Source organism: Flavobacterium sp. NLM (genome assembly GCF_002210235.1).
Classification (GTDB): Bacteria; Bacteroidota; Bacteroidia; order Flavobacteriales; family Flavobacteriaceae; genus Flavobacterium; species Flavobacterium panici.
Map to the genome: position 1 here is coordinate 1 of NZ_LIAC01000015.1, position 57671 is coordinate 57671.

General features: G+C 35.1%; 42 protein-coding genes (1 of these 42 running past the window's edge). 33 read left to right on the forward strand and 9 right to left on the reverse strand.

What is annotated here, in order from left to right; genetic code table 11:
• The first annotated feature begins 307 nt into the window (after positions 1 to 307).
• The 5 genes from APR43_RS17895 (at position 308) to APR43_RS17915 (ending at position 3345) form a co-directional block, all read left to right on the forward strand.
• Positions 308 to 547: a hypothetical protein gene (locus APR43_RS17895; RefSeq protein WP_053472232.1), complete on the forward strand. Its 240-nt coding sequence runs from the start codon at positions 308 to 310 to the stop codon at positions 545 to 547.
• Between the two features lie 136 nt (positions 548 to 683).
• On the forward strand, positions 684 to 1739 hold the full coding sequence (locus APR43_RS17900) for a DNA topoisomerase IB (RefSeq protein WP_317044744.1): 1056 nt from the start codon (positions 684 to 686) through the stop codon (positions 1737 to 1739).
• An 87-nt stretch (positions 1740 to 1826) separates the two neighbouring features.
• Complete coding sequence (locus tag APR43_RS17905) at positions 1827 to 1988, forward strand: DUF1328 family protein (RefSeq protein WP_035644678.1); 162 nt, start codon at positions 1827 to 1829, stop codon at positions 1986 to 1988.
• A gap of 88 nt (positions 1989 to 2076) precedes the next feature.
• Entirely contained in the window at positions 2077 to 2724 is a 648-nt protein-coding gene (locus APR43_RS17910) for a DUF5661 family protein (protein ID WP_053472234.1), read from the forward strand.
• A 204-nt stretch (positions 2725 to 2928) separates the two neighbouring features.
• On the forward strand, positions 2929 to 3345 hold the full coding sequence (locus tag APR43_RS17915; protein WP_053472235.1) for a helix-turn-helix transcriptional regulator: 417 nt from the start codon (positions 2929 to 2931) through the stop codon (positions 3343 to 3345).
• 741 nt (positions 3346 to 4086) lie between these two features.
• On the opposite strand, the gene APR43_RS17920 is transcribed toward APR43_RS17915, so the two are convergent.
• Entirely contained in the window at positions 4087 to 4632 is a 546-nt protein-coding gene (locus APR43_RS17920; RefSeq protein WP_053472236.1) for a hypothetical protein, read from the reverse strand.
• A gap of 187 nt (positions 4633 to 4819) precedes the next feature.
• On the opposite strand from APR43_RS17920, the gene APR43_RS17925 reads away from it, so the two are divergent.
• From APR43_RS17925 to APR43_RS17940, 4 genes are all read left to right on the forward strand, one after another.
• Positions 4820 to 5392, forward strand: coding sequence for a ferritin-like domain-containing protein (locus tag APR43_RS17925; RefSeq protein ID WP_053472237.1), 573 nt, complete (start codon positions 4820 to 4822; stop codon positions 5390 to 5392).
• Between the two features lie 77 nt (positions 5393 to 5469).
• A complete protein-coding gene (locus APR43_RS17930) occupies positions 5470 to 6201 on the forward strand; it encodes a DNA-formamidopyrimidine glycosylase family protein (RefSeq protein WP_053472238.1) in 732 nt (243 codons plus the stop codon).
• Complete coding sequence (locus APR43_RS17935; protein ID WP_053472239.1) at positions 6198 to 6911, forward strand: DUF72 domain-containing protein; 714 nt, start codon at positions 6198 to 6200, stop codon at positions 6909 to 6911. The genes APR43_RS17930 and APR43_RS17935 overlap by 4 nt, the downstream gene beginning before the upstream one ends.
• A 235-nt stretch (positions 6912 to 7146) precedes the next feature.
• Complete coding sequence (locus APR43_RS17940; RefSeq protein ID WP_371079495.1) at positions 7147 to 7389, forward strand: GIY-YIG nuclease family protein; 243 nt, start codon at positions 7147 to 7149, stop codon at positions 7387 to 7389.
• Positions 7390 to 7577: 188 nt separating this feature from the next.
• Here the strand turns inward: APR43_RS17940 and APR43_RS17945 are convergent, their stop codons facing one another.
• Positions 7578 to 8078: a pyridoxamine 5'-phosphate oxidase family protein gene (locus tag APR43_RS17945; protein WP_053472240.1), complete on the reverse strand. Its 501-nt coding sequence runs from the start codon at positions 8076 to 8078 to the stop codon at positions 7578 to 7580.
• Between the two features lie 210 nt (positions 8079 to 8288).
• Between APR43_RS17945 and APR43_RS17950 the strand changes: the two genes are divergently transcribed.
• A complete protein-coding gene (locus tag APR43_RS17950) occupies positions 8289 to 8720 on the forward strand; it encodes a response regulator (RefSeq protein ID WP_082356426.1) in 432 nt (143 codons plus the stop codon).
• A gap of 31 nt (positions 8721 to 8751) precedes the next feature.
• Here the strand turns inward: APR43_RS17950 and APR43_RS17955 are convergent, their stop codons facing one another.
• On the reverse strand, positions 8752 to 11979 hold the full coding sequence (locus APR43_RS17955) for a PAS domain-containing protein (protein ID WP_053472242.1): 3228 nt from the start codon (positions 11977 to 11979) through the stop codon (positions 8752 to 8754).
• 224 nt (positions 11980 to 12203) lie between these two features.
• Between APR43_RS17955 and APR43_RS17960 the strand changes: the two genes are divergently transcribed.
• Positions 12204 to 12542, forward strand: coding sequence for a hypothetical protein (locus APR43_RS17960; RefSeq protein WP_053472243.1), 339 nt, complete (start codon positions 12204 to 12206; stop codon positions 12540 to 12542).
• A 373-nt stretch (positions 12543 to 12915) separates the two neighbouring features.
• Positions 12916 to 13710 (forward strand): hypothetical protein, encoded by a 795-nt coding sequence (locus tag APR43_RS17965; RefSeq protein WP_053472244.1) that lies wholly within the window; start codon positions 12916 to 12918, stop codon positions 13708 to 13710.
• A 497-nt stretch (positions 13711 to 14207) separates the two neighbouring features.
• Here the strand turns inward: APR43_RS17965 and APR43_RS17970 are convergent, their stop codons facing one another.
• Both APR43_RS17970 and APR43_RS17975 read right to left on the reverse strand, forming a co-directional pair.
• Positions 14208 to 14468 carry a SemiSWEET family sugar transporter gene (locus APR43_RS17970; RefSeq protein ID WP_053472245.1) on the reverse strand — a complete coding sequence of 87 codons (261 nt, stop codon included), beginning with the start codon at positions 14466 to 14468 and terminating at the stop codon, positions 14208 to 14210.
• A gap of 183 nt (positions 14469 to 14651) precedes the next feature.
• Positions 14652 to 15500, reverse strand: a complete 849-nt coding sequence (locus APR43_RS17975; RefSeq protein WP_053472246.1) for an SDR family oxidoreductase — start codon at positions 15498 to 15500, stop codon at positions 14652 to 14654.
• A 373-nt stretch (positions 15501 to 15873) separates the two neighbouring features.
• On the opposite strand from APR43_RS17975, the gene APR43_RS17980 reads away from it, so the two are divergent.
• The 5 genes from APR43_RS17980 (at position 15874) to APR43_RS18000 (ending at position 22613) form a co-directional block, all read left to right on the forward strand.
• A complete protein-coding gene (locus APR43_RS17980) occupies positions 15874 to 17088 on the forward strand; it encodes a response regulator (RefSeq protein ID WP_053472247.1) in 1215 nt (404 codons plus the stop codon).
• Between the two features lie 16 nt (positions 17089 to 17104).
• Positions 17105 to 20677 (forward strand): response regulator, encoded by a 3573-nt coding sequence (locus APR43_RS17985; RefSeq protein WP_053472248.1) that lies wholly within the window; start codon positions 17105 to 17107, stop codon positions 20675 to 20677.
• 182 nt (positions 20678 to 20859) lie between these two features.
• Positions 20860 to 21225, forward strand: coding sequence for a response regulator (locus tag APR43_RS17990; RefSeq protein WP_053472249.1), 366 nt, complete (start codon positions 20860 to 20862; stop codon positions 21223 to 21225).
• A 12-nt stretch (positions 21226 to 21237) separates the two neighbouring features.
• Positions 21238 to 22047, forward strand: a complete 810-nt coding sequence (locus APR43_RS17995; RefSeq protein ID WP_053472250.1) for a CheR family methyltransferase — start codon at positions 21238 to 21240, stop codon at positions 22045 to 22047.
• Positions 22029 to 22613: a chemotaxis protein CheB gene (locus APR43_RS18000; RefSeq protein ID WP_053472251.1), complete on the forward strand. Its 585-nt coding sequence runs from the start codon at positions 22029 to 22031 to the stop codon at positions 22611 to 22613. The genes APR43_RS17995 and APR43_RS18000 overlap by 19 nt, the downstream gene beginning before the upstream one ends.
• Here the strand turns inward: APR43_RS18000 and APR43_RS18005 are convergent, their stop codons facing one another.
• Entirely contained in the window at positions 22614 to 23381 is a 768-nt protein-coding gene (locus APR43_RS18005) for a porin family protein (RefSeq protein WP_053472252.1), read from the reverse strand.
• 9 nt (positions 23382 to 23390) lie between these two features.
• Positions 23391 to 24512, reverse strand: a complete 1122-nt coding sequence (locus tag APR43_RS18010; protein WP_053472253.1) for a hypothetical protein — start codon at positions 24510 to 24512, stop codon at positions 23391 to 23393.
• 277 nt (positions 24513 to 24789) lie between these two features.
• On the opposite strand from APR43_RS18010, the gene APR43_RS18015 reads away from it, so the two are divergent.
• The 4 genes from APR43_RS18015 to APR43_RS18030 all read left to right on the forward strand — a co-directional run bounded on the left by APR43_RS18015 (position 24790) and on the right by APR43_RS18030 (position 30895).
• A complete protein-coding gene (locus tag APR43_RS18015; protein WP_235992038.1) occupies positions 24790 to 25113 on the forward strand; it encodes a DUF6660 family protein in 324 nt (107 codons plus the stop codon).
• Between the two features lie 106 nt (positions 25114 to 25219).
• Positions 25220 to 28339: an efflux RND transporter permease subunit gene (locus APR43_RS18020; protein WP_053472254.1), complete on the forward strand. Its 3120-nt coding sequence runs from the start codon at positions 25220 to 25222 to the stop codon at positions 28337 to 28339.
• A 98-nt stretch (positions 28340 to 28437) separates the two neighbouring features.
• Positions 28438 to 29676 (forward strand): TolC family protein, encoded by a 1239-nt coding sequence (locus APR43_RS18025; protein ID WP_088636429.1) that lies wholly within the window; start codon positions 28438 to 28440, stop codon positions 29674 to 29676.
• A gap of 1 nt (position 29677) precedes the next feature.
• Positions 29678 to 30895: an efflux RND transporter periplasmic adaptor subunit gene (locus tag APR43_RS18030; protein ID WP_053472255.1), complete on the forward strand. Its 1218-nt coding sequence runs from the start codon at positions 29678 to 29680 to the stop codon at positions 30893 to 30895.
• A gap of 306 nt (positions 30896 to 31201) precedes the next feature.
• Here the strand turns inward: APR43_RS18030 and APR43_RS18035 are convergent, their stop codons facing one another.
• On the reverse strand, positions 31202 to 31915 hold the full coding sequence (locus tag APR43_RS18035) for a LytR/AlgR family response regulator transcription factor (RefSeq protein ID WP_053471175.1): 714 nt from the start codon (positions 31913 to 31915) through the stop codon (positions 31202 to 31204).
• Between the two features lie 68 nt (positions 31916 to 31983).
• A complete protein-coding gene (locus APR43_RS18040; protein WP_053471174.1) occupies positions 31984 to 33042 on the reverse strand; it encodes a sensor histidine kinase in 1059 nt (352 codons plus the stop codon).
• Between the two features lie 121 nt (positions 33043 to 33163).
• Between APR43_RS18040 and APR43_RS18045 the strand changes: the two genes are divergently transcribed.
• The 12 genes from APR43_RS18045 to APR43_RS18100 form a co-directional block, all read left to right on the forward strand.
• On the forward strand, positions 33164 to 35407 hold the full coding sequence (locus APR43_RS18045; protein ID WP_053471173.1) for a GH92 family glycosyl hydrolase: 2244 nt from the start codon (positions 33164 to 33166) through the stop codon (positions 35405 to 35407).
• A 38-nt stretch (positions 35408 to 35445) separates the two neighbouring features.
• Complete coding sequence (locus APR43_RS18050; protein WP_053471172.1) at positions 35446 to 37323, forward strand: sodium:solute symporter family protein; 1878 nt, start codon at positions 35446 to 35448, stop codon at positions 37321 to 37323.
• A 158-nt stretch (positions 37324 to 37481) separates the two neighbouring features.
• Positions 37482 to 38447 carry a glycoside hydrolase family 130 protein gene (locus APR43_RS18055; protein ID WP_053471171.1) on the forward strand — a complete coding sequence of 322 codons (966 nt, stop codon included), beginning with the start codon at positions 37482 to 37484 and terminating at the stop codon, positions 38445 to 38447.
• Between the two features lie 7 nt (positions 38448 to 38454).
• A complete protein-coding gene (locus tag APR43_RS18060; RefSeq protein ID WP_053471170.1) occupies positions 38455 to 39525 on the forward strand; it encodes a carbohydrate-binding family 9-like protein in 1071 nt (356 codons plus the stop codon).
• A 14-nt stretch (positions 39526 to 39539) separates the two neighbouring features.
• Positions 39540 to 40619: a putative glycoside hydrolase gene (locus tag APR43_RS18065; protein ID WP_053471169.1), complete on the forward strand. Its 1080-nt coding sequence runs from the start codon at positions 39540 to 39542 to the stop codon at positions 40617 to 40619.
• A gap of 152 nt (positions 40620 to 40771) precedes the next feature.
• Positions 40772 to 41797: an isoaspartyl peptidase/L-asparaginase family protein gene (locus APR43_RS18070; protein WP_088636425.1), complete on the forward strand. Its 1026-nt coding sequence runs from the start codon at positions 40772 to 40774 to the stop codon at positions 41795 to 41797.
• A 205-nt stretch (positions 41798 to 42002) separates the two neighbouring features.
• Positions 42003 to 45140, forward strand: coding sequence for a glycoside hydrolase family 2 TIM barrel-domain containing protein (locus APR43_RS18075; protein WP_053471168.1), 3138 nt, complete (start codon positions 42003 to 42005; stop codon positions 45138 to 45140).
• 5 nt (positions 45141 to 45145) lie between these two features.
• Positions 45146 to 47467: a family 20 glycosylhydrolase gene (locus APR43_RS18080; RefSeq protein WP_053471167.1), complete on the forward strand. Its 2322-nt coding sequence runs from the start codon at positions 45146 to 45148 to the stop codon at positions 47465 to 47467.
• Between the two features lie 464 nt (positions 47468 to 47931).
• Positions 47932 to 49416, forward strand: coding sequence for an alpha-L-fucosidase (locus APR43_RS18085; protein ID WP_053471166.1), 1485 nt, complete (start codon positions 47932 to 47934; stop codon positions 49414 to 49416).
• Positions 49417 to 49420: 4 nt separating this feature from the next.
• A complete protein-coding gene (locus APR43_RS18090) occupies positions 49421 to 51670 on the forward strand; it encodes a GH92 family glycosyl hydrolase (RefSeq protein ID WP_082356389.1) in 2250 nt (749 codons plus the stop codon).
• Positions 51671 to 51682: 12 nt separating this feature from the next.
• Positions 51683 to 54343 carry a glycoside hydrolase family 3 N-terminal domain-containing protein gene (locus APR43_RS18095; protein WP_053471165.1) on the forward strand — a complete coding sequence of 887 codons (2661 nt, stop codon included), beginning with the start codon at positions 51683 to 51685 and terminating at the stop codon, positions 54341 to 54343.
• Positions 54344 to 54606: 263 nt separating this feature from the next.
• Positions 54607 to 57671, forward strand: partial view of a SusC/RagA family TonB-linked outer membrane protein gene (locus APR43_RS18100; RefSeq protein WP_053471164.1) — the 5' portion only. 22 nt of this gene lie beyond the right edge of the window; the window shows 3065 of its 3087 coding nt (coding positions 1-3065); the start codon lies at positions 54607 to 54609; its stop codon lies beyond the right edge, outside the window.

Consider the following 57671-nt stretch of genomic DNA (forward strand, 5'->3'; position numbering starts at 1 on the left):
AATATTAAATAACAAAATCCCATTCGAAAGAATGGGATTTTTTGTTTTAGCGCAATACTATTTGTCATTTCGACGGAGGAGAAATCGCACTAGAAACTCTACAAAGAAAAGCGCCAATCTTTGTCGATATACGAGTGCGATTTCTCCTCCGTCGAAATGACAAGATTGCGAATAATCTAAAATCTCCAATCTAAAATCTATAATTCTAATTATGAAAGTTATAACGATAATTGTATAACAGAAAAATCTTTCTTTTTGGGAACTTTGATATAACCATACAACAATTACTAACCTAATTTTTTAAATCATGCCAGATCCAAGAATTAAAAATGAAGCACAATACGAAGCTCTTTTAAATAAGGGATACAGTAAAGAGAAATCGGCGCGTATAGCAAATACGCCAGATGCAGGAGAAAAAGGCGGAAAAGCAAAGCCTTATGAAGAATGGACAAAAGATGAACTTTATCAACAAGCCAGAAAAGTAGGCGTTTCCGGACGTTCTTACATGAATAAAAAAAGCTTGATTAAATCACTCAGAACTAATTAAAATACATACCGCAGATTTCGCAGATTCTCTCAGATTATGGAAATGAAAAGAATGTAAAAGGAAAAATCTTTGAATCTGTGAAATCTGTGGCAAAAAAAGAAAAACGACCATGAATACCGCCAGAACTCAAAAACTAATGACACAACTAATTAAAACACCGCATTTAGTGTTAGAAAAATTAGAATTAGTTTATGTAAACAATCAAAATTTACCAATTGAAAGATGCCAGGGAGATGATGGTTTTATTTATAAAAAAAACGGACGCTGTATTAAGCAAAAAAGCGAAATAAAGCGTTTTAACAGCTTGGTTTTACCGCCGGCGTGGGTAAATGTAAAAATATCCGACTTATCAAACGGGCATTTACAAGCGGTAGGTTTAGATGTTAAAAACAGAAAACAATATCGGTATCATCCAAAATGGAATTTAATTCGCAATCAAACCAAGTTTTACAAAATTGCAGAATTCGGACAAAAGCTTCCTTCTATACGAAAACAAGTGGATATCGATTTAGAACAAAAAGAATGGTCGAAAGAAAAAGTAATTGCGCTTGTGATTCGGTTAATGGAAGAAACGCATATCCGAATTGGAAATGAAAAATACGCGAAAGACAATAAATCGTACGGACTTTCGACTTTGCGAAAAAGACATATCAACATCAATAAAAATTCCCTCCGATTTGAATTCATCGGAAAAAAGGGAAAACAGCACACCATTACCACAAGAAACAAACAATTGATTAAACTGGTAAGCCGCTGTGAGGAAATTCCGGGTTGGGAAGTTTTTAAATATTACGACAAAAATGGCGAAAGAAAGGTTTTAGACAGTCATATGGTCAATGAATATCTGCACAATATTTCGGGCGAATATTTCAGTGCCAAAGACTTTAGAACCTGGGCCGCCTCAATTATATTCTTTGAAAGTTTAATGGAACTAGGCGTTACATTAGACGAAAAAGAAATCAAAAGAAACATTGTTCAGGCTTATGATGCCACAGCAGAAGCGCTGGGAAACACAAGAAATGTGTGTAAGAATTATTACGTTCATCCCTTGTTGGTTACAACTTATGAAGACGGATCGATTCAGCCCTATTTTGATAAAGTAAAAAAGAGCCGAAGCACAAAAAAATACTTTTCAAGAAGCGAAAGTGCCTTTGCAGAACTGATTGAAAATTATCAGGTCAGTTTACTGTAATTAAAATCTAAGAGTTAATGCACCTCTTTCAAAAGCATAAAGTTTAAAAAACAAACAAAAATCAGTATTAACTAAAAATCAATTATTATGTTACGATGGACAGTCATATTTATTATTCTGGCAATTATTGCGGGAATATTTGGTTTTGGTGGAATTGCCGCTGGAGCCGCTAGTATAGCAAAAATTTTATTTTTCATATTCTTAGTGTTGTTTATTATTTCGCTGATAAGCGGAAGAAGAAGTGTTTAACACTAGGATTCAGTAAAATAAGAACGAAATCAAAAACGGCACATATATCTCGGTAAATGTGTCGTTTATCTTTTAAAAATATCAAATTATGGGAACTAAAAGCGGAGCTTACCAGGATGTTTACATTAAACGACAAGACGAAATGGTAAGTTTGAAAAACGATGTAACAGATTTTTGCGAAAAATACATCAAACCTGTACATCCGGAAAACTGGGATTGGACGACACGTGATTTCGAAAATCCCGAAAACGATCCAACAATTGCCGAAGCAAGAGCCGTGGCAAATGTAGTTTACAAAGATTTACTAGACGGAAAACAAACCGATGTTGATCTATCGACAATGGATAATGTCGAAGCAATTAAGGCTTATTTGAACCCAAACAGCAAACATGCTGATTTTAATATGGAAGAATTTGCCTTTGCTTTAAAAGTCGAACTCGAACACGGAAAAATCAGAGATGTAAACGTAACCAACAATCATCCTTTTTTAACGGCAATGATTGCACTTGCACACATGACCGAAAGCCTGACGTACTATAAACGCCTTAAGGTGATGGAATCTGAAGGCGAAATTTATGAGATTATGCGTAAAATAGAAAGCTCAGAATCTGGAAAAGAAGAGTGGTACAAAGAATTAGGCAAAGCCGAACAGGAATTAGCAGAGGCAAAGGAAGGACTTGTAGAACGTTTACAAAAAATGGATGATATTCCGGTTCTGGAAAAAATAGGCGATTAGCATTTAAACACATAAAAAAAGCCGTTAAGTTTATTCTTAACGGCTTTTTTGTTTTTGCGATAATTATAGGAAAAATTGTATTTTTGTCTCACATGCAATTCATCAAATTATCATAAACAGAAAAATTGGAATAGTATCGTACATTAAAAATCTGGTATTGTACATTTTTTTATTTTTCTTATTTCTAATTATTATCTTTGAACTATGAGCACACAAACAAGATCAAACCATATAGGGCGAAAAATAAGCCGTCTTCGTGAACTAAAAGACATGAAGCAAGAAGCACTTGCACAAGCTTTAGGAATCAGCCAGCAAACTGTATCAGCAATTGAAAATAGTGAAACAGTTGATGAAGAAAAATTGATTGAAATTGCAAAAGTTTTAGGCTTGAGCGTTGAAGCAATTAAAAATTTCTCTGAAGAAGCAGTGTTTACTTTTTTTAATAATTTCTATGATAATAGTAATCAGGGAGCCAGTTTTGGAAATTATAATACATGCAATTTTAATCCGCTTGATAAATTAATGGAATCTTTAGAACAAAATAAAAGTTTATATGAACGTTTATTAGAATCTGAAAGAGAAAAAATATCATATTTAGAGAAATTATTGAATTCGAAATAAAGATTTAAATCATAAAAAAAACCGTTAAGTATAATTCTTAACGGTTTTTTTATTTCATGTATTTCTTTGTTCCGTAGGAACATTTCGTCGGTAGAAAAATTATATTTATTATGGTTTACGTTCCATAGGAACGTTTGATTTTTCTATAATTTTTAATAATCCAACGCTTCAACGTTCCTACGGAACGTAAATCTTACTGAACTCTATTTTTTTTCTACCGATGAAACATTCCTAACGGAATGATAGCTGGATATCAAAAAGCAACAATTTTTGTTTTTATATATTTTTTGTTCCGTAGGAACATCTCGTTGGTAGAAAAATTAATATTGTTATCATAGTTTACGTTCCGTAGGAACGTTTGATTTTGACATCGTTTTTTATAATCTAACATTTCAAATGTTCCTACGGAACATAAATGCTACTCATTTCATGTTTTTTCTACCAATGAGACATTCCTAACGGAATGAAAGCTGGATATGAAAAAGCAACTATTTTTGTTTTTATATATTACTTGTTCCGTAGGAACATTTCATTGGTAGAAAATTAGTTTGTTATCCATTTTTACGTTCCGTAGGAACGTTTGATTTTGCAATTTTTTTCTACCAAATGAGACATTCCTAACGGAATGATAACTGGACGGAATAATAAATGATTTTCATTAAAAACAAATAAAATAATTTATACAAAAAGAGCTGTTTCGACTTTTGAAACAGCTCTTTTTTCTTTCAATCTTCCAAAAAATTACAATCTTCTTTTATCTTCTTCTGTATAATCATCGTCTTCCTGAACATCGTCTTCAATATATTCGCTGTCTTCTTCTTCCTCACCGTCGTCAATGTCCTCTAAATCCTCTTCGGTTTCATTAAAGTTGTTTTCAAAAGTATCAGCAGGATTATCAAATTCATCGTTTTCGACCTTATCAAGTTCTTGTTCATCTAAGTCTTCTTCGATATAGTCATCCTCATCTTCCTCATCAAAATCATCTTCATCTTCTAAAACAACTTCATAAACATCATTGTTGTCTTCAAGATCTCTGTCTTTATGGAAATCATCATCTAAATCATCCAAATCGTCGTCGTAAACGCCCGATCTCTCATCAGGATTAGGTTTGTTAGGGTTATGGCCATTTCGAACCGTATAACCACGTTCTGCGTCTTCTGAGCGGCTGTTTTGAGTTTCTTTCGTATTTAAATCATAAAGTTCCTCATTCATAACCGTATTTCTATCTGAATCTGGACTTCCCGGATCTTTCGGAAAAGTACCATTTCTATTATCTGTAGTGTTCATGATGTTAATTTTAAATAGTTATATATACAAATCTAATTCTCAATCATAAAGATTTTCTTATAGAATTACTAAATCTAATTGCATAATTAACAGATGTTTAGAATGAAATTTAATTAAAGAATCATATAACCTTACTGGTAATCAAGAAAGTAATTTTATCAAACTATTAATCATAAAAATTATTACCATGAAAACGAAGGATGATAAGAAAAGTACTGGAACAAAAGAAACAGTAAAAAGAGGAGTAACAAAACCAAAATCGAATGCTGCGGCAGGATTATCAGAATTATTTGAAGATAGTTTAAAAGATATTTACTGGGCAGAAAAAGCATTAACCAAAGCATTGCCAACAATGGCTAAAAATGCTACTTCTGCAGAATTAATCGACGCTATTAATAACCATTTAACCGAAACAGAAGAACACGTAACGCGTTTAGAAAAAGTTTTTGAACTAATTGGTAAAAAAGCTACTGCTAAAAAATGCGATGCAATGGAAGGTTTAATCGAAGAAGGAAAAGGAATTCTTGAAGAAACAGAAATTGGTGTGGTTCGCGATGCCGGAATTATTGCTGCCAGTCAAAAAATCGAACATTATGAAATTGCGACTTACGGAACTTTAAGACAGTTTGCCGAAACGCTGGGTTATGAAGAAGCTGCAGCTTTATTAGAGCAAACACTTGATGAAGAAAAAGGAGCTGATAAACTACTTACAGAAGTTGCTGTAAATGCTGTAAATCTTGAAGCTGCAGAAGCAGAATAAAGTTTAAAATAGTATATAAAAAGTGCAGTTTCTAAAAAACTGCACTTTTTTTTCATTAAAAATTTAAAACTAAAGTTATGCCCGAAGGTCCGTCAATATTGATTCTAAAAGAAGAAGTACACCAATTTGCAGGAAAAAAAGTAATTGAAGTTTCTGGAAACGCCAGTATAGATCTGGAGCGTTTAAGGGATAAAACGCTATTATCTTTTAAAACCTGGGGAAAACATTTCCTGATTTGTTTTGAAGATTTTACCGTTAAAATTCATTTAATGATGTTTGGAACCTACAGAATCAACGAAAAAAAAGATACTGCACCAAGGTTGCATTTAGGTTTTTCGAGCGGAGAAATCAACTTTTATACCTGTTCAGTAAAGATTTTAGAAGGACAGATAAATCAATATTACGATTGGAGCGCAGATGTTTTAAATGAAAATTGGGACCCAAAAAAAGCAAAACGAAGTCTGGATAAAATCCCAAATGAAATGATTTGCGATGCTGTTTTAGATCAAAATATATTTTCGGGAGTGGGGAATATTATCAAAAATGAAGTTTTGTACCGATGTTTTATTCATCCTGAATCTTTGGTTGGAAAAATTCCGCCGGAAAAATTAGATGAACTTATAGCCGAATGTTCGATTTATAGTTTTGAATTTTTGTATTGGAAAAAGAAATTTGAACTCAAAAAACATTGGCTTGCCTATTCGCAAAAAGAATGCAAAAGATGCAATTTGCCCATCATAAAAGAACCGACAGGGAAGAAAAACCGTCGAAGTTTTTACTGCAATAACTGCCAACAGCTTCACAAATGAAAAACGAAATTTTAATAGGATGCTCAAGCTACAATAATCGCTATTGGAAGGGAATTTTCTATCCTGACAATCTGGCATACTCGAAATGGTTTGAGTTTTATTCCCAGTACTTTAGCACGTATGAGTTCAACGGAAGCTTTTATAAGTTTCCAACGCTTAGAATCCTCATGAACTGGTACAATAAAGCACCAGAAAATTTTCTTTTTTCGGTAAAAGCGCCCAAAGAAATTACTCATATCAAACAATTTTCAGATTGTGAAAATCTAATTTCAGAATTTTATAATGTCTGCGAAAATGGTTTAAAAGAAAAGCTGGCTTGTGTGCTTTTTCAGTTTCCGCCAAGTTATTATTTTACTTCAGAAAGATTAAAACAAATTATCAGTAATTTGGATTTAAAATTTAAAAACGTAATTGAATTTCGCCATAAAACCTGGTGGAATCAAGAGGTTTGGGATGCTTTTATGGAAAATAATATCACATTTTGCAGTGTAAGTCACCCGCAATTACCACAGACTATTTTTAAAGATTTTCCGCTGGTTTACATTCGGTTACACGGAGTTCCTAATATGTTTTACTCCAGTTATTCAGTTGAAGAATTACTTCAGATAAAAACCACAACTAATTTAAAATCAGGATTTATATATTTTAATAATACAGCAAGCGAAGCAGGAATTTTGAATGCTTTAGAGATGAAGAGGATTATGATTTAAAGCTGTTTTTTATAGACTCAGATTTGTCATTTCGACTGAAAGGAGAAATCGCACTAGTATGTCGACAAAGATTGGCGACTTTCTATGCGGATTTTCGAGTGCGATTTCTCCTTTCGTCGAAATAACAAACTGAATGTTAAAATAAGTATATTCGCGTTAAAAAAATGAATACCCAAATTGGCTTTCACAGCTATTATGTTTATATAATTACAAATCAAACCGCTCTACATTTTACATTGGGGTAACCAACAATCTAAAAGCAAGACTTGTTAAACACAAAGAAAATATAGAATTAAAAGTGAATTCCTTTGCCGCAAAATACTATATCGAGCATTTGGTTTATTATGAAAAATTTACTTGGATTCAAGAAGCAATCGTAAGAGAGAAGGAATTAAAGAAATGGAGGAGAGAGAAAAAACTTGAATTGATTAAAGAGTTTAATCCGAATTTTGAATTCCTTAATTATCATTTTGAATAAGTTTGTCATTTCGACTGAAAGGAGAAATCGCACCCGAAAATCCGCATAGAAAGTCGCCAATCTTTGCCGATACACGAGTGCGATTTCTCCTTTCAGTCGAAATGACAAAACTATGTCTTAATCTTTGTCTCGATGTACTAGTGCGATTTCTCCTTCGTCGAAATGACATAAAATGAGGAATATTTCTTTTACAACTTCAAATTCCCTTCAATACCGTCATCCATAACTTTCCCGGTAACAAAAGCAGCGGTCATTTTTGCAATAGCTACAATCTTACCGTTTTTGTTGTTCCAGTAATAACCATCTTCCGGCGTTACGGTAATCACGCTTAAATTGGGATCATCTTCACCGCCCGGCATCCATACTTTTACAATTGGGTCGTATAATTCTTTGATTGTTTCCCTGTCGTACGAAATAGTTGCCGTTCCATGTATCGTCAGGAATTTATCGTGCGGTTCAGAGAAGAATAACTCAACTTGAGGATTCATCGTAATCTCTGCATTATGAGTACTGTTTCGGTCAGATAAAAACCAAAGACGTCCCAAATCATCTACTTTTTGAACAGACATTGGTCGTGACTGCAGTCTGTAGCTGTCGTAAGTGCAAAACATGCACGTTTTTATATTTTCTGCTAATTCTTTGATTTTATCAGCAGCTAAGTTTTCTGTAAGGTCTTTATGATCTCCCATGGCTCTATAATTTTTATATTTAATATTTTGATTCAAAGCGTTAAAACGCTGTATAACAAAATTGAGATTTTTGCCATGGAATGGCTTACAGAATTATATTTTTAAATTATTATATTTCAATTAACCGATTTTGTGAGAATTTCTAAACAAATTGTTTTATTTCGCCAATTTTAACTATCTTTGGACAAACAGATTTACCCAAAATTACATATGAAAGAATGGACGATATTCTACACTGATGATGATGAAGACGATTTAAGCATATTTACAGACGCTGTAGAGTCATTATCACAAGATATTAACCTCCAGACTTACTCAGGTGGAGAAAAGCTCTTAAATGCCGTTTATAATCCGCCGCCAACTCCCACTGTCATTTTCTTAGATTTGAATATGCCGGGAAAAAACGGTTTTGATGTATTAAACGAGCTGAAAGGTTCTAAAGAAAAAAGTGATATTCCGGTGATTATCTTTTCAACATCAAATGAACCTGGTATTATTGAAAAATGTCTTAATCTGGGCGCAAATTATTTTATTACAAAGCCGGTTTTAATGAAAGATATCATAAAATCGATAGAACATTCGCTTACCATAAACTGGAAAGAATTTGTTCCGGACAAAAAGACTTTTGTGTACAAATTGTAGTTAAACTTAAAACATAAAAAAAACGCCAAACTTAAAATGAGTTTGGCGTTTTTTTTAACTCCGGCAGGAAAATTTTAAAAGTTGCACCTTGGCCTTTTTCGCTTTTTGCTTTTATAATTCCTTTATGGTTTTCGACAATTTTTTTTACAATTGCCAGGCCAATTCCGGTTCCGGAGAATTCACTTTCGGTATTTAATCGCTGGAAAACTTCAAAAATCCGTTCATTGTATTCATTATCAAAGCCAATTCCATTATCTTTTATTCGCAGGCAGAAATATGTTTTTTCAGGATAATTAACTTTAAAATTTAGTTCACTTCCGGGAACTCTGCGCGCTTTAATTTCAATATGCGGCGGAATATCTTTTCGGGAAAATTTAAGTGCGTTTCCAATTAAATTATGCAGCAGCTGTCGAAATTGAAAAGGCATAACAGTTCCGTCTCCCAAAGGCTGTAGATCAATAACAGCATTTTTTTCTTCAATACGTTCCGAAAAATCCATTAAAACCTCTTCAACGATTTCATCTAAATTAGTTTTTACAAAAATCCTTTCGGCAGAATTGGTTCTGGAATAGGTGAGAAGGTCCTGAATTAATGTCTGCATTCTTTTAGCCGAAACTTCAATTCGTTCTAAATATGTTTTGGCTTTCGCCGAAATATTCTGATCATCCAACTCTGCTAAACGACTCGCAAAAGTCTGGATTTTCCGAAGCGGTTCCTGTAAGTCATGACTTGAAATATAAGCAAAAGACTGGAGTTCGATATTCATATTAATCAGATCCCGGTTTTTAAGTTCCAGCTCTTCAGTTCGATCGTGAACCTGCTTTTCAAGCTGATTTGTAAAATCCTTCTGGTCCTGAATATCAGAACTGGTACCAACCCACATTTGAATCTTTCCTTCAGGATCTCTCTGCGGAATGGCGCGGCTAAACTGCCAGCGGTATATACCATCATGACGGCGAAAACGATGTTCAAACAAAAATTCTTCTCCCGTTTTTATAGACTGCATCCAGATGTTGATATTTTCTTCACGATCATCAGGATGTATCACCTGCAGCCATCCGTTTTGGTCAACATCGGCTTTTGTGATGCCGCAAAAATCATAAAGTGACTGATTGAAATAATCCAGATTTCCCATTGTGTCACTTGTCCAGACAAACTGCGGCATAGAATCTGCAAGAACACGGAATTTTTTTTCACTTTTCATTAAAATTTCCTGTCTGTTCTTTTCCTCTGTAATGTCCATTACGGTGCCCAGCATTTTGGTAGGATTTTTTAATTCGTCAAAAAAGATCTTTCCGTGAACACGAATCCAGGCAATACTGTCATCTGGTTTTAAAACGCGTGCTTCGTATTTATAAATATTGGTTTGCAAAGCAATTTCGTAAGCTTTTTGAATGTTGTCAAAATCTTCCGGAAGAATTCGGGATAGTACCTGCGGGCGTGATATCTTTAAGTTTTTTGGAAGACCAAACAACTCTGGCAGATTATCAGAATAAATCAATTCCTGCGTTGGAATATTTAAATCCCAGGTTACGATTTCGGCAATTTCAGATGCTAGACGTGCTCTTTCTTCGGCATCTTCGACCTTTTTTCTGGCTTCTACTTTTTCTGTAACATCGTTTACGGTAACCATAATCGATGATATCTCTCCATTTTTTTCATACAAAGGAGTATATTGATAATCCAGATAAAACTTCTCTAATTTGCCTTTAATATCAATATATGCAATAGATTCGTTTTCACGAATCGTTTTTCCATCGTATAGTACTTCGTCAAGTAATTGAGGATATTTTTGATCTAAGAGCTCAGGAAACACCTCTAATAAAGGTTTACCAATAGTTTCACTTGGGTCTTTCTGCCAAATATCATTGTGCAGGGTTGTATTGGCCATCTCAATAATATGGTCTTTTCCCTTAAAAATAGTCATTGCAATAGGCGACTGCATTACCAGGTTCCTAAACGCTTTTTCACTTTCAGCCAGATAATAACGTGCTTTTATTGATTCTGTAACTTCATAACCTACAACAATAACGCCTGTTATAGCATTGTTTTCTTCTCTTAAAGGATGAAAAACCAAATTGAAATAACAATCTTCCTGTTTTCCGTATCGGTTTAAAGTAACCAGTAATTCATTTGAAAAATAGGGGATTCCGGTCTCATAAACCTGCAAAAGCAAAGGCTGAACCGTTTCTTTAGCTTCCGGCAGATATTCAAATGCCGATTTATTAAGCGTTTGTTCTTCGGTTTTATCTACAATTTGCAAGTATGTTTCATTAGCCATTTCGACCAGTAAATCCTTGCCTTTCAGAATGGCGATTCCAAGCGGAACTTGTCTCACAATATTCTTAAAACGTTTTTCACTTTCTTCAATTGTATTGCGTGCTGTAACCTGAATCGTAACATCGTTTGCAATCGCAACAATTCCAGAGATCGATCCGTCGGGTTCTTTTAAAGCTTCGTAAACAACATTTACAAAAGTATCTACAATTTTGCCGTTTCTGGTTAGTTTTACCGGAAGTTCATTAGCTGTAAATCTTTCACCGGTATTATAAACATTCAAAAGAATATCTTCTAAACCCTGTCCCGCAGCTTCAGGAATTGATTCAAAAATAGGCTTGTTGAGAACTTCATCTTCTTTACGTTCCCAAAATTCCAGCATAGGCTCATTTGCAATTTCAACAACATAATCTTTTCCTCTAAAAATACACATTGCATTTGGTGCCTGAAGAATATTGTTTCTGTAGCGTTTATTGCTTTCTTCTAAATTTTTGTGAATGTTTACCTTATCTGTAGTTTCATTGCAGATTACCAAAACGCCGTCAATTTTACCATCATCATTTGTAACCGGACTGTAGCTGAAAGTCCAGTAAACATCTTCCATTTTTCCGTTTCGGTAAATAGGCAGTAATAAATCTTCATGCCATGTTGCTTCGCCTTCTGTTAAAACCTGATCAATCAGCGGACCAATAAAATCCCAGATTTCCGGCCAGTATTCAGCACCTTTTTGACCTAATATAGCGGGATGCTTTCCATCGTTTCCAAGACTTGGACGATAGGCATCATTATAAAAACAAATATGTTCCGGTCCCCAAAACAAAAACATGGGGAATTTTGAGTTCAGCAGAATTCCTAAAGTAGTACGAAGACTCTGCGGCCATGTGTCGACAGCCCCAACAGGAGTTTTGCTCCAGTCTTTGGCACGGGTTAATGCACCCATTTCGCCTCCTTTTGCCATGAAATCTTGGTTTGTATTGTTCATTAAAAATTTGTTTTTGTTTTGATTCAAACAATAAATTTTGTGTAATTAATATAGTGTTTTCTAAAGTTTTTCAGATGAAAACCTAAAATTATAAAAATAAATTTTGATTTGTTTTCCGTTTTTTGAATGAGCTAACATTAAAATTAATAGAGTTAATTTTCATTGATTTTAATGATGAAATTTGAATTAACAAAGATTATCAACTAATCTTAAATTACAAAATCATGAAAAAAGAACAAAAACACGAAACCGACTATATAAAGAAATATCAGGATGAAGGCTATACAAAGAATTATTTATTCGACAATGGCTGTTTAATTGATTCAGAAACTAAATATGCTTACAAGCCAGATGAAATATATATTGTAGCGCACCATCGTTATGAAGGAATGAGCGATCCGGATGATATGTCAATTTTATATATTATTGAAACAAAAGACCAGGAAAAAGGAACTCATTTATTAGGATACGGCCCAACAGCAGATTTAGAAGAAGCCGAATTTTTTAAAGATATTCCGAAGAAAAATTATTCAAAAAACGCAGACATAAGTGAACTTACATAAAATAAAATAGATAAGTATTTTTATTTTGCTGAGGAGCAGTTGTTCCAGATTTATTCTGGAGCAGCTGTTTTTTCTTTTTATGAGCTTCGCTAAAGGTTCAAAGGGACAGAGGTTCAAAGGTTCAAAGGTTCAGAGGTTTTGTAGAGACGCACTGCAGTGCGTCTTTCTAAAGTATTGAGAGGGAAACCTTTGTTTCTCTGTCCCTTTGAACCTTTGTTGCTGCGCAGCTAAAAATTATGAAATTTCTGATTGAAATTGTATAAGGATTTGATTTGCAAGAAGTACGAAATTTGGGTTATAGAAAATGAGTAAAAAACTAAAAGTTCTTTTTGTACGTAAATAGATACAAAATACTTTTCTTAAACCAAAGCAAATGAAAAAACTTTACATAAATACCGGAGGATTTGATGCTGTTTTTAACGACTTAAAAGATAGCTTTAATGGTCAGCTTACAGCGAATAACAATGAATATAATTTAGATATTAAATCAAAATGGACAAAAGGCTCTATTAAAGGAAATAGATTTGATGATAAAGTCCTGTTTATGCATTTTGATCTTGAATTTAATGAAGAAGTTAGTTTGAGTATCGAATCTTTTAAAAGCGCACCTGTCTTTTTTGTTTACTGCGAAAACGGAAACGTAAGTCATAGTTTTGGCGCAAATGGAGAAAAGAAAGTTTTAAGCAAAAAGCAATCGGCTGTTTTAAGCAATTCTTCGGTTATCAATAGTGTATTGTATTTTGAAAGCCATAAACGTATTCAGTTTACATTACTTGGAATGCCAACAATTGAAAACAAAAATGTAGAATTGACCAATCAGGTTAAACAGCATTTTACAAACGATTCTGGGAATTATATTTACATAGGAAAAGAAAATTCAAGAATCTCAAAAAGAATAAAAGAATACGAAACAGTTCCGCAAAAAGGACTTGTGGGAACGCTGCTTAAAAAAAGTATTTTAAAGAATATTGTTGAAATAGAGGTAGAGCAGCACAGTTTTAACTACCTGAGCACATTTGATCCTGTTGTTAATCTGGCAATGAAACCGATTAATGAAATCAAACGAATTTCAACCATGAATTTTTCTGAAATGCTGGCTGCAGCAAGACATCTTAGAGCAAAATATCATTTTTCATTTAAACCATACAATCAAAAATTAGCTAGCTAACAAGCATTATATATTAACTACTATTACGAAAAAAACAGCTTTTCCTAAAGAAGCTGTTTTTTTTATTTTTAGATTTTTTTTGCCCACGGGTTTTACTGATTTGAGCGGGTTTGCGCAGGTTTTGTTTTTTCACGCAGGTTTAAATTTGGATTTGTGTTGAGTTTTAATCTCGCAAAGTCGCAGAGTCGCAAAGTTTTTATTTAATGCCACAGATTAAAAAGATTAAAAAGATTTTTTAAATTGCCTCCAGCTTCAGCTGGAGGTCTAAGAATATTTGAAAAAGGCTTTAGCCAAACTATTACGGTTTGGCTAAAGCCCTTTATGCGTTAATTAATTTTTCCATTCAGCTAAAGCTGGACGCTATTAACTTAAAAAACTTTGCGACTCTGCGACTTTGCGAGATTCAAACTCCAACACAAACCATCTTAAATTAAACCTGCGCAAACCCGTTTAAATCAGTAAAACCAGTGGGCAAAAAAAACTTAGCATTTCAAAAGCTACTCTTTTTCATAATAAATAATAAAATATACCATAACGAGATTCAGGCATAAGGAAACACTGTTTGTGATTATTATAGGAAGATCCTCTTTTAGAATTCCGTAAATAATCCAAACTGCGATTCCGAAAGTAAGAATGCTGAAGGTTTTAAGGGAAATATCTTTTACTTTCTTGGTTTTCCAAACCTTTAAAATCTGCGGAATTGTGGAGAGTGTAATGCAGGCTCCGGCAAATAATCCTATGATGTCTATGTAGTTCATTTTTTTTAAGGTTTGAGGTTTTGTTTTTTGAATCCCGCAAAGTCGCAGAGTCGCAAAGCTTTTTATTTAATTGCAAAACTTATTTAAGAATAAAACTTTGCGACTCTGCGACTTTGCGAGATTAAATAAGCACAGCAAGAAAAAAACTTTGCGTAAAACCCTTGCATGCCCTGAAGTTAAAAATCATCCACCAACTAATTCTCCGCCATTAATATGAATAAACTGTCCAGTGATATAACTGCTGTCTTCGCAGGCTAAAAATACATACGCAGGGCCCACTTCAGAGGGCTGTCCGGCTCTTTCCATTGGGTTGTCTTTTCCGAAATCAGAAATCTTGTCAAAACTCGCCACGATCAAAGGCGTCCATATTGGACCTGGAGCAACGCCATTTACCCTGATTTTTCTTTTGGCAAGCATGGTCGATAATGATCTTGTAAAACTTACAATAGCACCTTTTGTACTCGAATAGTCAACTAAATGCTCGCTTCCGCGATACGCAGTTACAGAACTTGTATTGATAATTGTATCGCCTTCTTTTAAATAGGGAAGTGCCGCTTTTGTAATATAGAAGTACGGATAAATATTAGTCTCAAATGTTTTATGCAATTGCGCAGCGGTAATTTTTTCCAGTTCGTTTTGCGGAAATTGAATAGCTGCATTATTCACTAAAACATTTATGGTTTTAAAAGTTGTAACGCATTTTTTAATAGCTTCTTTACAGAATTTCTCATCCTTCAAGTCACCGCTTATAAGCAGACATTGCTGACCTTCTTTTTCAACCATTGCTTTTGTTTCCTGCGCATCTTTATCTTCTTTTAAATAAACAATGGCAATATTGGCACCTTCACGTGCAAAATGTACGGCAGCGCTTCGGCCAATTCCGCTGTCACCGCCGGTTATAAAAGCAGTTTTACCAAGAAGTTTTCCGCTTCCCGTGTAGTTCTCTCTTATAATTTCCGGTTCGGGATTCATTTTATGTTCGTTTCCGGGAAGCTCTTGTTTTTGCTCCGGAAATGTTTTAGGCTTTTTCATAACATGTACTTTTAAAAACAAATTCTATAGATTAAAATTAGCAGATTGACCAATCAAAACAGGGCTCTAATAAAATTTTGATTACCTCTATAAATTAAAAAAGAAAGAAAAAAGCTATAATTGTTTTAATTTTTTTCAAATGGGTAAATTTTTAATAAGCTGACTTTCATAAATTCAATTTAATTAGGAATAAAAACATGGGAATTATGTAACGAATTAAATACCGATGTAAAACTGAATGCTTGTTTTTTTTCTAAATTTGAAAGTTTTGACTAACCATATTTAAAATAGGATCAGATATTTTAAATAAGAACCTTTTCAAACCAATGATTCAATATTTTTTAACTAGTAACGCTTTATTCCCCATAACAGCATGGTATTAATTGTTGATGATATCAAGGCAAATATTATTGCCTTAAAGAAAACATTAGAACTGCACAATATCGACGTAGATACTGCCGAATCTGGTGAAGAAGCCTTAAAGAAAATCTTAAAAACAAACTACTGTCTTATCATTATGGACGTTCAGATGCCCGGACTTGACGGCTTCGAAGTAGTTAAAATTCTTTCTGGAAATAAACGAACCAAAGACATTCCCGTAATTTTTCTTTCGGCATTAAACATCGAAAAAAAATACATCTTTAAAGGATATGAAAGCGGCGCGGTAGAATACATTACAAAACCTGTTGATACGGATTTATTGATGCTGAAGGTAAAAACTTTCATCAAAATCTACGAACAGCAAAATGAGCTAAAAGGCATAAAAGACCTTCTTTCTAAAGAAATCAAAATTAGAAAGGAAGCGCAGGATAATCTCGAAATCAAAATTGCGGAAAGAACCAAAGAACTGGTTTTGAAAAACGAAGAATTAGAGATGAAAAATCACGAATTACAGCAGTTTGCCTGGGTAGTATCGCACGATTTAAATGAACCTATAAGGAAAATCCAGATTTTTATTAAAATAATCAAGGAACTTTATTTAAAAGAAGATGAAAAAGGAATTGATTATGTCGACAGAACCATAAAATCTGCCGAAAGAATGCAGACCCTTATTACAGATCTTCTTGCCTATTCCAGATTATCAGCACAGGTTAAACCGGAAATTACAGATCTTAATGTGGTTTTACAGGAAGTTCTTTCGGATTTTGATTATTTAATTGAAAGAAAAAATGCCACTGTAAAAGCTACAGAACTCCCCACAATAGACAGTATTCCGAGTCAGTTAAGGCAGGTATTTCAAAATTTAATTGGAAACGCCCTTAAATTCTCAGGCGGTGATGAACCTCCATTAATTGAAATTACGGCCGAATTAATTGCAGATAAATCGTTTGACAGTCCAACTGCGCCAGAAGGAAAGTATTGTAGAATTGTGGTAAAAGATAACGGAATTGGTTTTGATGAAATTTATCTGGACCGAATTTTCATTATTTTCCAGAGTTTAAACGACCGACAGACTTATGAAGGAACGGGAATTGGTCTGGCAATCGCAAAAAAAATTATAGAAAAACACAACGGATTAATAACGGCAAAAAGTGAAGTAGGCAAAGGTGCCAGCTTTATTATAGTTCTTCCCCTAAAATACGAATAAAATACACTTTAAAACCATGAATGGTAACTTTAAAAGAAATCTGCTAATCAGTTCATTAGTTTCATTATTAGTGTTAACAATTAGTTCTGTTGCTTCCTTTATAAGCATCAAAAGTTTGTTAAACAGTAATTTCTGGGTAAATCATACCCAGGATGTTATTTACAACTTAAACGAAGGTTCGGCCATTATTACAGAAGCCCAAACGAGTATGCGCGGTTATTTATTAACCGGTGACGAACAGTTTGTAGACCGGTTTAATGAATCTGAATCCAAATCAAATACTTACTTTGAAAAGCTGGAAGAGCTTACAGCAGATAATCCTCCACAGCAAAAACTGTTATCCGACTTAGCATCTAAACGTTCCGGGTTCTTTAAATACCTGAATAATCAAATCGTAAAAAAGCGTTTAAACAAGGAAACACTTGTCTTTGACTTGAATGAAGGCAGGATAATGATGAACGACATACGAGCGGTTATCAAAAAAATAGAAAATACAGAACAAAAGCTTCTGGAAGAACGAAATTCAAATTCTGAGCGTTATGGTAATTATAGTTTGATTTTAATTATAGTCGCCTTTTTCATCGCTTTTATTATTTCGATTGTCTTCCTGATCAGAATCCTAAAAGATTACAACGAACGTTCAGCATTACAAAAAGAACTGGAGAAAAAGGATATTGAAACAGCACAAAGAATTGAAGCAATCAGCAGCATTGCAACCAACATTTCAAAAGGAAACTACGATATTCGTGTAGACGATACAAAAGCCGATGCACTGGGAAGTGTAGGGGAATCGTTGAATACAATGGGAGTTTCCCTTAAAAACTCATTTGAACTTCTTTCTCAAAAAGAATGGCTTCAAACCGGAGTCGCAGAGTTGAATAATGCGATGCTGGGCGAAAAAACACTACAAAAGCTTTCTAAAGATATTATTGAGTTTTTATGCCAATATACCAATAGCAGCGCAGGAGTTTTGTATGTTATTGAAGAAAACGAATTAGTATCTTCTGGTGGATATAGCTATATACCGAGTAAAAGCCGCGAACGCATTCGAAAAGGCGAAGGTTTGATAGGTCAGGCTATTTCATCTGGAAAAATATTAGAATTAAAGACATTATCTGCAGATGATATTCAAATTAATTATGCTTTAGGACAAGTAAAACCTACGCATATTGTGGCGGTTCCGCTGCAGGATAACAAAATTGAAGGTGCGGTTGAATTAGCGAGTATTTACGGTTTTTCGAAGTTGCATTTAGAGTTTTTACGAACAGTTGCCAATAACATTGGAATTGCCTTAAAATCAACTCAAAACAGAAAAAGAGTATTAGAACTGCTGGAAGAAACCAAATCGCAGTCAGAAGAACTTCAGACACAGCACAGCGAACTGGAAGCGATTAATGCCGAATTAGAAGCACAGACTGAAAAACTGCAGGCTTCTGAAGAAGAATTGCGTGTGCAGCAGGAAGAATTGGAACAAACGAACGAAGAACTTTCTGAAAGAAGTGTTTTATTGGAAGAAAAAAACAATGAAATTCAAAAGAAATCAGAAGCTTTAGAATTAACAACACGTTACAAATCAGAGTTTTTGGCTAATATGTCGCACGAATTAAGAACGCCTCTTAATTCAATTTTGCTTTTAAGCCGTTTATTATCAGAGAACAATAACAAAAGCATGAACAATGAAGAAATTGAGTTTGCCAAAGTTATTCAGAGTTCAGGAAACAGTTTATTAGGTTTAATTGATGAAATTCTTGATTTATCTAAAATCGAAGCCGGTAAAATGGAATTAGAATTTTTAGATATTTCGACTAAAGAAATCACAGACACACTTTGGAATCTCTTTAATCTTGTAGCTAAAGAAAAAGGAATTGAATTTGAAATTATTTCGAAAGAAGCGCCAATTGTCATTAAAACAGACAAAATGCGTTTAGAACAAATTCTAAAAAACCTGATTTCGAACGCTATTAAATTTACAGAAAAAGGAAAAGTAACACTCGAAATCAAGATAAATACAGACGATGACAAAATTATCTGCTTTATTGTAAAAGATACCGGAATAGGAATTCCGTTAGAGAAACAGCCGCTTGTTTTTGAAGCCTTCCAACAAGCCGATGGTTCAACAAAACGTAAATACGGCGGAACCGGTTTAGGATTATCGATTAGCAGGGAGTTAGCAAAATTACTTAAAGGAGAAATTATCCTGCATAGTAGAGTTAATGAAGGAAGTACCTTTACATTATGCCTTCCGGTTTATGGTTCTGTTCCTTACAAAACAAATGTGGAGAAAATACCGCCAACAGCGTTTGTAGAACTGGAACCTGAAAACGAAGCAGGAACGCCTGCAAAAAAATATATCAGCTCAACTATTCCAGACGAAATAGACGACGACAGAAATGAAATAAAAGAAGGAGATAAAGTAATTTTAATTGTTGAAGATGATATTCATTTTGCAAAATCACTTTTGGCTTTTTCAAGAAACAAAGGTTATAAAGGAATTGTGGCTGTAAGAGGCGATCATGCCTTAAATTTTACGCTGTTATATAAACCTCTTGGTGTCTTGTTAGATATTGAACTTCCGGTAAAAAGCGGATGGGAAGTTCTGGAAGAATTAAAAAATCATGCCGAAACCAAACATATTCCCGTTCATATTATGTCATCACATAAATTGAAACAGGAAAGTTTATTAAAAGGTGCAGTTGACTTTTTAGACAAACCTGTGGCATTTGATAAAATTCCGGATGTGTTTTTAAGAATTGAACATATTATTAATAAAGAAGCGCAAAAGGTTTTAATTATTGAAGATAACCCAAAACATGCCAAAGCCTTATCTTATTTCTTAGAAACGTATAATATCAATTCGGAGATAAAAAGTGAGGTTTCAGATGGAATTCAGGCTTTAAGCAAAACAGAAGTTGACTGTGTAATCCTGGATATGGGAATTCCGGATAAACAAGCGTATCAAATTCTGGATGGCATTAAGAAAAATCCGGGCTTGGAGAAACTTCCGGTAATTGTGTTTACAGGAAAAAGTTTATCGCTAAAAGAAGAAGTAAAAATTAAGAAATATGCTGATTCTATTATTGTAAAAACAGCTCATTCGTATCAAAGAATGTTAGATGAGGTTTCACTTTTTCTTCATTTAGTAGAAGATAAAAAGGAAGGAAAAGACAAAAAAGAAGGGCATAAAAAGCTAAATTTACTAAACAACATTCTGCACGATAAAAAAGTGCTGATTGTTGATGATGATGTTCGTAATATTTATTCGCTTACAAAAGCCTTAGAAGTATTTAAAATGACGATTATTACGGCTTTTGATGGAAATGATGCCATTAAAGTGCTAAGCGAAAACCCAGATACCGATGTCGTTTTATTAGATATGATGATGCCGCATATGGATGGTTACGAAGCAGCCGAGAAAATACGTGCCAATCCTAAGTTTTTAAATTTACCTGTAATTGCCGTAACCGCAAAAGCAATGACAGGCGACAGGGAAAAATGTATAAAAGCCGGAGCATCAGACTATATTACAAAACCAGTAGATGTTGACCAGTTATTATCGTTATTGCGAGTTTGGCTGTACGATAAAGTTTAATAGATAAAAGTTTATGCCACAGATTTCACAGATTAAAAGGATTCAAAAATTGAGATAATACTGTGATTAAAAAATCCCTTTAATCTGTGAAATCTGTGGCAAAAAAATAAAAAATATTTAGCCACAGATTATAAAAATCTTTTTAATCTTTTTAATCTGTGGCAAAAAAAATATAAAAGTTTATGAGTAAAAAACGACTTTTAATTGTAGATGACGATCCTAGAAACATTTTCGCATTAACACATACTTTGCGTGTTAAGTCATATGATTGTTTGTCTTGCAACAGTGCCGAAGATGCAATAAAATTATTGAAATCGGATGAAAATATCGACGCAGTTTTGCTGGATATGATGATGCCCGAAATGGATGGATATGAAGCCATTCCGTTAATAAAAGCCATTCCGTCAAGAAAATCTATTTTTGTTGTAGCGGTTACTGCGCAAGCTATGACAGGCGACAAAGAAAAATGTTTAGAGGCCGGAGCAGATGACTACATCTCAAAACCGGTAGATGTTGATAAGTTACTGCTTGTATTAAGCAAAATTTGAATGGGGTAAATTATGATTGAAGATATCGAATTAGAAACACTTATCAACGAAGTTTACGAATACTACGGTTTTGATTTTGGAAGTTATTCAAGAGCATCCTTAAAAAGACGTGTATACCGAGTATATCAGTTAGGCGGATTTGGTCATTTTCATGAATTTCTCTCAAAAGTTCGTTCTGATCCTGAGTATTACAAACAAATGATCGACGAGATCACGGTCAATGTTACAGAAATGTTTCGTGATCCGACATTTTACGGCATTTTAAGAAAAGAAATTTTACCATTATTAGGCACAAAACCTTTTATCAGGTTATGGCACGCCGGCTGTTCTACAGGCGAAGAAGTCTATTCTATGGCTATAATGCTTAAAGAAGCAGGTTTACTGCATAAATCCCTAATTTATGCTACAGATATTAATGCCACGGTTTTAGAAACAGCCAAAAAAGGAATTTTCCCGCTCAGAATGATGAAAGAGTATTCGCAAAACTATCGTGATGCAGGCGGGCAGGAAGACTTTTCGAGTTATTATACCGCTAATTACGGCATTGCAAAATTCAACGAAGAGCTGTCTCAAAAAATGGTATATTCACAGCACAATTTAGTATCAGACACTTCATTCAATGAATTTGATATTATATTATGCCGTAATGTTTTAATTTATTTTGATAGTGACCTTCAAAAAAGAGTCATTAATTTATTTGATGAAAGTTTAGCCGTTTTAGGTTTTCTGGCCTTAGGCACAAAAGAAACAATAAAATATTCTATTTCTCCCGGCAAATACAAACAGTTTGAAAAAGAGAAAATATGGAGGAAAATAAAATAATATCAAACTGCAGGTTAGTAATAATAGGAGGATCAGCAGGAAGTTTAAATGCTTTAATGCAGATTTTACCTGAATTAACAGCACTGCGTAATTATGCGATTGTAATTGTTGTACATCGCAAAAGTACAGACGATCAGACTCTGGAAGAATTAATTACTTTAAAATCAAGCGTTCCCGTAAAACCAATCGAAGACAAAACAATTCTTATACCCGGTTTCATATACATTGCCCCGTCTAATTATCATTTATTATTTGAAAAAGACGATACACTCGCATTAGATACCTCAGAAAAAATCAATTACAGCCGTCCAAGCATCGATGTTTCTTTTGAATCGGCAGCAGAAATCTTCGGAAGTTCTTTGGTGGGAATTCTATTTTCAGGATCCAATACCGATGGAACTTTAGGATTACAAGCCATTCAGGAAACCGGTGGAAAAATTGTAGTGCAAAATCCATTATCGGCAGATATGCCCTTTATGCCCAATAATGCCATATTATTTACAACACCGGATTATGTTTTAAACAACGAAGAAATATTAGCATTACTCAACGCCATAAACAGTTAATTACTTTTTAGGCGCTTCGTCCTCAGGAAGAATAACTTTGTTCAGTTCTGCTTCTTTTTCAGCACGTTTTTGAGCCGCTTTTCCTTTACCAATAGGTATTCCGGCAGTAAAATACAAAGACCTGTTATATACATTAGGTCCGTCACCTTTCATAACCGGAACCAAACCATAATAATATTGAATGGTGATATTTAAACCGTTGCCCACATTCATGTGATATCCCGTACCAAAAGCAATTCCGGCATCAATAACCCTGATTTCATCCCGAATCTTTTTCTTGTAAACCACATCATTATCATTAATCTTATTTTTAAACTGATCAAAAGCCGAAGCCAAAAGCCCAAGCTGAGGCCCGGTTTTAAGATAAATTCGATTTTTAAACTGATATTTAATCAAAATAGGCACATTAAAATACCGAATCTCACGATCAACAGTTCCGCCCGCAAAAGTATTATCCAGATTTTCATCTTCTAAAGAATAAAGAGGAATTTGCCGTGCGCCCATAGGAGATTTAACAATCACACCCGTATTAATCATCCACGCCGGATTTTGCTTTGATTTTATATCAAAATAAAAACCAAGATTAAAACCGGGATTCAATCCAGAACTCTCCATATTAGAAATATCTGAAAGATTGATACCGCCTTCTAAACCAAACTCTAAAAAGGGAGAATTTAGTTTATCACCAAAAATCAGAGAAATCAAAACCTGAGATTCCGCGTGATTCATACAAAAAAAAGTGACGAGTAATAATAAACCTTTTTTCATAAAAATAGGTTATAATCCAAAACGATATTGTATTCCTCCTAAAGCTTGCGTACGAGTTCCCAGAAAACCAGCTTCGACCCTAAACATAATATGTTTATTAAATTGATATTGAGTCCCTACAATGAAATTCCACATATCTTTTGGTCTTTTTTGAAGCGAATATTGAACCGATGAAGAACTGGCAGTGCTTAAAGCACCGTCTAAAGTTGACAAAAAATTTCCGGCACTTTCCAGCGCACGGTTTGCTGTATTATGTTTAGCAATATTAGCAGGATTTTTTTGTTCGGCAGGTGTTAGTCCGCCCCACCAGGTATCGACCTTTTGCTGGTTTTCAGAAACCTTAGTTAGTCCATTGTCGACTTTTGCCTGCGCTGTAGATAAATCGATTACATCCGATAAATTAATATTTCCATTTGTATTTCCGGCTATATGAACCCTGAAGCCGCCAACCCATACCGCTATATTTTGATCTGCTTTAGGAAGTTTAAATGTTTTTCCTAAACGAGGACCAAAGACATACGAAAAAGCAGGTTTATCTAAAGCACTTACATCTGTCCAGGCCATATTCATATCAAGAGCGAGCCAGCCGCCTCCAATTCCTATGGTTGGTGTCATTCCAAAACCAAATGTGGTAGCACTAAAATTGGCTTTTGTACTAAAATTGGCAATTTCAGTCCAATTATTATCAGCATCAGGTATATAAATTCCCGCATTGATTTTTGTTGAAGGATTTGATTTTCCAAAAATACCATAGATATTTAAAAAAGGCAGCAGCCATATATCCGGACGAATAGTAAGTGCTCCCGCTTCGACAGAAGATTTATCAAAACGTACAATTTCGTCTAAATTATACATAGGTCCGTTGTTAAAACCCACTTGAAGATTACTGATGATAATTTCAGAATCCTGCCAGAAATAATTTATGGAAAGCCCGGCTGAATAAGGAAGTTTGTATCCTTTTTGAGCTACTTTTTCACCCCAGATAGGAAGGGCATAAGGATAATCGGCAACTTTAAGACTGTCTTTTAACTCCTGGTTTTTTTGTCCTACGATTTTCTCAGTATAAACCTGACCGAAAAATGAAACACTAAATAATAAAAAAACGGCTGATATTAGTTTTTTACATTTCATTGATTAGAGTATTAGTTGATTAAAATAAAACTGCTTGAAATAAATATGTACTAATGTATTCTGAGGGAATTTCGGCTTATCTTTTGTTTTTAGAGGCGTAAAATAGAGATATTGAGAGGGATTATATGTAATAATATGAGTTAATTATTGTTAAAGTTAACTAAAATTTCTTTTAGGAAGAACTATTTTTTAATAAATATGCTTAAAAATCAATCTATTACGACTTTTTTAAGAGCAGATAGAATTACAAACAGAATATTATATTATTTTTACAGTAATGAAATGGATAGCAATACTTATGTCAATTTATTTGATGGCACTTTCAAATATGCCTTGTGCAGATATGGAAGTAAACAGCGCTATGCATAAAACAGCCCGGTTTTCATCAGAAGAAAATCATTCCCACGATAAAGACAACGATTTATGTTCTCCATTTTGTGCCTGCAACTGCTGCGGAGCACAGGTTTTAAGTTACCAGATAGCTGTAAACTTCGAATTTCCTTCGGCTTACACAAAAATTTCAATTCCTTTACCAAGTTACAATTCTGTATTTACTTCTAATTTCTACGGAAGTATTTGGCAGCCCCCTCAAATAGCATAATGATTCCCTCCCGATAGCTATCGGGATCGGGATTGAGAACTGTGGATTTTCCACAAATGTATCAGACAAACTTTTGTCTCAATTCTCATGTCATTATATATTTCAAATGCTAGATAAAATCATTCAGTTTAGTATACGAAACAAATTCGTTATACTATTATTTACCCTCGTTTTGATAGCGTGGGGAAGCTATTCGCTTAAACAATTACCGCTCGATGCCCTGCCGGACGTTACAAATAATCAGGTTCAGATTATTACCACAGCGCCCACATTGGCAAGTCAGGAAGTCGAGCAGTTAATAACATATCCGCTGGAACAAGCCGTAAAAACCGTTCCCGATATTATAGAACTTCGCAGTATTTCCCGTTTTGGGTTGTCTGTCGTAACCGTTGTTTTTGAAGACGATGTCGATATTTACTGGGCGCGCGAACAAATATTTCAACGCTTAAAACAAGCCGAAGAAAATATTCCCGCTTATGCAGGTTCGCCGGAGTTAGCGCCAATTACAACTGGTCTTGGAGAAATTTACCAATATGATGTGTACGCTAAAAAAGGCTACGAAAACAAATACGACGCCGTAAAACTAAGAACCATTCAGGATTGGATTATTATTCCGCAATTACAGGGAATTCGCGGCGTTGCCGATGTAAGTGCCTGGGGTGGAAAACTAAAACAATACGAAATTGCCGTAAACCCAAATACACTAAACAGTCTGGGCGTAACGATTACCGAAATTTTTGATGCCTTAGAAAAAAACAACCAAAATACCGGAGGCGCTTATATTGAAAAAGATCAATACGCCTATTTCATTCGTGGTGTAGGAATGGCAAAAGGTGTAAAAGACCTTGGAAACGTCGTTGTTAAAAACAGAAACGGTTCTCCAGTTTTGGTTCGCGATGTAGCGCAGGTTCGCGAAGGCGTTGCATTACGTTACGGCGCCTCAACAAAAGACGGAAAAGGAGAAATAGTTTCGGGTTTAGTTTTAATGCTGAAAGGCGAAAACTCCAGCGCCGTTGTTAACCGAATCCATGAAAGAATGATCCAGATTAATAAAAGTCTGCCCGAAGGTGTCGCTGCAGAAGCTTTTATTGACAGAGGAAAACTGGTTGATAATGCCATTGGAACTGTTACCAAAAACTTACTCGAAGGAGCTTTAATTGTCATTTTTGTGCTGATTCTGTTTTTAGGAAATCTTCGTGCCGGATTAATCGTTGCATCGGTAATTCCGCTTGCCATGTTGTTTGCTATTATTTTAATGAATGCTTTTGGTGTAAGCGGAAACCTGATGAGTTTAGGCGCAATAGATTTCGGAATTATTGTCGACGGCGCTGTTATTATTGTTGAAGCTTCCATGCATCATCTGCAGAAACTCAAACGAAAAAAAGAACTTTCGCAGGAAGAAATGGATGTTGAAATCTACAATTCGGCATCAAAAATTAGAAATAGTGCCGCTTTTGGAGAAATCATTATTCTAATTGTGTATTTACCAATTCTTGCTTTAATAGGAACCGAAGGAAAAATGTTTAAACCTATGGCAATGACAGTTGGTTTTGCCGTAATTGGTGCGTTTATACTTTCGCTGACCTATGTGCCAATGATGAGTGCATTATTTCTTTCGAAGAAAACCGAACACAAAGAAAACTTCAGCGACAGAATGATGCTTTGGTTTGAGAATTTATACACGCCATTTTTAAACAAAGCGTTAGCATTCAAAAAAGTAGTTTTAGGAATCTCTCTGGGATTATTCGCTTTAGGATTAATCATTTTCAATAATATGGGCGGTGAATTTATCCCAACAATTGAAGAAGGCGATTTAGCAATTAATGCTTCAATCATGACCGGAAGTTCGCTTACGCAGATGGTCGAAACCACAACCAAATACGAACAGATTTTAAAAGCCAAATTCCCTGAAATCAAAACCATCGTAACCAAAATAGGAAGCGGAGAAATCCCAACCGACCCGATGCCAATTGAAAGCGGCGATTTGATTATTGTTTTAAAAGACAAAAAAGAATGGAAAGGCAAATACCATAATTGGGAAGAACTCGCAAATGCGATGAAAGAAGAAATGGAAGTGATTCCGGGTGCAAACATCGAAATTTCACAGCCTATTCAAATGCGTTTTAACGAATTAATGACCGGAAGCCGAAGCGATATTGCCATCAAAATATTTGGTGATGATCTTGAAATTTTAGATTCAAAAGCATCAGAATTAATTTCGAAAATAAAAAACATTGAAGGAATTGGCGATCTAAAAGCCGATAAAGTAACCGGATTACCTCAAATTACAATAAAATACGATTACAATAAAATTGCTTTATACGGATTGAATATTTCAGATATCAATCAAATTATTCGTTCGTCGTTTGCCGGAGAAAGTGCCGGAAAAATCTACGAAGAAAGCAAACGTTTTGATGTTGTCGTAAGAATGGATCAGGACAATCGCGCCGATATTACCGATGTGAGCAATTTGTTTATTCCATTACCAAACGGACAACAGGTACCGCTTTCGCAAGTGGCGAGTGTAGATTATGAACAAGGTCCGGTACAAGTTACGCGCGAAGACGGAAAACGAAGAATTACCGTTGGTTTAAACGTTCGTGGCAGAGATATTAAAACCGTTGTAGAAGAAATTCAGCAAAAACTTGACAAAGATTTCAAACTTCCTGCGGGTTATTATGTAACGTATGGCGGACAATTTGAAAATTTAATCGAAGCCACAAAACGACTTTCGGTTGCATTGCCAATCGCTTTAGGTTTGATTTTGATCTTGCTGTATTTTACGTTTAAAAGCTATAAACAAGCACTTTTAATCTTTACAGCCATTCCGTTATCAGCCATTGGAGGGGTATTTGCGCTTTCGCTGAGAGGAATGCCGTTTAGTATTTCCGCCGGAATTGGATTCATCGCCTTATTCGGAATTGCAGTTTTAAACGGAATTGTCCTGATTTCCTATTTCAATCAATTAAAATCAGAAGGAATTTTAGATCCGCTGCAAAGAGTCATAATTGGAACCAAAACCAGATTACGTCCCGTTTTAATGACCGCAGCCGTAGCTTCTTTAGGATTTTTGCCAATGGCATTATCCACAAGCGGCGGGGCAGAAGTGCAGAAACCTTTAGCAACGGTAGTTATTGGCGGTTTAATCTCGGCAACCTTATTAACCTTAATCGTTTTACCGATTTTATATTTAATGTTAGAGAAATTTAACCGTAAAGTAAAATGATTTCTCCCGCAGATTCAGCAGATTCGGCAGATTTAATTTTTGATTATAATAATCTGCTAAATCTCCAAAATCTGCGAGAGTTAAAAAAAACAAATGAAATGAAAAAATCAACATATAAAAATCAATCAAAAATACTTTGCTACCGATGGCTATCGGGATTGCGGTTAATTGCATTCCTATTGGCAAGCACAATAACATCGGCGCAAGCCAAAATATCTTTAGAAAAAGCAATAGAACTTGCCAAATCAAACAACATCGACCTAAAAATCGCCGATAAAGAAATAGAAAAACAAACCCTTTTAAAGAAAACCGCTTTTCAACCAGATCCATTACAGGTTCAATATCAAGGCGGGCAGTTCAACAGCGTCGATTTTGATCACAATGTTTCAGTACAGCAATTCTTTCCGTTAGGAAATGTCACAAAAGCAAACCGACAATTACAGGAAGAACTGGCAAAACTGGCTGAAAAACGAAAAACTTTATCCTCTTATGAACTTGAAAAAGCCGTGACTTTGGCCTATTATCAATATTTATACGGAATTTCAATTCAAAAACTAAACTCGGAATTAAACGAGATTTACACTAAATTCCTAAAGAACGCCGAACTCCGTTTTAAAACCGGAGAAAGCGGAAACATTGAAGTGATCAGTGCCAAAGCTAAAGTGAAAGAAATCGAAACCCAAAAAGAACAATTAAATTACGATTTGGCGATTTACCAAAAACAGCTTCAGTTTTTTGTGCAGACGAATGAAAGTATCATCCCAGATGAAACGACTTCATTAAAGTATTCTTTTATAGATAACAAGGATTCTAAAGCCGAAACATTATTGACAGATTTTTATCAGCAGCAAATTTCGGTTTACCAAAAAGAAGCCGGAACGTTTAAAGCCAACAGAACCCCTAAATTAGGTTTAGGATATTTTGCACAGACTATTAATACCGAATCACTGTTTCAGGGTTTCACCGCCGGATTACAGATTCCGATTTTTGGAGGCGTAAATACGGCAAAAGCAAAAGCTGCAGAAATTAGTATTTCGCAATCGCAATTGGCATTCGATAAAAACAAAACTATCCTGAACCTGCAAAAAGAAGAATTACAAAATAACTTTCAAAAGCAGCAGAAAAACTTAGATTATTATCAAAATGAAGGTTTGCAATACGCCAACCAGATTATTGATACGGCACAAAAAAGTTATGCAAACGGCGATATGAGTTATTGGTCGTACATCAGTTTTTTAAATCAGGCAATTGATATTAAAAAACAACTCGCCGAAGCCACGCACAGTTTCAATCAAAGTGCCATCGAACTTCAATTTCCAACCATCAAAAACAATTAAAATGAAGATAAGTTTAACCGCAAAGTTCACAAAGATTTTAGCGCAAAGTTCGCAAAGAAAATTAGCTTATAGCTTACTGCTTATAGCGTATAGCGGAATATTTATTTCCTGCAATGAAAAAAAAGCCGAAGAAACGCATGAAGAAGAAAAATCGCAGACAGAAGCCGCATTAACAGAAACTCAATATAAAACAGTAGGCATTGAAACCGGATTTGTAGAAAACAGAAACCTGAATAAAATCATTAAAGCTAATGGTTATACGACAGTTCCGCCACAAAATTCGGCTGAGGTTTCGACTTTAATTGGCGGAACAGTAAAAGATATTTATGTTTTAGAAGGAACATTTGTCAACAAAGGGAAAGTTTTGGCAACCATTCAAAATCTGGAAGTAATTGAAATGCAGGAAGATTACCATTCGGCAACAGCCAATGTTGAATATCTGCAGTTAGAATACAACCGCCAGAAAACGTTGAGCGATGAAAACGTGAATCCGAGGAAAACATTTCAGGAAGTAAAAGCCAAATTAGCCGCTGAAAGAGCCCGTGCGCAGGCAGCAAAAAATAAGTTAGAAGCTTTGCATGTTGGTACAAAAGGAAGTTCGTCTTTAGTGCCAATTGTGGCACCTATAAGCGGTTATGTCGGGAAAATCAGTATTGCTAAAGGTGCTTTTGCCCAAACCGGAGTTTCTTTGTTTGAGGTTGTAGATAACAGTCAGATGCATTTAGATTTGAATGTTTATGAAAAAGATCTGGGTTCCATTTCTATTGGTCAGGTAATCGATTTTGTGTTGACAAATCAATCCAATAAATCAATTAAAGGAAAGATTTTCGGAATCAATAAATCATTTTCTAACGAAAGTAAAACCGTTGCAGTTCACGCCAAAATTGATCCCGTCGATGCTAAAGATTTGATTTCGGGAATGTATGTTTCGGCAAATATCAATATTGTAAATGCCACGGTTCCGGCTTTACCAAAAGACGCCGTTGTTCGAAATGCCGATAAATATTTTGTTTTTGTGCAGGAAGAAGAGCATAAAAACGAGAAAACAAAAGAAAAAGAAATTCATTTTAAAGCAATTGAAGTAATTCCCGGTACTACAGATTTAGGTTTTACAGAAGTTAAGTTTGTTGACAGAATTGAGCCTGATGCTAAAATTGTTACAGAAGGTGCTTTTTATTTGCTTTCTGCAATGAAGGGCGGGGGAGAGCATGAGCACTAGGTTATTTGCCACGAAGGCACTAAGGCGCAAAGTTTTTTTTAAGCTGGTGTGAAATAATCTCGCAAAGTCGCAGAGTCGCAAAGTTTTTTCTCATTTTTTGTCATTTCGAGGAACGAGAAATCTCCGCAAGTAGCTCGACAAAGATTGGTGATTCTCGTTGTCGAATTTCTAGTGCGATTTCTCGTTCCTCGAAATGACAAACTGTAACCTCAACTAAAACGAAAAAACCTTTGTCAAAGTTTTAAACTTTGACAAAGGTCTCGTTATATAAAAAGGCCTTCGACTATGCTCAGACTGACAATTGTTTTAAATAGAAGAATTCAAAATTCTCTGCTTTACATGATCAATATACGACCTTCCAATAACATATCGAAGTCCTTCAATTTCAATACTGTTTCCTTCAACGGCGTCGATTTTGTCGATTGCAATCGTGTATGAACGGTGAATTCTCAGGAAGTTTTTTTCCGGCAGTAAATCTGTAAAGTCAGATAAAGTGCTGTGAATGATATATTTTCCCGTTAAGGTGTTTATTTTTAAGTAATCTTTTAAGCTTTCGATAACCAGAATTTCGTTGAAGAAAATCTTTTTCATTCTTTTTTTATCGATTTTTACGAAAATAAAAGGGCTGTCTGTGGCATTTTCTTGTGGAGAATTGGTTTTATTTTCAAGTCTTTTGCTGATTTTATTCAGCGTTTTCATTAATCTCGGAAATTCGATTGGTTTTACGAGATAATCTAAAACGTCGAGTTCATAAGTTTCAATTGCAAACTGACTGTAAGCACTTGTAATAACTAATAATGGTGGGTTTTCAAGACTTTTTATAAAATTAATTCCGTCAAGAACAGGCATATTAATGTCAAGAAAAATAACATCAACTCTATTATTTTTCAGAAAATTTAAGCCTTCAATTGGATTGCTAAAAGTATCTATTACCTCAAAATTCTCAATCGGCTCTAAATAGTTTTTTATAACATTGATTGCCAATGGCTCATCGTCAATAATCAAACATTTTATTTTCATTTCTATAATCTTATGTTTTTGAGCGAAATAATTTAGCAGGTAATCTTATATACGAGAAAAAGCTGCATTTAGGTTACTTTAATCACAAGCTTCACGACAAAAATATTCTTTTTATTTTTAAATGAAAGCTTATAGTCATTTTTATTATATCCTAATTCCAGTCTTTTTTTGACATTTTCGATACCTATACCACTTGACTTGTTAAAATTATCCTGATGCTGCGTAATTTCTGGCGTTGGATTTGAAATCGTAAAATGCAGGAAATCCCCTTTTACTTTAAAATCAATGTTAATCCTGACTTTTCCTGTGTTTTTGTTTACACCGTGTTTAAAGGCATTTTCAACAAAAGTCAGTAAAATCACCGGAGAAATCTCCTTATCATGAATATCTCCCGAAACTTCCATGTTCACTTCCAGACGTTCATCATTTCTGATTCTTTCTAAATCCAGATAATTCTGAATACATAGAATTTCGTTTTCTAAACTTTGCTTTTTACCACTTGTATCATAAAGCATATAACGCATTAATTCTGAAAGTTTTAAAACAATCTTTGGCGTTTTATTTGATTTTTCTACAGATAAAGAATAGATATTATTTAAAGTATTGAAGAAGAAATGCGGAGAGATCTGTGATTTCAAAAAAAGCAATTCCGTTTCCAACTGCGATTTCTCCAAATCAGTTACTCTTTTTTGCTCTTTCAAAAAGTCTAAAGTGATTTTGATTGCCGTAACAAAAGTGATTACGTACAATTCTCCCATCATCATATCAATGGTATAATTAAGTGTCAGTTTATCAATTGTCTGCGGCCCTTCCGGCCATACATTGTGTGTGATTAACAAATAGGTAAGATTAAATTTTACCAATACCATAAGGAAGATGGCAGACAAAACCGCAAGAACATAAAGCACATACTTTTTTCTGTAAACCAGATACGGCATAAAAATCAGAATATTCAAATAACACAGCGTCATGTGAATAGGGAAACCCAGCAAATTGGTTTTTAGCGAATACAAATAGTCATTAAAATAACTTCCCCATCGAAAAGTATTAAATAAGAAATAAGTCAGCCAAAAAACCACATGATAATACAAAGGTACGCGGTATAATTTGTTAGAATTGAAATTCATAATATGAGTATGTTTTATGACTTTTTTTGATGTTTATCTAAGTTTATGTGTTGTCCGTCTAAATAAGTTTTAATAAAAAGTCGGTTTGTTTAAATTTAAAGTTAAATTAAGGTTGTTTTATATGAAGAAAATTCTCGTGCCGGCTTTATTTGCAATTTTGGCTACAAGTTGTAAAATAAATGTAAACAAAAATAATAAACAGGAAAATATTTTTGTAAACCATGTTGATCCTTTTATTGGAACAGGTGGGCACGGCCATACGTACCCTGGAGCGACAGTTCCTTTTGGGATGTTACAAGTAAGTCCAGATAACGGAATCTCAAGCTGGGACTGGTGTTCTGGCTATCATTATTCAGATTCTATCGTTTCTGGTTTCAGTCATTTGCACTTAAGCGGAACAGGAATTGGCGATTTGGCGGACATTTTATTTATGCCGACCAACAAAAAAGTCGATTTGACATTAAAAACAACTTCACGCGATCAATTACCTTATAAATCATTTTACAGTCATGTTAACGAAAAAGCAGCACCGGGCTCTTACCAAGTTTTTCTTAAAGATCCTAAAATCAATGTAGAATTAACTTCTTCACAAAGAACAGCGTATCATAAATATACGTTTACAAAAAACGATAAACAATCTGTAATTGTCGATTTAGGATTTGCCATAAATTGGGACAAAGCCTTAAAAACCGGAATTACAATTGAAGACCAATATACTATAAGCGGTTACAGATATAGTAAAGGCTGGGCAGCAAATCAAAAAGTGTTTTTTGTAGCCAAGTTTTCAAAACCTATTACAGAATCAATTTTATCTGCTGATAAACAAATTGTTACTGGCAAAAAAGCAGACGCAGAAAATACATCAGCACAATTATTTTTTGACCCAAAAAACTCAGAGGAATTATTTATAAAAGTTGCCTTATCATCTGTAAGTGTGGCTAATGCCAAAGATAATCTGGACGGAGAAAAAGCAAATTTCGACAATACAAAATCAGAAGCCGCTTCGATTTGGAATAAAGCATTAAGCAAAATTAAAGTTGAAACACCAGTAGATTCGCTAAAAACGATTTTTTATACTGCGATGTATCATGCACAAGTTGCCCCTGTAACCTATAGTGATAAAAACGGTCAGTTTAGAAAAGAGGATGATCAAATTGTTACAGCAAAAGATTATACAGCCTATTCGACCTTATCACTATGGGATACTTTTAGAGCCGAAAATCCTTTATTGACTTTATTGGCGCCAGACAAAACTTCAGACATTGTAAACTCAATGTTAGCATATTACGATACCAAAAAAATATTACCGGTTTGGACTTTATACGCCAATGAAACCAATACAATGACTGGATATCACTCGATTCCTGTAATTGTCGATGCCTATTTAAAAGGTATAAAAGGTTTTGATGCCGAAAAAGCTTTCGAAGCTATGAAAGCCACCATGATGCAGGACGAGCGAGGTTTAAACTTCTACAAAAAATACGGATATATACCTTATAACTTATTAGACGAATCGGTTACAATTACTTTAGAATATGCTTACGACGATTGGTGTGTGGCGCAAATGGCGAAAGCTTTAGGGAAAAACGAAGATTATCAATTTTTCCTAAAACGTTCTCAGGCATACCAATATTTATTTGATCCGAAAACAGGATTCATGAGAGGAAAATCAGATGACGGAAAATCATGGAACGAACCTTTCGATCCAAAACATTCGAACCACAGAGAACATACGGATTATACAGAAGGAAATGCCTGGCAGCACAGTTGGTTTGTACCGCAAAATGTTGATAATTTAATTTCAATACACGGTGGAAATGAAACCTTTACTAAACGTTTAGAACAATTATTTACCGAAAGTTCTGAAATTACAGGAAACAATGTTTCGGCGGATATTTCAGGATTAATTGGACAATACGCACACGGAAACGAACCAAGTCACCACATTGCGTATATGTTCAATCATGCGGGTCAGCCTTGGAGAACGCAATATTGGGTTCGTCATATTTTAGATACACAATACAATACAACACCAAACGGATTAAGCGGAAACGAAGACTGCGGACAAATGTCGGCGTGGTATGTTTTCAGTTCAATGGGATTATACCCAATGAATCCGGCTTCGGGAGAATATGAAATTGGAAGTCCGATTTTCGAGAAAGCAACCATCAATCTTGAAGGCGGAAAAACGTTTGTAATTGAAGCTCAAAATGTTTCAAACAAAAACTTTTACATCCAGTCGGCAACTTTAAATGGAGTCGAATTCAATCAAACAGCAATCACACATCAACAAATTTTAAAAGGCGGGGTTTTACATTTTGTAATGGGACCTCAGCCAAATAAAAACTGGGGAACAAAGAAATAAAACAAAAAACGTAACTAACCTCCTAACAAATATATTTAATGGATATTATTGACGTATCGATAATCGTAGCTTACATTCTGCTCTCAGTGAGTATCGGAATTTGGATTTCAAGAAAAGCAAAACAAGGATTGGATGATTATTTTCTTGGCGGAAAAACAATCAAATGGTATTTTTTAGGTCTAAGTAACGGATCTGGAATGTTTGATGTTTCCGGAACTTCCTGGATGATTGGAGTACTTTTTCTATACGGAGTAAAAAGCTTTATGTTCATGTGGCTTTGGCCAATATGGAACCAGATTTTCGTAATGATGTTCCTTGCAGTCTGGATTAGAAGATCAAAAGTAATGACAGGTTCTGAGTGGATTTTAACCCGTTTCGGGAGCGACAGAGCCGGAAAAGCATCGCATATTATTGTGGCTATTTTTGCCATTATTTCTACAATTGGTTTTATCGCTTATTTCTTCGAAGGAATCGGAAAATTTGTAACCATTATTCTTCCGTGGGATTTAACGCTTCATTATGGCGATTTGATTCTATTAACTTCAGAGCGTTCTTATGCCTTAATTATCATCTTTTTAACTACGATTTATACCGTAAAAGGCGGAATGTTTTCTGTAGTAGCAACAGAGGTTGTACAATATTTAATCATGATTGTAGCCGGAGTTTTAATTGCCGGATATGCTTTTGTCAATTATACTGATATTCAAATAAATTCGGTTATTACCGAAGAATGGAAAAATGTTTTCTTCGGATGGCAGTTTGAAACCCAGTGGAGTGATAAATTCCAAACCTTCAATAATTTAATTGATTCTGAAGGTTACAAAATGTTTGGTGCTTTTATAGGAATGACGTTATTCAAAGGTTTCTTTGCAAGTGTCGCAGGACCAACACCGAGTTACGATTTACAACGTGTTCTTTCTACAAAATCTGTAAAAGAAGCAGCTTATATGAGCGGTTTCACGAACTTAATTTTATTCATTCCAAGATATTTATTAATTACTGGAATTGTGGTAATTGCGTTGGTAAACTTAGCTCCTGAATTAAATGCCAACACGGGTTTAACCGGAGCCGATTTAGAATTATTAATGCCAAAAGTGGTGAATTTATACATTCCGGTTGGAATTAAAGGAATTCTTTTAGCAGGTTTATTAGCCGCTTTCATGTCTGGATTCTCAGCTTTCGTGAATGCAGGGCCAGCATATATTGTAAATGATATTTATAAAAAATACTTTAAACCAGTTGCAACAAATGCACATTATATCAAAGTAAGTCAGATTTCTTCTTTTCTTGTAGTTGGTTTAGGCGTTTTCATGGGATTCTTTGCAGATTCGATCAATTCCTTAACGCTTTGGATTACAAGTGCTTTATACGGAGGTTACGTTGCAGCAAATTTCCTAAAATGGATTTGGTGGCGTTTTAACGGCTGGGGCTATTTCTGGGGAATGTTCGCCGGATTAATTGTAGCTTCTTTACAATTTGCTTTAGGTCAGGCCAAAGGAAGTTTAACCGAAGGATCATTTTTATACGATTTAGCACAAGTACAAGCCATTTATTTGTTCCCAATAATATTTGGTTTCTCTATTTTAGGATGTGTTTTAGGAACGTTCTTAAGCAAACCAACAGATATGGAAGTTTTAAAATCGTTTTACGCAAACGTAAGACCTTGGGGATTCTGGGGTCCGGTTTATAAAGTATTAAAGTCAGAAGATTTTACTTTCGAAAAAAACAATGATTTCTGGAGAGATATGATGAATTGTGCGATTGGAATTGTGTGGCAGTCGAGCATGATTTTGCTTCCGATATTTTTTATTATCAGAGATTATCCAAAAGCAATTACAGCTTTGATTGTGTTTTTAGTAACGACTACGATATTAAAATTCACATGGTTGGATAAGGTTAGAAAAATCGAAGATTAAGAAAAAAGATTAAAGACAGAGTTTGTCATCCTGACGAAGGAAGGATCACACACGGAACTCGACAAAGATTGACGATTTAGATTGCGGAGTTTCTAGTGTGATCCTTCGTTCCTCAGGATGACAAACAAAAAAATAAAAACAATAAAAAAACAAAAAAAATGAGCAGTATTCCTTGGCAAGACAGACCCGAAAACAGTAACGATGTAATGTGGAGATATTCTGAAAATCCAATTATCGACAGATATGCAATACCGTCATCAAACAGTATTTTTAATAGTGCTGTAGTTCCTTTTGGAGATGGTTATGCGGGAGTTTTCAGATGTGATAACAAAGCGGTTCAAATGAATATTTTTGCCGGCTTTAGTAAAAACGGAATCGATTGGGACATTAACCACGAACCAATCGTAATGCAGTCTGGTAATACAGACATGATCGAATCTGCTTATAAATACGATCCGCGTGTGGTTTTCATCGAAGACCGTTACTGGATTACATGGTGTAATGGTTACAACGGACCAACTATTGGAATTGGATATACTTTTGACTTTAAAGTGTTTTTTCAATGTGAAAATGCCTTTTTACCATTCAACAGAAACGGAGTTTTATTTCCACAAAAAATAAACGGAAAATACGCTATGCTAAGTCGTCCAAGTGATAACGGACATACTCCATTTGGAGATATCTGGATCAGCTACAGCCCGGACATGAAATATTGGGGAGAACACAGATTGGTAATGAAACCAAGTCCTTTTGAAGACAGCGCTTGGCAGTGTACGAAAGTTGGAGCAGGGCCAATTCCTATTTTAACAAACGAAGGCTGGCTGATGATCTACCACGGCGTTATCAATACTTGTAACGGTTTCCGTTACGCAATGGGTTCAGCGCTTTTAGATGTTGATTCACCAGATAAAGTAAAATACAGAACGCAGCCTTATTTATTAGGTCCGGCAGAGATTTATGAAATGGTAGGAGATGTGCCAAATGTTGTTTTCCCATGTGCCGCTTTACACGATACGGAAGAAGATAAATTAGCCGTTTATTATGGTGCTGCCGATACCGCCGTAGCCATTGCATTTGGTAAATTAAGCGAAGTAATTCAGTTTACAAAAGATAACAGTTTATAGAAAAAGCATGCGTTTAAAAATTCAATGGTTAACAGTTGTTTTAGTTTCTTTTTCGGTTGTGGGTTTTTCTCAATCGAAGAAAAATACCATTATTCCTAAAACATACGTCGCGGCAAAAACAACAAGTCCAATTACAATTGACGGAGATGAATCTGATGCTTCATGGAGCAAAGCAGAGTGGACTGATATTTTTGAAGATATAGAAAACGGCATTAAACCCAAGTATGCAACAAAAGTTAAAATGCTGTGGGACGAAACCAACTTTTATATTTTAGCAAAGATGGAGGAACCGCACGTTTGGGCCAATTTAAAACAGCGTGACACCATTATTTTTTACAACAATGATTTCGAAGTTTTTATAGATCCCGACAGCGACACTTTTAACTATTACGAATTAGAAATAAACGCCTTGAACACTGCTTGGGATCTATTTTTATCAAAACCTTATAGAGAAAATGATCTTGTAGTTTTAAACGACTGGAATATTCCGGGTTTAAAATCCGCAGTTAAAGTTCATGGAACGCTTAACAATCCAAATGATATTGACCAAGGCTGGACTTTAGAAATGGCGATTCCGTGGGCATCTTACAAAACCTCTTATTTCGATCAAAATGTACCTGCAGATAAATTCTGGAGAGTTAATTTTTCAAGAGTAAACTGGCAGCATTCAATTGTTGACGGCAAATACGAACGCAAAAAAGATGCCGACGGAAAATTTCTGCCAGAATACAATTGGGTTTGGTCGCCAATGGGTGTCATCAATATGCACGAACCTGAAAAATGGGGCTATGTTTATTTTTCTTCAAAAGAAGGAAAAGATACCTTTACAATTCCGCAGGACGAAAAAGTAAAATGGGAGCTTTACAATTTATACAGAGCCCAAAAAGAATATTTTCAAAAGAATAAAATTTGGGCAAAATCACTGACGAATCTCACAAAAGAAAACATCAGTGTTGATAATAAAATTTTAAAACCTATCTTAGAAAATCATTCCAGCGGATATAATATTTCTGTAAAAAGCCCTTTTTCGAATCAAACATTTGTGATAAAAGAGGACGGGAAAATAATAGCAAAATAAACCACAAAACCACTATGAAACTACCAAAACTATTACTTTTTTTACTCGCATTCACCATTTTTTCGTGTGCCAAAAAAGAAGAAACCACCTCATTTAAATTTGCAGTCTGGACAACTGCAGACGCCAAAAAATCGGACGCAGATTACACCAAAGAATTCAAAAAATACAAAGACGGCGGCATCGATGAAGTATTAATCAATACGACAACAGATCCAAAACTTTTAAAAAGATTAGTGCCGCTTGCTACAAAAGAAGGTCTAAAGGTTCACGCCTGGATAATGGCGATGAACCGTCCAAATGATTCAGTTGCATTGCAGCACCCGGAATGGTATCAGGTAAGTAAAGAAGGAAAATCTTGTTTCGACAATCGTCCGTATGTTGATTATTACCAATGGTTATGCCCAACCAGAAAAGAATCCAGAGAACACGTTTTACATTTAGTTGAAGAACTGGCAAAAGTTGAAGGAATCGAAAGTGTTCATTTAGATTATATTCGTTTCCCGGACATCTTTTTACCAATCAGCTTATTGCCAAAATACAACTTGGTTCAGGATGTAGAATTACCTCAATTCGATTTTTGTTATTGTGACGAATGTGTAAAAGCATTCGAAAAAATCCATCATAAAAATCCAAAAGAAAGTCATAATACTTCTATCGATATGGAGTGGAAAAACTTCCGTTTAAATGCGATAAAAGCTGTTGTTGATGATGCCTATAAAATTGCGCACAAACACAACAAACAATTAACCGCAGCCGTATTTCCTTACCCTGAAATGGCAGATCACATGGTACGTCAGCGTTGGGACAAATGGAATATCGACGAAGTATATCCAATGATTTACCACAGTTTTTACAATGAAGAAATTGACTGGGTTGGTTATGCCACTAAACAAGGTGTTGCTGATTTAGAAGATAAGAAAACAAAAATCAATACAGGAATTTATATTCCGGGATTGAAAAATGATAAAGAGCTAAAACAAGCTATTTTAGAAGCAAAAGAAAATGGAGCAGTAGGAGTTTCATTTTTCGACGGAAATGCATTGTCTGAAAGCAATTTAAAGATAATCAAAGAAACAAAAGCAAGTTTAAAGTAATATTTTTAAACACATAGAAACATAATGTAGATAATTCAACTTTGTCAAAGTTCAGGCGATAAAGGTATGTTTGTTAATGAAGTGAAACGCCTTTTATTCGGTTCTAAAAACTATGTTCCTATGTGTTTAAATAAAACTAAAAGTAAAAAAGCATGTCAAATAGAAGAGACTTTATCAAAAAAGCAGCTTTAGGCGCAGCAGCCGTAAGTTCTGTAGGCTTTAGCGGATTTGCAAAAGAGAAAGAAAATGAAAAAGAAGGCGCATTAGAATTTCCTTCAAAAAAAGTAAAAAAGCCAGTTGTAATTTCAACCTGGAATCACGGTTTGCCAGCTAATAAGGAAACATGGGAACAATTAAAAGCCGGAAAACCAGCCTTAGACGCCATTGAAGCAGGAATGAAAATTCCCGAAGCAGATCCAAATGTACGAAGCGTAGGTTACGGAGGATATCCGGATCGCGAAGGAAAAGTAACGCTGGACGCCTGTATAATGGATCATAACAGCAATTGCGGTTCCGTTTGTTTTTTACAGGGCATTATGCATCCAATTTCTGTAGCAAAAAGAGTATTGCAAAATACACCTCACGTAATGCTTGCCGGACAAGGCGCATTGCAATTTGCATTATCAGAAGGATTTAAAGAAGAAAATTTATTAACTCCGGAATCTGAAAAAGACTGGAAAAAATGGCTGGAAGATTCAAAATACAAACCAGTTATTAATATAGAAAATCACGATACTATAAGCATGCTAATGTTAGACCAGGATGGAAACCTTTCTGGTGGCTGTACTACAAGTGGTGCGGCCTGGAAAATGCACGGACGCGTCGGTGACTCCCCAATAATCGGCGCGGGTCTTTTTCTGGATAACGAAGTAGGAGCTGCAGCCGCAACCGGTTTGGGCGAAGCTGTAATTAGAACCGCAGGAAGTGCGATGGTTGTCGAATTAATGCGTCAGGGAAAATCGCCTTATGATGCCTGTAAAGAAATTACAGAACGTATTTACAACAAACACAAAAACCACAAAGACATGGAATATCTGCAAGTTGGTTTTATTGCTTTAAATAAAAACGGAGAACATGCAGGATACAGTTTGAGATCTGGTTTTAATTATGCCGTTTCTGATGATGAAAAAGGGCATAGAATGGAAGATGCGAAATTTAAAATGTCGTGGGATAAATAGACCAGTTTGTCATTTCGACGGAGGAGAAATCGCACACGTAACTCGACAAAGATTGAGGATTTAGATTACGGAGTTTCTAGTGCGATTTCTCGTTCCTCGAAATGACAAACAGAAACAAAAATTTTAAACACATAGTTACATAGATTCTTCTCTCACAATCTATCCCGATAATAATCGGGGCTATGTGTTCAAACAAAAACAAAGAATGAAAACAACAATATCCATATTAACCTTATTACTTTCAGTATTATCTGTTAATGCACAAGAAAAAGTTCCGTTTTGGCAGAATGAAAAAATCAATGAAGATAATAGAGAGCCCATGCACGCCGCCTATTATGTTTTTGAAAATGAAACATTAGTGGCTAAAAACGAATGGAGACAATCTAAAAATTACTTAGACATTAACGGAGCCTGGAAATTTAAATATGTGGATAATCCGGCTGCGCTTCCAAAAGACTTTGAGAAAACTGATTTTAATGATAAAAGCTGGGATAATTTTAAAATTCCGGCAAGCTGGGATGTAAACGGTTATGGATATCCGGTTTATGTAAATACAACTTACGATTTTGATTATTTAATGGCGCCAAATCCGCCATTTGTTCCAACAAAATACAATCCGACAGGAGTTTACAGAAGAGAAATTACAATCGATAAATCTTGGGAAGGAAAAGATATTTTTCTGCATATCGGAACAGCAAAATCAAATCTTACTGTTTGGGTAAATGGTGTTTATGTAGGATATGGTGAAGACGGAAAATTGCCATCGGAATTCAAATTAAACAAATACGTAAAAACCGGAAAAAACACAATTGCACTTCAGGTAATGAAATGGAATGACGGTTCGTATTTAGAATGTCAGGACATGTGGAGAATGAGCGGAATTACGAGAGATTCGTATTTAGTTGCGAGAAATAAAGCTCATTTAAATGATTTCGAAATTATTCCGGATTTAGATGCCAATTACGTAAACGGAAGTTTAAAAATAACAACTCAATTTTCTGATTTAGATAAAAAAGAGAGCTACACTTTAGACGTTCAGTTAAAAGATGGCGACAAAATTATAACCTCAAAAAATATTTCCGCTTTAAGCGAAAAACAAACATTTGATTTTGCAGTAGAAAATCCGAAGAAATGGAGTGCAGAAATTCCGAATTTATATCAGGTGCGTTTTATTTTAAAAGATAAAAAAGGAACCGTAATTGAAGTTATCAATCAAAATGTTGGATTTAGAAAAGTAGAAATTAAAGGCGGACAGCTTTTAGTAAATGGAAAAGCGATTTACATAAAAGGAGTAAACCGACATGAAGTTGATCCGGTTACAGGACAAACCATTTCAAGAGAAAGAATGGAACAAGATATTAAATTGATGAAAGAATTTAATATCAACGCAGTAAGAATGTCGCATTATCCAAACGATGAATATTTCTACGAATTATGTGATAAATACGGAATTTATGTGGTTGATGAAGCCAATATTGAATCACACGGAATGGGTTACGATATTACCAAAACACTTGGGAATAAACCAGACTGGGAATTAGCGCACATTCAACGTATGCAGCGAATGATTGAAAGAGATAAAAATCATACTTCAATCATTATCTGGAGTATGGGGAACGAAGCCGGAAACGGTTACAACTTTTACAGAGGATATTTATGGATTAAAAATAGAGATAAATCAAGACCAATTCAATACGAAAGAGCCACTGCGGGAGCTTGGGACGGAAAAGATTTAAAATTCGAATGGGATTCAGACATTATCGATCCAATGTACAGTTCTCCAAACAAAATGGAAGAATATATTCTGGCAAATCCAAATCCGTCAAGACCTTACATTCAGTGCGAGTATGCGCATGCAATGGGGAATTCGATGGGAAATTTTAAAGATTATTGGGATGTGATTCGTAAATATCCAAACTTTCAGGGCGGATTTATTTGGGATATGATCGATCAGTCGGTTTATAAAAAACTGGATAACGGAACTACGATTTTAGCGTATGGAGGAGATTTTGGACCAAAAGATGTAAAAAGCGATAACAACTTTGTAAACAACGGAGTTTTTACGGTAGACAGAAAACCAAATCCGCATGCGCTTGAAGTGCGAAATGTGTATCAAAATATCCTGACTTCCTGGGAAAATCAGGAAACGGCTACAATAAAAGTTTACAATGAATTTACGTTTAAAGATTTAAGCAACGTAACTTTGCATTGGACCTTAATTTTAGACGGAGTGAAAGAAACGAGAGGCGTTATCGATTATTTAGCAATCGATCCAACACAATCAAAAACCTATACATTGCCCATTAAATTAGGCGATAAAAAATTTCAGGAAGCTTTTATAAACATAAGCTATCAGTTAAAACAAGAAGAACCATTTTTACCAAAAGGTTTCGAAATTGCGACAGAACAACTGGCGTATAAAGGAACCTGGAAAAACGATATTAAAATCGAAGGAGCTTCAAAAATCACGGTGGAGAAAAAAGCAAATACTACGGTTTTCAAAAGTGACAAAGCTGAGATTTCTTTCGACAAAAAAACAGGATTTATCAGCGGTTATTCTTTCAATAATCAGCCTATTATAAAAGATGGATATCAATTGCGTCCCAATCTTTGGAGAGCACCAAACGATAATGATTTTGGCGCTAATTTTCAGGTAAACTTAAAGGCTTGGAAAGATGCAACAGAAAATCCAACTTTGGTAAACTGGACATTTACTCCATCAAAAGACAATAAAATTCTGGTAAAAGCAACGTATAGTTTAGCGCAGGTTTCTTCGACTTTAGAATTGAATTATGAGTTAAACGGAAACGGAGAATTAGTTGTAAAAGAAGTTTTAAATATTGATAAAAATAAAGAACAGCCTATTTTACCAAGATTTGGAATGGAAGTAATTGTTCCGAGAGATTTTAGTAATATGACGTATTACGGAAGAGGCCCGCACGAAAATTACATCGACAGAAATTACAGTTCAAAAGTGGGATTGTATACACAAACTGTTTCAGAACAATATTATCCATACATCCGCCCGCAGGAAACAGGAAATAAAACTGATGTACGTTTCTTAGAATTATCGGGAGATAAATTGAAATTAACCGTAACATCTGACGAATTATTAGCCGTAACTGCATTACATTTTTTAAATGAAGATTTAGACGACGGATTGCAAAAAGACCAAAGACACGCTGCCGAATTGAAAGAAAGAGATTTAACAAGTTTAAAAATCGATTCGAAACAAATGGGAGTTGGCGGAATCGACAGCTGGCAAGCCTGGCCAATGGAAAAATATCTTTTAAGAGGAAAAAATTATCAGTATCAATTTAAAATAACACCATCTTTAAAATAATAATTATGAGATCATTAAAACCCTTATTCGTCTTAATCTTCTTAACTGTTTTAAGTTTGGGTTACAGTCAGAAAAAAGTTTTTACTGCAAAAGATATTCAAATTATCCCGAAACCAAATCAGGTTTTGATTCAATCAGGAAGTTTTGAGTTTTCTAAAAATACTGTTTTTGTTGCCAATACTGATTTTCAAAAAGATATATCAAACGCTTTAATCAACAAATTTGAAGTGGCTGCAGGCTGGCGACCAATTTTGGGCGTAAAAGCACCGCAGAACAATTTTGTTCAGTTTAAAACAGATCCAAATCTTCATAAAGAAGCCTATAAAGTTGAGGTAAACAATAATATAATCACAATTACAGCAAAAGGAAATGCTGGTTTTATCTACGGATTAGAAACGATTAGACAATTACTTCCTACGGCGATTGAAAGTACTTATGCAATTTCATCTGCAAAATGGCAGATTCCGAATGTTGTGATTACAGACGAACCGCGTTTTCAATGGAGAGGTTTGATGTTGGATTTATCACGTCATTTTTTCGATAAAAATTATATTCTGGCTACAATCGATCGTTTGGCAATGCACAAAATGAACGTTTTGCATTTGCATTTAGTTGATGATCAAGGCTGGAGAATTGAAATTAAGAAATATCCTAAACTAACCGAAGTTGGAGCATGGAGAGTGAATCAGGAAAATGTTGCATGGAATGCCAGATTAGCCACAAATCCTGATGAAAAAGGAACTTACGGAGGATTTTTTACGCAGGAAGAATTAAAAGAAATCGTAAAATATGCAGCTTCTAAAAACATCGAAGTAATTCCTGAAATCGAAATGCCGGCACACGTAAGTTCTGCCATTGCAGCTTATCCGGAATTGGCTTGTTTTGATCAGCGTATTGGTGTTCCGTCTGGCGGAGTCTGGCCTATTACAGATATTTATTGTGCAGGAAAAGAATCTACATTTGAGTTTCTGCAAAATGTATTAGACGAAGTAATGACGATTTTTCCATCAAAATATATTCATATTGGAGGCGACGAAGCGACAAAAACCAATTGGGATAAATGTCCAAACTGCCAAAAAAGAATGAAAGATTTAGGTCTGAAAAATTCAACGGAACTGCAAAGTTATTTTGTAAAACGTATTGAAAAATACATCAATTCTAAAGGTAAAAAAGTAATTGGCTGGGATGAAATTGTAGAAGGCGGTTTAGCTCCGGAAGCCACTGTAATGAGCTGGAGAGGAACAAAAGGCGGTATTGAAGCGGCAGACCAAGGTCATGATGTCATTATGACGCCGGAATCTCCTTGTTATTTTAATTTTTATCAAGGTCCTCAAAACGAAGAACCATTGGCTTTTGATGCTTATAATCCTTTAAATAAAGTGTACGAATTTGAGCCGGTTGTGCCTACAATGTCACCTGCAGAAGCGAATCATGTTTTGGGCGGACAGGCTAATTTATGGGCAGAATATCTTTCGGGACCAAAGGATTCAGAATATATGATTTTTCCAAGACTGGCAGCTATGGCTGAGGTTTTATGGAGTTCGAAAGAAAGCCGTAACTGGATTGATTTTACAACGAGACTGAAACCATTATTAAATCGCTATGATTATTTAGGAATCAATTATGCTAAAAGTGCTTATTTGGTAACATCTTCTTCAACAGCAGATTTGGCTAAAAAACAAATTAATGTGACACTGAAAAATGAATTTCCAAATCCGGATATTCGATATGTTTTAGGAGATAAAACGATCGATCATCATGCGGTGAAATATATAAACCCAATTGAATTTAAAGAAACTACTGTTTTAAAAGCTTCTTTATTTCAGGATGAAAAACCAGTTGGAAAAACATTTACAGATACCATTATTTTCCATAAAGCTTTTGCACAAAAAGTAAAATATTTAACGCCTTATAATGATAATTATAAAGGAGATGCCAATACGATGGTCAATACAATTCGAGGAAGCAAAAATTTCCATGACGGACAATGGCAGGCATGGCTTGTTAACGATATGGAATTGGTAATCGATTTTGAAAAACAGGAAAGTGTTGAGCAGGTAATAGTAGGAGCTTTAGAAAGTCAGGGCGCCGGAGTTAATTTTCCTGTAAAAGTGAAAGTTTTGGTTTCAAATGATGGAATCAAATATCAGGAAGTTGGGAAAGTTTCACGTCCGTATGCTCCAAATGTGACTTCGGAATTGAAGGATTTCAAAATCAATTTTGCAAAAGTCAATACACGATTTGTAAAAGTAATCGCTTATAACCTTAAGAAAAGCCCGAAAGGGGAAAGTTCTTGGTTGTTTGTTGATGAGATTTTAGTGAATTAATAAACGCATTTTTTGTCAAACTGATACGCTCATGATATTACACGCAATCTTGTCATTTCGACGGAGGAGAAATCTCCACAAGTAGCTCGACAAAGATTGATGAATTACTATGAGGAGTTTCTTGCGAAGATTTCTCCTTCGTCGAAATGACAAAAAATGCGCAGAAGCTTTGATAAAGTTTCCGGTTAAGTTTGTCATTCCGAGGAACGAGGAATCGCACTAGTTGATCGACAAAGATTGACGATTTACTATGAGGAGTTTCTTGCGAAGATTTCTCCTCCGTCGAAATGACAAAAATGTGGAGAAAATTTGACAAAATTAGATAACAAGGACACTTTGTCTCAATATCTTAAATGTGAATTTCATAATTAATTAGATAACAAGGACACTTTGTCTCAATATCTTAAATGTGAATTTCACAATTAAACAAAGAACAAAAACAAAAAACTATAAATAGAATAAAGATGAAAAGAGGAATATTCATAATCGCGTTATTATTTTCCGTTCAAATGTTTTCGCAGGCCATTTATGAAGATGAGCGTTATGTACCGGAAACGGATCCGTTGGTGTTGAAAAATTTAGAGGCATGGCAAGGCAAAAAGTTTGGATTATTAATGCACTGGGGAACATACAGCCAATGGGGAATTGTAGAATCATGGTCAATATGCCCGGAAGATTATGGATGGTGCGAACGTAAAAAAGGAAGCAATCCGACCAATTATAATCAATATGTAAAAGATTATGAAGGTTTGAAAAAGACTTTTAATCCAACCAAATTTGATCCGACAAAATGGGCAAAAGCAGCAAAAGCAGCGGGAATGAAATACATGGTTTTTACCACCAAACACCATGATGGATTTAATATGTACGATACTAAATATTCTGATTATAAAGTAACAGACAAAGATTGTCCTTTCAGCACAAATCCAAAAGCCGATGTTTTAAAAGAAGTTTTCAACGCTTTTAGAGCAGAGAATATTTCAACAGGAGCTTATTTCTCAAAACCAGACTGGCATAACGAAAATTACTGGGATCCGTATTTTCCGCCTTTCGACAGAAATGTAAATTACGATCCGTCATTATATCCTGAAAAATGGCAGAAATATGTTGATTTCACTCACAACCAAATTTTAGAAATCCTTACTAATTACGGTAAAGTAGATATTTTATGGCTTGACGGAGGATGGGTTAGAAAAAGAGATCAGCAAAATTTAAAAGAAAACTATGACGAGAAATTTGCTGAAAACGAATCTAAAAACGGTTTCATCAAACACAGAGTTGTAGATCAGGATCCAAAAATGGACGAATTGGTGGTGAAAGCACGCCAAAAACAACCAGGATTAATTGTGGTTGACAGAGCGGTTCACGGAAAAAATCAAAATTATTTAACTCCAGAAGGTCGTGTTCCTGCAAAAACATTACCTTATCCTTGGGAATCTTGTATCACTTCTGGCGGCGGATGGTCTTATACTCCAGATGCAAAATACATGACGGGAAGACAAGGAATTCACATGTTGGTTGACATTGTTGCAAAAGGCGGAAACCTATTATTAAACGTTGCCCCAAGTCCGGAAGGAGAATGGCAGCAAGGTGCTTATGATTTATTGCAAGCTTATGCAGACTGGATGAAAGTAAACAGTGTTGCGATTTATGATACAAAACCAATTGAACCTTTTAAGGAAGATAATATCTGCTTTACACAAAATAAAGCCGGAAATGTATTTGCTTTTTATTTAGCAAAAGACGGAGAAGATAAAATTCCTGCAAGCGTTACAGTGAAATCTATCAGCCCTAAAAAAGGAACAAAAATTACCATGTTAGGTTCTAAAACTTCTCTAAAATGGACAAAAGAAGGAAACGGATTTAAAGTGGTAATTCCGGAAAGCCTTAGAAATAATTTACCTGCAAAAGAAGCATGGACTTTAAAAATAGAAGCTATTAACAGATAAGAATATGTTTTCAATATCAAAAAAATTAATTTTAAAAACAGCATGCAGCTTTTGCATGCTGTTTTTTAGCATCACAAGTTTTGCACAACAACCGGCAGATTATGTGAATCCGTTTATTGGAACTTCCAACTTTGGAGCCGCTTTTCCGGGGCCGATTGCGCCACGCGGAATGGCAAGTATAAGCCCGTTTAATGTTGCCGGAGTAAAAAATACTCCAATGGAAAAAGACAGTCAGTGGCTTTCGAATCCATATGTAAACGAAAATACCTTTTTAACCGGATTTAGTCAGGTGAATTTGAGCGGTGTAGGTTGTCCAGAATTAGGCGTTATTTTATTGATGCCAACAACTGGAAATCTTGAAATCGATCATTTAAAATACGGATCGACATATTCTAATGAAGTGGCAAAAGCCGGATATTACAGCGTTGATCTCAAGAAATATAAAGTTAAAGGAGAATTTACCGCTTCAAAACGAGTTGGTGTAAGCAGATTCTCTTTCCCGAAAGGGCAGTCGAACATTTTAATAAATCTTGGTTTAGGATTAACGAACGAAGAAGGTTCGATGATCAAAGTCGTTTCCTCGACAGAAATTGAAGGAATGCGTTCTGTAGGTTCGTTTTGTTATAATAGCCCGGAAGATGCTTATCCGGTTTATTTTGTAGCCAAGTTTTCTAAACCTGCTGAAAAATTTGGCGTTTGGAAAAAACCTTCTAAATACAATGGTGTTGAAGCGCAATGGATGGCAGGATATAATGGCAAGGCAAGAATAATGAAAAATACCATCAAAACAGTAGTTGGCGATAGTATTGGAAGTTATTTCAGCTACAAATTTGACAAACAAGAAACGGTTGAAGTTAAAATTGGGATTTCGTATGTAAGCATCGAAAATGCGCGTGAAAATTTAGAAAAAGAAACCGGAGATAAATCGTTTGATGCCGTTTATAAAGACACTTACAAAGAATGGAACGACGAACTTTCGAAGATTTTAGTTGAAGGCGGTTCCGAAGATGATAAAACGATTTTCTACACAGCTTTGTATCACACTTTAATTCATCCGAATACTTTAAATGATGTAAACGGAGAATATCCGCAGATTAAAAGAACCAAGATTGGTAAAACTGATGGCACGCGCTATACAGTATTTTCATTATGGGATACCTATCGAAACATGCATCCTTTAACCTCTTTAGTTTATCCTAAGCAGCAATCGGATATGATAAAAAGCATGTTGAAAATGTATGATGAAAACGGCTGGCTGCCAAAATGGGAATTAAATTCTACAGAAACATTTACAATGGTAGGAGATCCGGCAAGTATTGTTATAGTTGATGCCTGCTTAAAAGGAATTCAGGATTTTGACGTTTACAAAGCTTATTATGCCATGTTGAAAGGAGCAGACCAAATTGAAAATAATCCGCTGCGTCCGGGGCTTAAAGAATATATAGAAAAAGGATATTTATCTACTAATCATCCCGGACCTGTTTCTACAACACTGGAATACAATACTTCAGATTATGCGATTTCACTTTTAGCAAAAGCTTTGGGTGAAAAGGAAGATTACAAACGTTTTGCTAAACGTTCATTATCCTACCAAAAATTATTTGACAAAAATTTAAAATTATTGCGTCCAAGAATTGCTAACGGAAATTGGTACGAACCTTTTGATCCCGAAGCAGGATCTAATTTTGAAGCAAATGTTGGTTTTATCGAAGGAAATGCATGGCAATATGCTTTTATGGTTCCGCATGATATCAAAGGATTGATGAAATTAATGGGCGGTGATAAACCTTTCACAGATCAATTGCAAAAAGTTTTTGATACCAAAAAATTTGATATGGCAAACGAGCCGGATATTGCTTATCCCTATTTATTCAATTATGTAAAAGGCGAAGAATGGAGAAGTCAGGAACTGGTTAAAAAACTGGTACAGGAATATTTTCAAAACAAACCAAAAGGATTACCAGGAAATGATGATACCGGAACAATGTCGGCTTGGTTAGTATATTCCATGATGGGATTTTATCCAATATCTCCCGGCGACCCAATTTATACGATCACAACACCAATGTTTGATAAAGTAACAATCAAATTAGATTCAAGATATTATAAAAAAGAAAATATTGTTATTGAAAAAGAAATCAATACTGATGGAAAAATCAAAACAATAGAATTAAACGGAAAACCACTGAACAGTTATTTCATTTCACACGATGATTTTGTGAATGGAGGAACGCTCAAAGTGATTCAAAATTAAACTCTCACAACTATGTTACAACTCAAAATCAAAAAAACAGCCATTATTTTTGTAATGGCTGTAGGTTTTTTTAACCAAACCTATGCGCAGAAAAAATACCCGTATCAAGACGCAAAACTACCGACAGAAGATAGGGTAAAAGACTTGTTAAGCCGTATGTCGCTTGAAGAAAAAGTGCGCCAGATGGATATGTACAAAGGCGAATTTTTTAAAGAAAAAGAAGATTTCTCTAAAGTAAAATCAGATGCTAAAATTGGAAATCTTGGAATTGGGGCGATTCATGATATTTATCCGCGTTCGGCAAAAATGATTAATGATCTTCAAAGTGAGATAATTAAAAAAAATAAATGGGGAATTCCTGCGCTTATTATGTGCGAGATGCTTCACGGTTATTTAGATGAAGGAAGTACAGCTTTCCCAATGAATATTGGTCTTGGAGCAACTTGGGATACAAACGTAATGGACAAAGTGGGAAAAGTAATTGCAATGGAAGCAAGATCGCATGGCGTTCATTTTGGTTTAGGTCCAAATTTAGATTTAGGACGTGAACCACGCTGGGGACGTGTTGCCGAAACTTTTGGTGAAGATGCGTATTTAAACAGTGAAATTGGTCTGGCGATGATTAAAGGAATGCAGGGCGATGATTTAAAATCAGATCGGTCGATTATTGCAGAACCTAAACATTTTGCCGTTCACGGTATTCCACAGGCGGGAGGAAATTCTTCTCCAATTTTAGTCGGAGAACGTTCGGCGAGAGAAGATCATTTGCCTTCATTTGAAAAAGCATTTAGAAAAGGCGGTGCATTGGGAACGATGTGTGCGTATTCTGAATTAGACGGAATTCCTTGTGCAGCGAATCATTGGTTATTGACTGATGTTTTGAGAAACGAATGGGGTTTTAAAGGAATTGTAGTTTCAGATTTAGGAGCTATAAAATATCTTCAGGTAACACATTTTGTTACCAGTTCTCCAAAAGAAAGTATCAGAGAAGCTATTGCAGCGGGAGTTGATATGCAATTTTATGATTTTACAAATGAATTCTGGCAAACGAGTATTATAGAATTGGTAAACGAAAAGAAATTGACAATGGCGCAGATTGACCGTGCTGCCGGAGGAGTTTTACGTTTGAAATTCTTATTGGGATTATTTGAAAATCCATACACAGATAAGAACTTAATTAAAGAACGTTTTCATACTAAAGAAAATCAAAATGTGGCTCTTGAAGCAGCTCAGAAATCTATGGTTTTGTTGAAAAATGACAACAACATTCTGCCTTTAAGCAAAGAGATCAAAAACGTTGCTGTTATTGGACCAAATGCAAATGCTTCAAGATTGGGTGGATATGCTCCAAAAAACAGCGTTGGAACAACAGTTTACGAAGGTATTCAACAATTAGTTGGAAAAACGGCCAATGTTGTTTATGAAGAAGGTGTTCCATTGATTGTAAAAGGACAAATTATTCCATCTAAATATTTATTTACTCCAGATGAAGCTCAAAACGGATTAAAAGGAGAATATTTCAATAACAGAAATGTTGAAGGAACTCCGGCATTAACTCGTATTGACAATCAATTAGAGTTTGACTGGCCTTGGTCTCCGGGCGATGGCGTTACCGATGATGATTTCTCTATTCGATGGACAGGTTATATAAAATCAGATAAAGCATTTGACGGCTGGATAGGTTTAAGTTCTGATGACGGAATCAGAATGTGGATCGACGATCAATTGGTAATCGACAACTGGACAAAAGGTGCGACAAGCATGGTTACAACGCCAAAAAATATTGAAGCAGGAAAAAAATACAAAGTTCGCATCGAAATGTGGGAAGGCGGCTGGGGAGCCAGAGCGCACTTACGCTGGAATTTAGAAAAAGTAAACTTACAGCCTGCAATTGACGCTGCTAAAAAAGCTGATGTTGCCATTGTAGTTTTAGGAGAATCAAACGAATTGGTGGAAGAAAACAGAGATGTTGCTTCTTTAGACTTATTCGGGATGCAGCAGGAATTGATCGAAGAAATTCAAAAAACAGGAACTCCTGTGGTTTGTGTATTGTTAAACGGGCGTCCGCTTTCGACAAACTGGATTGCAGAAAATATTCCGGCAGTTGTTGAAGGCTGGTTTCCGGGAGAGTTAGGAGGAAGAGCAGTGGCTGATGTTTTATTTGGAGATTATAATCCGGGTGGAAGATTGCCTATTACAGTTCCAAAATCAGTTGGGCAGCTACCTATATATTATAACCAAAAAAGATCTGCGATTCATAGATATGTAGCAGAGAGCGAACATCCTTTATATACATTCGGTTACGGATTAAGTTATACCAAGTTTGAATATTCAAATTTAAAGATCAGCGCAAAAGAAATTAAAGCTGACGGAGAGTTAAAAGTTTCGGTTGATGTTAAAAACACTGGAAGCAGAGACGGAGACGAAGTTGCACAATTATATATTAAGGATGTTTACAGCAGCACGACAACTCCTGAAAAAACCTTAAAAGGATTCAAAAGATTAAATATTAAGAAAGGTGAAACCAAAACGCTTGAGTTTATACTTACACCAGATGAGTTATCTATTTGGAACAGAGAAATGAAGCGCGTTGTAGAACCGGGAGATTTTGAAGTTATGGTTGGAGGAAATTCTACGGATTTGATCAAAACAAATTTCAAAGTTTTGAACTAATTCGATGAAAACTAATAATATTTTTAACGTTTAAGAGAATTAAGAAAGAATGTAGTTGAAAAAAGAGTAAAACACTTCGATTAATGCGAAACAAGGTGTTGGAAATAAAGAGGATAAAGATTACAATTTAAAACGTTTTCGTACCCTTAAAAGATAAATGTATTCCCAACACCTTTTCAAACTTGTCATTTGTCGAAATTATATCCTGTTAACAAAATGTATTCTTAAGTTTAACATGTTATTAACTCAAAAAACAACTAAATATGATCAAGAACGTACTAAAATTACTGTTTGTGATATGCTTATTTGGATTTCAAAATCTGGAAGCACAAACAATAGTAAGAGGAACGATAACAGATGCCCAAAGCGGAATTCCGATCCCTGGGGCAAATGTTGTTGTTAAGGGAACAAAAACAAGTACATCATCAGATTTTGATGGTAAGTACTCTATTACAGTTCCAAATCAATCAGCAGTTTTGGTTTTCTCTTATGTTGGTTCAGCTTCAAAAGAAGTGGCCGTGGGAACTCAAACTACCATTAATGCTGCTTTAGGAGCTTCGGCACAACAATTAGGAGAAGTAGTAGTAACTGCTCTTGGTATCAAGAGAGAGAAAAAAGCAATTACGTATTCAGCTCAAAACATTGGAGTAGACGAATTATCAGAAGCAAGGTCTTTAAACGTTGCTAACTCACTATCTGGTAAAGTTGCTGGTCTTAACTACTCTACAACTTCAAATGGTGTTGGTTCTTCTTCAAGAATTACATTAAGAGGTAACAGATCTCTTAACGGAAACAACCAGCCATTATATGTAGTAGATGGTGTGCCTATCAGTAACGGTACAACAACAACAAATCCTGATATTGATACAGGAGGAACTACACAGCCAGACGGTATTTCAAACATCAATCCGGAGGATATTGCTTCGATGACTGTTTTAAAAGGGCCTTCGGCAGCAGCTCTTTACGGATCAAGAGCGAGTAATGGTGTTATCGTAATTACAACAAAATCAGGAAAATCAGGAAAAACATCTGTTTCGGTATCTTCTAATTTTATGGCTTCATCTGCTTACAACCTGATGAATTTACAAAATGAGTACGGACAGGGAGCAAACGGTGTTTACAATCCAACTTCCAGCTCAAGCTGGGGAGGGAAATTAGACGGAAGCCAGGTTTCAAACTGGCAGTTAGTTCGTAACCCAAATTATGCTGGGCCGGCTACACAAAGTTATTCTCCACAGCCAAACAACGTAATTGATTTTTACAAAACAGGTTACAATTTAGCTAATACTTTAACAGTAACAGCTGGTAACGAAAAAGCGCAGGGTTATTTCTCTTACACTAACACGCGCGCTGAAGGTATTGTTGGCGGAAACCAATTAGACAGACACAATCTTAACTTAAGATTGACTAGTAAAATCTCTGATAAATTATCATTAGATGTAAAAACAAACTACATCGTTCAGGACATTGATAACTTATTAAGAACTGGTGAAGAATCTATTGGAACATCAGCTTATTTATTGCCTCGTAGTATCGCTTATAACGATTATAAAAACTTCGAATATTTTGATGCTGCAGGACAAAGACAAATGAATTATTTTATCGACGAAACAGGATCTCCGGGAGGAAACCCATTTTGGTCTGCTTTAAGAGATGATGCCCGTTCAGATAAAAGAAACAGATTTATTGGTTTAGCTTCCCTTAAATATGAATTTACAAAAACGTTAAGTTTACAAGGTAGAGCAGGTTTAGACCAAATGACAAACAAAAACGTAAGAAACAGATATGCAACTGTAGCTTTCAATAATAACTTAGGTTCATACAGCGAATCTTATGAAACAGTAAGTGAATTGAATATTGATGCTTTACTTTCTTACAATGAAAAATTTGGAGATTTTTCTGTTGGACTTAATGCTGGTGCGAGTTCACTACAGCAAAGTAATTCAGCTTTAAATTCAGGAGGAGTTTTAAGTAAAAGAAACTATTTTGCATTGTCTAACGTACAAACAATTCAATCAACTTCTACAGCTTCAGAAAAAAGAATTAACTCTGTTTACGGATTTGGTCAAATTGGTTTCAGAAACTATTTGTTCTTAGATTTAACGGCAAGAAATGACTGGTCTTCAACTTTACCAACAGATTATTTCTATCCTTCTGTAGGTCTTTCAGCTGTGATTTCAGACATGGTTAAATTACCAGAAGTAATCAGTTTTGCAAAATTAAGAGCTTCTTATGCACAAGTTGGTAACGATACTGATCCTTATCAAACTCAACAAAGATTTTCATACATTGGTGGAAACGGCGGTATGTTATACGGACAAAGTACAAAAGCAAATCCAAACTTAAAACCAGAGATTTCTTCTTCTACAGAGATTGGTGCCGATGTGAGATTCTTTAATAATCGTTTAGGTTTAGATTTTACATATTTTAATACGTTAACAGACAATCAAATTTTCTATATCAATACTCCAGAATCTTCTTCTTTCTCAAGAGCGATTGTAAATGGTGGTGATATTGAAAATAAAGGTATCGAGCTTACGCTTACAGCAACTCCTATTCAAACAGAAAACTTTAGCTGGGATATTACAGCAAACTACGCTTCTTATAAATCTAAAGTAAAATCGATTTATGATGGTAGAGATGAATTAGTTCTTGGAGAAGGACGTTTAGTAAGAAGTAAAGTTGTTCAAGGCGGAGAATATGGAGATTTATATATTAAAGGTTTCCAAAGAGATCCAAACGGAAATGTTATTGTAAACAGTGCAGGTATCCCTCTGGCAACAAATGGTTTTGATGTACGTGCCGGAAACTTTAACCCGGACTGGACTGGAGGTTTTAAAAATAACTTTAAATACAAAGATTTCTCTTTAAGTTTCTTAGTTGATTTTAGAATTGGCGGTGAAGTTATTTCATACACTCAGGCCAGACAAGCTGGTTTAGGAGTTAGCGATGTTACTTTAGCAGGAAGAGAAGGCGGAATTGTTGTTGATGGTGTTGTTTCTAACGGAAACGGTACTTATTCTCCAAATACGACAAGTATTACGGCAGAGCAATACTGGACAGCTATTGGACAAAGAACTCCTATTGCAGAACCTTTTATTTATGATGCAACAAACATCAGATTAAGAGAGCTAGTTTTTGGTTATTCTTTACCAAAACGTATATTAGGTAATTCAGGATTTACAAATATTGATTTTTCATTAGTGGGAAGAAACTTGTTCTTCTTCGTGAACAAAGCTAAATATTTTGATCCAGAGGCAGGAGCAGGAACAGGAAACCTGCAAGGTATAGAATCTTTCAACATTCCTTCAACGAGAGATTATGGAGT

Bases quoted from the DNA above. Each gene is read 5' to 3' on its own strand.
- APR43_RS17895 (WP_053472232.1), top strand. From the start codon at position 308: ATGCCAGATCCAAGAATTAAAAATGAAGCACAATACGAAGCTCTTTTA.
- APR43_RS17900 (WP_317044744.1), top strand. From the start codon at position 684: ATGACACAACTAATTAAAACACCGCATTTAGTGTTAGAAAAATTAGAA.
- APR43_RS17905 (WP_035644678.1), top strand. From the start codon at position 1,827: ATGTTACGATGGACAGTCATATTTATTATTCTGGCAATTATTGCGGGA.
- APR43_RS17910 (WP_053472234.1), top strand. From the start codon at position 2,077: ATGGGAACTAAAAGCGGAGCTTACCAGGATGTTTACATTAAACGACAA.
- APR43_RS17915 (WP_053472235.1), top strand. From the start codon at position 2,929: ATGAGCACACAAACAAGATCAAACCATATAGGGCGAAAAATAAGCCGT.
- APR43_RS17920 (WP_053472236.1), bottom strand. From the start codon at position 4,632: ATGAACACTACAGATAATAGAAATGGTACTTTTCCGAAAGATCCGGGA.
- APR43_RS17925 (WP_053472237.1), top strand. From the start codon at position 4,820: ATGAAAACGAAGGATGATAAGAAAAGTACTGGAACAAAAGAAACAGTA.
- APR43_RS17930 (WP_053472238.1), top strand. From the start codon at position 5,470: ATGCCCGAAGGTCCGTCAATATTGATTCTAAAAGAAGAAGTACACCAA.
- APR43_RS17935 (WP_053472239.1), top strand. From the start codon at position 6,198: ATGAAAAACGAAATTTTAATAGGATGCTCAAGCTACAATAATCGCTAT.
- APR43_RS17945 (WP_053472240.1), bottom strand. From the start codon at position 8,078: ATGGGAGATCATAAAGACCTTACAGAAAACTTAGCTGCTGATAAAATC.
- APR43_RS17950 (WP_082356426.1), top strand. From the start codon at position 8,289: ATGAAAGAATGGACGATATTCTACACTGATGATGATGAAGACGATTTA.
- APR43_RS17955 (WP_053472242.1), bottom strand. From the start codon at position 11,979: ATGAACAATACAAACCAAGATTTCATGGCAAAAGGAGGCGAAATGGGT.
- APR43_RS17960 (WP_053472243.1), top strand. From the start codon at position 12,204: ATGAAAAAAGAACAAAAACACGAAACCGACTATATAAAGAAATATCAG.
- APR43_RS17965 (WP_053472244.1), top strand. From the start codon at position 12,916: ATGAAAAAACTTTACATAAATACCGGAGGATTTGATGCTGTTTTTAAC.
- APR43_RS17970 (WP_053472245.1), bottom strand. From the start codon at position 14,468: ATGAACTACATAGACATCATAGGATTATTTGCCGGAGCCTGCATTACA.
- APR43_RS17975 (WP_053472246.1), bottom strand. From the start codon at position 15,500: ATGAAAAAGCCTAAAACATTTCCGGAGCAAAAACAAGAGCTTCCCGGA.
- APR43_RS17980 (WP_053472247.1), top strand. From the start codon at position 15,874: ATGGTATTAATTGTTGATGATATCAAGGCAAATATTATTGCCTTAAAG.
- APR43_RS17985 (WP_053472248.1), top strand. From the start codon at position 17,105: ATGAATGGTAACTTTAAAAGAAATCTGCTAATCAGTTCATTAGTTTCA.
- APR43_RS17990 (WP_053472249.1), top strand. From the start codon at position 20,860: ATGAGTAAAAAACGACTTTTAATTGTAGATGACGATCCTAGAAACATT.
- APR43_RS17995 (WP_053472250.1), top strand. From the start codon at position 21,238: ATGATTGAAGATATCGAATTAGAAACACTTATCAACGAAGTTTACGAA.
- APR43_RS18000 (WP_053472251.1), top strand. From the start codon at position 22,029: ATGGAGGAAAATAAAATAATATCAAACTGCAGGTTAGTAATAATAGGA.
- APR43_RS18005 (WP_053472252.1), bottom strand. From the start codon at position 23,381: ATGAAAAAAGGTTTATTATTACTCGTCACTTTTTTTTGTATGAATCAC.
- APR43_RS18010 (WP_053472253.1), bottom strand. From the start codon at position 24,512: ATGAAATGTAAAAAACTAATATCAGCCGTTTTTTTATTATTTAGTGTT.
- APR43_RS18015 (WP_235992038.1), top strand. From the start codon at position 24,790: ATGAAATGGATAGCAATACTTATGTCAATTTATTTGATGGCACTTTCA.
- APR43_RS18020 (WP_053472254.1), top strand. From the start codon at position 25,220: ATGCTAGATAAAATCATTCAGTTTAGTATACGAAACAAATTCGTTATA.
- APR43_RS18025 (WP_088636429.1), top strand. From the start codon at position 28,438: ATGAAAAAATCAACATATAAAAATCAATCAAAAATACTTTGCTACCGA.
- APR43_RS18030 (WP_053472255.1), top strand. From the start codon at position 29,678: ATGAAGATAAGTTTAACCGCAAAGTTCACAAAGATTTTAGCGCAAAGT.
- APR43_RS18035 (WP_053471175.1), bottom strand. From the start codon at position 31,915: ATGAAAATAAAATGTTTGATTATTGACGATGAGCCATTGGCAATCAAT.
- APR43_RS18040 (WP_053471174.1), bottom strand. From the start codon at position 33,042: ATGAATTTCAATTCTAACAAATTATACCGCGTACCTTTGTATTATCAT.
- APR43_RS18045 (WP_053471173.1), top strand. From the start codon at position 33,164: ATGAAGAAAATTCTCGTGCCGGCTTTATTTGCAATTTTGGCTACAAGT.
- APR43_RS18050 (WP_053471172.1), top strand. From the start codon at position 35,446: ATGGATATTATTGACGTATCGATAATCGTAGCTTACATTCTGCTCTCA.
- APR43_RS18055 (WP_053471171.1), top strand. From the start codon at position 37,482: ATGAGCAGTATTCCTTGGCAAGACAGACCCGAAAACAGTAACGATGTA.
- APR43_RS18060 (WP_053471170.1), top strand. From the start codon at position 38,455: ATGCGTTTAAAAATTCAATGGTTAACAGTTGTTTTAGTTTCTTTTTCG.
- APR43_RS18065 (WP_053471169.1), top strand. From the start codon at position 39,540: ATGAAACTACCAAAACTATTACTTTTTTTACTCGCATTCACCATTTTT.
- APR43_RS18070 (WP_088636425.1), top strand. From the start codon at position 40,772: ATGTCAAATAGAAGAGACTTTATCAAAAAAGCAGCTTTAGGCGCAGCA.
- APR43_RS18075 (WP_053471168.1), top strand. From the start codon at position 42,003: ATGAAAACAACAATATCCATATTAACCTTATTACTTTCAGTATTATCT.
- APR43_RS18080 (WP_053471167.1), top strand. From the start codon at position 45,146: ATGAGATCATTAAAACCCTTATTCGTCTTAATCTTCTTAACTGTTTTA.
- APR43_RS18085 (WP_053471166.1), top strand. From the start codon at position 47,932: ATGAAAAGAGGAATATTCATAATCGCGTTATTATTTTCCGTTCAAATG.
- APR43_RS18090 (WP_082356389.1), top strand. From the start codon at position 49,421: ATGTTTTCAATATCAAAAAAATTAATTTTAAAAACAGCATGCAGCTTT.
- APR43_RS18095 (WP_053471165.1), top strand. From the start codon at position 51,683: ATGTTACAACTCAAAATCAAAAAAACAGCCATTATTTTTGTAATGGCT.